Below are 46,641 nucleotides of genomic sequence, written 5' to 3'. Positions count from 1 at the left end.
CACTTCGCCCGGGCGCTCGGAGAAGCGGCGCGGAGGCCGTTCACCAGCTTCGCGCGGCGCGCGCTCCGGTCGGTCGCCGCGCGGCGCGCGCTCCTGCCAGGGGCGCTCGCCGCCACGGTCGCGCCCGGCGATCTCCTCGCGCGGACGCCGTGCCGGCCTCTCGCTGACGCTGCGCTCGACAGTCGCACGCTGCTCTCCGCGCTCCGAACGCGGCACGCGCTGCACCGGTCCCGGACGCTCCACGCGCGGCTTGCGGGCCGGAGCCTCCTCGCGTGCAGTCGCGCTGACGCGCTCGACCAGCACGCGCCGCCCCTTGGGATCGGCGATCGGCGTATCGCGCTTGCGCCGGACCTCGCCGGTGGCCTCGCGGGCCTGGCGTTCTTCCTTGGGATCGGCGCCGCGGCGCGGCGGAGCGCGCCGCTCGCGTTGCGGCTCGGCCTCGGCATCGCGCCAGACGGTGCGCTTCCACGGCTTTTCGCTGCGGTCGTCCTGCGAGGGCGTGCGCACGACATCGCCATCGCGGCCGAAGCGACCGGCTGAACTGCCTTCGCGCCGCCGTGGCCTGTCATCGCCCGCTGGCGCGCGCAGGCCTTGTTGGCGAAGAGCCGGCGCCGCCGGCATCTCGTCGCGGCGCGGCGATTCGAAATCGGTGCCGGCCTTGGCCATCAGCTCTTCGCCGAGCTGGTCGCGCAGCACGCGCGAACGGATCTCGTCGACCTCGCCCTCTTCCAGGTCGCCTAGCTGGAACGGCCCGAACGAGACCCGGATCAGCCGGTTCACCGCGAGCCCGAGATGCTCGAGCACCGTCTTGACCTCGCGGTTCTTGCCCTCGCGCAGGTCGACCGTCAGCCAGGTGTTCGAGCCCTGCTCGCGTTCGAAGCGGGCGATCACCGGGCCGTAGGCGACGCCCTCGATGGTGACGCCGTCGGAGAGCGTATCGAGCTTGTCCTGCGTGATGCTGCCGAAGGCGCGCACGCGGTAGCGCCGGAGCCAGCCGGTCTCCGGCAGCTCCAGCATCCGCGCCAGCCCGCCATCATTGGTCAGCAGCAGCAGGCCTTCGGTGTTGATGTCGAGCCGGCCGATCGAGAGCACGCGCGGCAGGTCCTCGGGCAGCGCCTCGAACACGGTCGAGCGGCCTTCGGGATCATGGTTGGTCGTCACCAGCCCGCGCGGCTTGTGATAGAGCCACATCCGCGTGCGCTCGCGCGCCGGCAAGGGCTCGCCATCGACCAGGATGATGTCATCAGGCCCGACATCGAGCGCCGGGCTCGCGATGACGCTGCCGTTCACGCTGACGCGGCCTTCCTCGATCATCGCCTCGCTGTCGCGGCGCGAGGCGACGCCGGCGCGCGCCATCACCTTGGCGATGCGCTCCGGCTCCCGCTCGGAGGGAAGCACCCTCGGGGCCGCCGCGACCTCGGCCTCGTCGCGGCGCGGGCGGCGAGGCCGATCCTCGCCGGTGCGCGGACCAGTCGGCCTGTCGAATTTCGGCCGCTCGAAGCGCTTGCCGCCATCGCGGTCGCCGAAGCTTTTGCCGCGGGGCGCGCCGCCCTCGCGGGGAGGCCGGCTGGAGCTGCGCTCGCCGTCGGGGCGAGCGCGGAACGGCCTCTCGCCGCCCTCACGCGGGGGCCGGCTCGAACTGCGTTCGCCCTCGGGGCGGGCACGGAACGGCCGCTCGCCACCCTCGCGGGGAGGGCGCGGTGCGCCATCACGCTGGCCGGCGGGCTTGTCGAAACGGCGGGCAGGGCGCTCGCCGCCCTCGGCTGAATCGCGACGCGGACGATCCTCGCCCGAACGGGACCGGAACGGCGCGCGCTCGCCCTCGGCCCTGGCGCGGAACGGCCGCTCGCCGCCTTCGCGCGGCGGGCGTGGCGCGCCATCGCGTGGCGGACGCGGTGCGCCGTCGCGCTGGCCTGCCGGCTTGTCGAAGCGGCGGGCGGGGCGCTCAGTCCCTTCTGCGGAGCTGCGGCGCGGACGATCATCCTCCGAACGGCCGCGGAATGGCTTGCGTTCGCCGCCAGCCGGACGGCCGCCGGCCGGGCCACGGCCCTTGCCGTCGCCGCCGCGGAAGCCGCCGCCCTTGCCGCCGGCGCCGCCGCCCTTGCGCGGACCACGGCTTTTCTGGTTGTTGTCGTCGCTCATCATCGCTCCTGCATAGCCGGCGCTTGTAGCAGAGCGGTTCCCACGTCGCGAGCGCCAAAGCAGAGGCGGCATGCCGCAATCCAAGCCCGATCGCGCCCCGGACGGAATGACGCGCGCGCTCGACGAGGCGCGGGAGGCAGCCGCGCGCGGCGAGGTGCCGGTCGGGGCGGTGGTGATGCGCGACGGCAAGGTGCTCGCCAGCGCCGGCAACCGCACGCTGGAGCTGAAGGATCCGACCGCCCATGCCGAGATGCTGGCGCTTCGCCTCGCCTGCGAGGAGATCGGCAGCGAGCGCCTGATCGGCTGCGATCTCTATGTCACGCTCGAACCCTGCCCCATGTGCGCGGCGGCGATCTCCTTTTCCCGCATCCGCCGGCTCTATTTCGGCGCCCCCGATCCCAAGGGCGGCGCGGTCGAGAACGGCGTCAGGCTCTATGCCAGCCCGACCTGCCACCACGCGCCGGAGGTCTATGGCGGCCTGGGCGAGAGCGAGGCGGCGGGGCTTTTGCGCCAATTCTTCCGCGAGCGGCGATAGGACTTGTGATTACGGATGTGCCGAGATCACGCTGCGTAAATTGCGACGATGCATGCGTAGTGGTTGAAGTATATGATGGATGATAGGCTAGTTTTAGAACTATATTTCCGATCCGAAAGGATGGCTTCGGTTTTCTATCGTATAGGGTCGACATGGCCTGCCATGTTTTCGCCTTCTGCGTCTCATAGATAGCCGATGAATTGCTCGGCCAGACCAAGGAATGGTGGCTTGAGCCTTCCATTCCTCCGATCTGGTTCAGGTTCATCATGCGTCAATTCGCGTTGGCTGCGCTCCTCGCAGTCTGCTGTCCCGCGTTCTCGTTCGCGAACGTCCCTCTCGAACAGGTCTCCTTCCAGCCGCAGGTGAGGGGTCCGGGCTGCCTCAAGCCCGAAGCCGTCGCGATGATCAGGGAACTCGTCGCCAAGATCGGCCCCATCCAGATCACCTCGACCTGTGGCGGCCGCCACGCCCGGCGCTCCCAGCATTATAGCGGCAACGCCGTCGATTTCCGGCCGATGGCCACCTCCGCCCGCAAGGCGGTCGCGGTCGCCAAGGCGCTCGAAAGCACGGGCGGCGTCGGCTCCTATCCCAACGGCGTCGTGCATGTCGATGTCGGCGACCGCGAGATCTCCTGGTTCGGGCATAAGCGGGCGCGGACCAGGCTGGCCTATGCCGGGCGCAGCCGTCGCTGACCAAGCACCGCGCTCACGCGACCGTCCGCGCCACCAGATAGCAGCCGAGCGCCAGCAACCCGGCGAAGAAGCACAGCTTGAAGGTCGCGGGTGAGATCCGGTTGCGGATCACCTGGCCGACGCCCATTCCGGCCAGCGCCGGGATCAGCGCCAGCAGCGAGTTCTGCGCCACGCCGAGGTCGAGCGCGCCCGCGCCGATCAGGCCAAAGGACAGCGCCAGCGTCGAGATGATGAAGGAGAGGCCGAGCGCCTGCACCAACTCGTCCTTGTCGAGCCCGAGCGCCTGCAGATAGGGCACGGCCGGCAGCACGAAGACGCCGGTCGCGGCCGTGGCGATGCCGGTGGTGATGCCGATGACCGGCCCGAGCCAGCGCTCGGCATTCGCAGGCACGCGCAGCTTCGCCGCCTTGAGGCCGACCGCCGCATAGAGCACCAGCGCGACGCCGAGCCAGAACGTGGCCGAGCCGCCCTTGGCCTGCTGCAGCAGGCCGGCGCCGGCCCAGGTGCCGATGCAGATGCCGGCGAGCAGCGGCCAGAGCCGGACGGCGATGGCGCGCAGGCCGGGCCCGGTCGCGATCTGCCAGCCATTGGTGACGAGGTTGGGCACGACCAGCAGCGCCGCCGCCTGCGCCGGCGCCATCACCACGCCGAGAATGCCGACCGCGATGGTCGGCAGGCCCAGCCCGATGACGCCCTTGACGAAGCCGGCGAGCAGGAAGGTGGCGGCGATGAAGAGGATGAGCGTCGTCTGGTCCATGGCCTGCCTCGTCGATTGCGTGCGCTGCTTGTGGCAATCCTGCCGCCCGCTGTCGCCAGGGGACGCTACGGTCCCGGCCGTAGCGTTGCCGCTTGCCCGCGCCGCCGGCTGCGCCATCATGCCGGCTAGATCGCCGAGCGTCCTTCCGGACGCAAAGTGGCGATCTAGGCTTTTATTATTGCATCGGATTTTTCCGAAAATCGGATTCCACTTTTCGGTCCAATGCTCTGGAACGGGAGACCGCGCCCATGACCAGCCCAGGCCCCTATCTCGCCGAGATCGCCCATCTGATGGGCGACCCTGCCCGCGCCAACATGCTGCACGCCCTGATGGACGGGCGGGCGCTGACGGCCAAGGAACTCGCCTATCTCGCCGGTGTCGCGCCGCAGACAGCGAGCGGCCATCTCGCCCGGCTGCTGCAGGGCGGGCTGCTCGCTGTCGCCGTGCAGGGCCGCCACCGCTATTATCGCCTCGCTGGTGCCGAGGTCGCGACTGCGCTCGAAGGGCTGATGGTGCTGGTCGGTTCGCAGCCGACGAGCCGCAAGCTGCCTTCGCGCGTCGGCGAGGAGCTGAGCCAGGCGCGGACCTGCTACGACCATTTCGCCGGCCGGCTCGGCATCGGCATCCACGATGCGCTGGTCGCGGGCGGCCATCTCAGCGTCGCCGATGGCGGCTACGGGCTGACGCGCCCGGGTGTCGAGGTCTTCATGGCGCTCGGCATCGATCCAGCGCAGGCCTCCTCGAAAAGCCGGCGCGCCGCCTTGCGACCCTGCCTCGACTGGAGCGAGCGCCGGCCGCATCTCGCTGGCAGCCTTGCGGCGGCCTTGGCCTGCCGCTGCTTCGAGGTGGGCTGGGTGCTGCGCAAGAAGGACAGCCGCGCCGTGACCCTGACCGATCAGGGCCGCGAGGCGCTGGAGAGCCGTCTGCCGGGCTTCCGCTGCGACGAGCCGGAACCCGCTACTCCCGCCGTTCGAGCGCCCGCGCCAAGCTTCGCTTGACCTCGTCCTTCACAGGCTCGGCGGCGGCGAGGATCGCCTTCGCCTTGAAGAAGTCGAGCCCGCCAAAACCCTCCGCCCCGGTGCGGATCAGGATGTCGGGTGGCTGGCGCTCGATCATGCGCTGGACCACCGAGCGCATCAGGATCTGCGAGCCGCCGACCATCGCCTCCAGCGGGCTCGGCACGCGGGTCTCACTCTCATTGGCCGGCGCGCTCGCATCCACGGCCATAACGATCCGGCCCGGTACTAGGAGCCGGTCATAGGGCAGGGGGTTGATCGCGCCGCCATCGATCAGCACCCGGCCCTCGACCGTCACCGGCCTGACGAGCCCGGGGATCGCCAGCGAGGCCGCGACGGCCGGCGTCAACGGGCCGCTCGATAGCCTGACCTCGCCATGCTGATGGTAGTCGGTCGCCACAGCCGTGAACGGGATCGCCAGCTCCTCGAAGCGATCAGGCACAGAATCGGGCCAGAACAGGTCGAGCAGGCGCTCGCCATCGATCAGGACGGGATTGCCGAGCCCGCGCACGAGATCGGCGAGCTTGCCGATGCGGGCATCGAGCAGCCTTGCGACGGCGCGGGGCCGATCGCGGAAGATCGCCTCGATATGCTCGCGCAATTCACGGCCGGAAAGGCCGGCGGCATAGGCCGCGCCGATGATCGCGCCGATCGAGCAGCCGGTGATCTGCGCCGGCCGGATGCCGAGCTCGTCGAGCGCCTCCAGCACCAGGATATGGCTGAGGCCGCGCGCGCCACCGGCGCCGAGCACGAGAGCGAGCTCCGGGCCGGAAGAGTGCATCGGGAGGTTGCCGGAAGCAGGCACGGCGCGGTGCGCCCCTCAGGCCGCCGCCCGCGTCAGGAAGGGCCTGAGCGCGGCGAGCGTCGCCTCCGGGTTCTCCTCGGCCAGGAAATGTCCGCTGGTGACGGAGTGTCCCTCGGCCTGCGGCGCAAAAGTCTCGCGCCAAACCTCAAGCGGACTCTCGCCCTTGGCCGGGATGCCGCCATCGCCCCAGAGCGCCAGCACCGGGCATAGGATCGTCTTGCCGGCGACGCGGTCGATCTCGTCATGGGTCAGGTCGGTCGTCGCCCCGGCGCGGTAATCCTCGCAGGCGGCGTGGATGCGCGCCGGGTCGCTGAAGGATTCCTCATAGGCCTTGAGCGCCAGCGGATGGAAGGCGTCGAGCTTCTTCGCCCGCGTCCAGCTCGCGATGGTATGGTCGAGCCAGCCGACCGGATCGGCCTTGACCAGGTTCTCCGGCACCGGCTCGGGTTGGGCCAGGAAGGTCCAGTGGTAGACCTGCATGGCGCGCGCCGCATTCATGCCCTCCCACATCGAGAGCGTCGGCACGATGTCGAGCAGGGCGAGCCGCTCGACGCGGCCGGGATGGTCGAGCGCCAGCCGATAGGCGACGCGGGCGCCGCGATCATGCCCGACCACCGCGAAGCGGGCATGGCCGAGCGCCTCCATCACCGCCACGACATCCTCACCCATGCCGCGCTTGGAATAGAGCGCCTTGCCGCCATCGCCATGCGGCGCGGAAGACCAGCCATAGCCGCGCAGGTCGAGGCAGACGACGCGATGCGTCTTGGCGAGTTCCGGCGCGATCCTGTGCCATTGCGCATGGGTCTGCGGAAAGCCGTGGATCAGCACCAGCGGCGGCCCCTCGCCACCGGAGCGGGCGAAGATCTTGCCGACGGGGCCATCGACCCAATGCGCCGTGAAGCCGGGGAAGAGGGAGTCGAGATTGCTCATGGCCCTGCCGCTCCTGCTGCGATCGCCGGCACGATATCAGTTTGGCTGAAATCGTCGCCCTTGAAGAGGAGAGGGGCGTTCAGGGACTTGGCGAGGGCGTAGGAGAAGCAATCGCCGAGGTTGAGCTTCGCGGGGTGGCGGCCCTTGCCGAAGCGGAGGAAGGCCTGAGCGGCAAGCAGGGCCTGATCCTGATCAAGCCCGATGGTCTTGATGCCGAGTTCGGCAAGCAACCCGAGATGCAGGTCGACCGGCGTATCCTGGTTTCGGTTAGTCGAGACCATGAAGCTCTCGACGAATGTAACCATCGAGCAGAAGTTGGAGCTGTTTTGGCTTAGAACCGCGATGAGATCGGCCTTTTCCGGTTCATTTCGAAGGATGGCGATGATCGCCGAGCTGTCGACGACAACCGGCGAGTCCTTCACGACGGCACGCCGTTCTCATCGTAGCCGATGATCTCGTCATCGGTCAGATGCTCGTTGATCCTCGGATAGGAATGGATTCTGGCCAAGATCTCCTCGACCTTCTCCATGTCGATCCGGCCCTTGGGCGGAGCCGGCAGCCGTGCCAGTCGCTCCTCGGCTGCGATCTTCACGGCATGCGTGATCGTCTCACCGGTCCGCGCGGCCAATTCACGAATAACCCGATCGGTGTCGGCATCCTTGATCAGCACCGTCACGATGGCCTCCAAGTGTATATATCCGAATAGATTGGATATATACACCTCACCTGCCGTCCTGTCAGCCTTGCTCCCGCTTCACCGCCTGCCAGCCGATGTCGCGGCGGCAAAAACCTTCCGGCCAGTCGATCCGGTCGACGCCCTCATAGGCCCGCTTCTGCGCCTCGCTGACGCTTTTGCCGAGGCCGACCACGTTCAGCACCCGGCCGCCGTTGGCGACGAGGTCGGCTGCGCCCTGCTTCGTGCCGGCATGGAAGACCAGCACGTCGTCCAGCGCCTCGGCCTTGTCGATCCCGCGGATCGTGCTGCCCTTCTCCGGCGTGCCGGGATAGCCCCGCGCCGCGAGCACCACAGTGAGCGCCGCCTCGTCCGACCAGCGCAGGTCGAAGGCGTCGAGCACGCCATCGCAGGCGGCGAGGAAGGCCGGCACGATGTCGCTCTTCAGCCGCGGCATCAGCACCTCGCATTCGGGATCGCCGAAGCGGACATTGTATTCGATCAGCTTTGGCCCCTCAGCCGTGATCATCAGCCCGGCATAGAGGATTCCCTGGAAGGGCATGCCACGTTTCGCCATCCCTGCCAGCGTCGGCGCGATAATTTCGGCCATGACGCGGTCTTCCAGAGCCTTGGTCATCACCGGGGCCGGCGAATAGGCGCCCATGCCGCCCGTGTTCGGACCGGTATCGCCATCGCCGACGCGCTTATGGTCCTGGGCCGAGGCCAGCGGCAGCGCGTGCTTGCCGTCGCAGAGCGCGAAGAAACTCGCCTCCTCGCCGATCATCCATTCCTCGATCACGATTTCCGCGCCGGCCGTGCCGAGCCCGCCCGAGAACATCATGTCGATGGCGTCGTTGGCCTCGTCGAGCGTCTCCGCCATCACGACGCCCTTGCCTGCGGCGAGCCCGTCGGCCTTGATCACGATCGGCGCGCCCTGGCTGGCAACATAGGCCTTGGCGGCGGCGGCATCGCTGAAGCGGCCGAAGCCCGCGGTCGGGATGTTGAATTCGGCGCAGAGCTCCTTGGTGAAGCCCTTCGAGCCTTCGAGCTGGGCGGCGGCCTTCGACGGGCCGAAGGTCTTGAAGCCGGCCGCAGTGAGATCGTCGGCGATACCCTCGACCAGCGGCCCTTCCGGGCCGACCACGACGAGGTCGATGCCCCGCAGCTTGCAGAATGAGATCATCGCCGCATGGTCGGCGATGTCGAGCACGACATTCTCGCCGCATTGCGCGGTGCCGGGATTGCCGGGCGCGATCCACAACTGGTCGCAGAGCGGCGAGCCCGATATCGCCCAGGCGAGCGCGTGCTCGCGTCCGCCCGAACCGATCAGAAGAATCTTCATCGCGCCGTCTCCGCTCCGCTCCGAGTCCGGCTGCCTAGTAGAGCCCTCATCCTGAGGAGCGAGCTTTAGCTCGCGTCTCGAAGGATGCTCCAGCGCGCTCTGGAGCATCCTTCGAGTCGCCGCTTCGCGGCTCCTCAGGATGAGGGCTCAAGGACTCACAGGCGCAATAGACTTAGCCGCGCGGCGGGGCAACGCTTCAGCTCTGCTGCTGTGGAGGGTAAGCTCACGCGATGGATATCGAATCGCCTGACGCCCAGCCCTCGAACGCCCCAGAATGGTCGGTCTCCGACCTCTCCGGCGCCCTCAAGCGTACGCTGGAGGACGCGTTCGGCTTCGTGCGCGTGCGCGGCGAGATCTCGGGCTATCGCGGCCCCGTCGCCTCCGGCCACGTCTATTTCTCGCTGAAGGACCAGAACGCCAAGATCGACGCGGTGATCTGGAAGGGCGTCTTCGGCCGGCTGAAGACCCGGCCGCAGGAGGGCCTGGAGGTCATCGCCACCGGCAAGATCACCACCTTCGCCGGCAAGTCGAGCTACCAGATCGTCATCGATTCGCTCGAGCCCGCCGGCGTCGGCGCGCTGATGGCGTTGCTCGACGAGCGGCGGAAGAAGCTCGCAGCCGAAGGCCTGTTCGACGAGGGCAGGAAGCAGCTCATCCCCTATCTGCCGCGCGTCATCGGCGTCATCACCTCGTCGACCGGGGCGGTCATCCGCGACATCCTGCACCGGCTCGAGGACCGCTTCCCGCGCCATGTCCTGGTCTGGCCGGTGCGCGTCCAGGGCGAGACCAGCGCGGCCGAGGTCGCCAACGCCATCGCCGGCTTCAACGCTTTGGCCGAAGGCGGGCGCATCCCGCGTCCCGACGTCATCATCGTCGCGCGTGGCGGCGGCTCGCTCGAAGACCTGATGAGCTTCAACGAGGAGGTCGTGGTGCGCGCTGCCGCCGCCTCGCTGATCCCGCTCGTCTCCGCCGTCGGCCACGAGACCGACGTCACCCTGATCGACCACGCCGCCGACCTGCGCGCGCCGACGCCGACGGGCGCGGCCGAGAAGGTCGTGCCGGTGCGGGCCGACCTGATGATGCAGGTGGCCGACCTGTCGCGCCGGCAGGGCGGTGCGATGCGCCGCCTCTCCGACCGCCGCCGCAGCGACCTGCGCGCGCTCGCCCGGGCCCTGCCGGGGCCGGAGGCGGTGCTCTCGGGGCCGCGCCAGCGGCTCGACCTCGCGGCGGCAAAGCTGGCGCCCGCCTTGCTGCGAAACGCGCGCGTGCACGAGCAGCAGCTTGCGGTCCTCACCCAAAAACTCAACCGGCACTCGCCCTCGGCCCGTCTTGCCGGCTATACGGCGCGCCTCGACGGGCTCTCAAACCGCCTGCGCGCCGGGCGCGACGCCCTGCTCAGGGCCGAGCGGCTGCGCCTGTCGCGCGCGAAGGAGCGCGTCGGCGATCTTTCGGAACGCGCGCTGCGCGCCTTTGCTCTGGGGGTGACCCGCCGCCGCGATCGTCTGAACGCATCCTGGACGCTCGCCCGCTCGCTCGGGCCGGAGGCGGTGCTGGCGCGCGGCTATGCGTTGGTGCGCGACGAGGCCGGGGCCCTGATCCGCAGCGCCGGGCAGGCGCTGCCGGGCGCGGGGCTCACGGTCAAGGTCAGCGACGGCGCCTTCGCTGTCACGGTCGCGGGGGGCTCCGAAACCGGGGGTCGTCCGGCGCTCGCGCGGCCAGCGCGTCGCGATGCGCGGCCAGCGGGGCAGGGCGACCTGTTCTGAAACTCGACTACCGCGTCTTGAGCAGGAAGCTCTTGACCCGCTGGATCGCGTCGTCGCGTGCGGCCGGGTTGGTCCCGACCATGACCTTGCCGGTTCCGCTCGCGGAATAGGCGATGTCGGTGCGCTCCTTCACGTCGAGGCGCGGATGGTCGAAATCATGCAGGGCGCCGGGATAGAGTACGAGTTCGACGCTCTCCCCGCGCAGGCGCGCCGAACGGGCCAGGAAGTCGCACGGGGCGGGCGGCGTCCAGTCGTCGGCATCGCCCATCAGGATCAGCACCGGCAGCCGGGCCCGAAAGCTGTCCGATTCCGATTGCGTCCGGCAGCCCGGATAGAAGGCGATGGCGCGCGTGAAATCGGGCAGCATGTCGGCCGGGCGCCGGTCGGTGCGGATCGCGGTCAGGATGGTCGAGCCGCCGCCCGACCAGCCGAGCAGCGAGACGGCATCCTTGCGCACGTCGGCGCGCATTTGCAGCCAGCGCTTGGCCGCCATCGCATCGGCGACGCGCTCGCGCCCGGCCCGCACCGTCAGTTCCTTGACGCCGCATTGCGAGCCGAGTTTGCGCGAGCCGTAGCTGTCCGGCATCAGGACGACATAGCCGGCCTCGGCCAGCCGCGCGCCCCAGTCGGAATGGCGCACCGACAACGTGCCGTTGTCGCGCCAGAGCCCGCCGCAGCCATGCAGCGCGACGATTGCCGGAAACGGTCCCGGCCCGGCCGGACGATAGAGCACGCCATCGAGCTGGCCCTCGTCGATCGGGATGCGCACGCGCTCGTAGCCGCCGGCCGAGGCGGCCGATGACAGGAGCAGCGCGAGGCTGGCAAAGGCCGCCAGGAGGCGAAGGAGACTGGACATCATTAGCAAGAACGCTATCACAGCAGGGACGACCCGGATAATCCCTTCCGCCAGAGCATGATGCCCAAAAGTGGGTACCGGTTTTCCGACACTATCACGCGCTGACGCTTGGTGAGAAACGGATTGATAAAAAGCACGAATAGCGGTCTTCTGTTGCCAGAATGAACATCAGCGAACGTCCGCCCCTGCCGGGTCCTGAAGCCGCCGTCGACTATGGCCATGGCGAGTTTCGCGTCGTGCGGCCCGGCGCCTTCGTCCGCTGCGCCGTCACCGGCGCGATGATCCGGCTCGAAGACCTGCGCTACTGGTCGGTGGAGTGGCAGGAGGCCTATGCCTCGCCCGAGGCCGTGCAGCTCAGGCTCCGCCGCGCCGGCCGCGCCTGAGCCCGGTTGATAATTCTACTGGCGTGGCCGCTTGACGTGGCCGTCTGCGCTTCCGGTGCTCACGTACAAGCGTACGCTCCGCTCCGGTTTTCGACGACCACGCCAATCGGCTCACGCCAGCGAATTCTCAAACGGCCTCAGAGCGGCCACGCCTAGCGCTATCGAGCAGGGCTGCGATCCGCTCCGGCGCCTCGAAATCAAGTGTAACAGGCACCACGATCAGCCGCCGCCGCTCGGCCGCCGGCCAGAGCGGCTCGAGCTTCACCATGTCCTTCTCGGTAGTGGCGACCAGGCAGTTGCGCTTGATCGCCTCGGCGAGGATTTCCGCGACATCGTCGGCCGCATAGGCATGGTGGTCGCCATAGGCGCGCTCGGCGGCGATCGTCGCGCCGGCCTCGCGCAAGGTGGCGGCGAATTTCTCCGGCCTGCCTATCCCCGATAGCGCCAGCACGGCCCGGCCCTTTAGCTGGGCAGCTATCGCGGCTGCGGGCTTCAGGCGCGCCAGCAGGACCGGCTTGCCGGCGGCCTGGGCCATCTTGGCGACGGCGTCGCCCGCTTCGCCCTTACCAATCACGATCACGGCGTCGGTCTGGCCGAGCTGGCCGTCGAGCGGCGCGCGCAGCGGCCCGGCCGGCAGGCAGAGCCCGTTTCCGATGCCGGCGGCGCCATCGACCACTGCGAGCCGGAGCCGCTTGGCGAGCGAGGGGTTCTGCAGGCCGTCATCCATGATGATCAGGCTGGCACCGAGTCCCTTGGCGAAGGCCGCGCCGGCCGGCCGATCGCGCGCGACGATCGTGCGCACGGTGGCCGCCATCAGCATGGCCTCGTCGCCGACGCCGGCGGCATCATGATGGCGCGGATCGACCTCGACCGGCCCGGCAAGCCGCCCGCCATAGCCGCGCATCAACACGAAGGGCGTCTCGCCGCGCGCCAGGGCGAGCCTGGCCAGCGCCATCGCCGTCGGCGTCTTGCCGGCCCCGCCGGCGATGAAGTTGCCGACGCAGATCACCGGGATGCCGGCGTCAGCGCCTTCGCCGCGCATCCGGCCGAGCGCAACGGCGCCGTAGAGCATCCCGAGTGGCTGAAGCAGCCGGGCGAGCAGGCTCGGGCGGCGCTGCCACCAGAAGCCGGGCGCGCGCATCAGCTTTCCGTCTCGCGCTGCTGGCCGAGCGCGACCCGCATCAGCAGCGGCTCGATCGCCTGCAAGGTGCGGTTCAGCGCGCCGCCGAGTTGGTGGGCGGTCTGCCCGGCCGAGCGCGCCGCCTGCCGGGCCGCGGCGGGGTCGCTGAGCCAGCGGTGCACTGCCTCCGCCAGCGCCTGCGCGTCCGGCACCTCGCGCGCACCGCCGCCCTTGTCGAAGGCGGCGAAGATCTCGGCGTTGTTATGGACGTAGGGCCCGTGCACCAGTGCGGAGCCGAGCTTGGCCGGCTCGATCGGGTTATGGCCGCCGATCATCGGCACCAGCGAGCCGCCGAGGAAGGCCACTTGCGACAGGCGGTAGAGCAGGCCGAGCTCGTTCATCGTATCGGCGATGTAGAACTCGACATCCCGCTCCGGCAGCGCGCCGGTGGCGCGGCGCGCGACGGTGACGCCGTTGGCCTGCGCCAGCTCCTCGATCTCGGCGCCGCGCTGCGGATGGCGCGGCGCGATGATGGTCAAGAGGTTCGGCAGATGCGGCTTGAGGCCGAGATGGGCGGAGAGCACCTGCTCCTCCTCGCCCGGATGCGTGCTGGCCGCGACCCAGATCGGCCGCCCCGTGGTCAGGCCATCGAGGATGGCGAGCATGTCGGCATCGGCCGGCGGGGCGGCGACGTCGAATTTCAGGTTGCCGGCGATGCTGACGCGCGGCGCGCCGAGCTGCGCCAGCCGCTCGCCATCGCCCTGCGACTGCGCCAGGCAGGATTCGAAGCTGGAGAGCAGGTAGCGCGAGGTCTTCGGCAGCTTGTACCAGCGCTTGAACGAGCGCTCCGACATGCGCGCATTGACCATGACCAGCGGGATCTCGCGCTTGCGCGCCTCGATCACGAGGTTGGGCCAGATCTCGGATTCGCAGATCAGCCCGAGCGCCGGCCGCCAATAGTCGAGGAAGCGGCGCATGTAGCGGGGCACGTCGAGCGGCAGGTATTGATGGATCACGCCGGCCGGCAGCCGCGCCGCCATCAGCTTGGCCGAGGTCACGGTGCCTGAGGTGACCAGAACCGCAAGTCCGCGCCGCTGCAGGCGCTCGATCAGCGGCAGCAGCGTCACGGTCTCGCCGACGCTGGCGCCGTGCAGCCAGACAAGCGTCTGCTCAGGCCGGATCACGCCGGGATAGCCGCGCCGCTCGGCGAGGCGCGTCGGGTCCTCCTTGCCGCGCCGCCGGCGCCAGACCAGCAGACCGGCCGCGGCCGGCTCCAGCAGCGCGCTGAGCACGCGGTAGCTCTGCAGGACGGGGCCCTTGCCGATCATGCGGCCGCATCCGCCTCTGCGGGCTTGGGCAGGTGCTGCTGCCTGAGCCCGGCCCCGGGATCGCGCCCGCCGACCAGCTCATAGGCGCGGGCATGGACCGCATCGAGCCCGGCTTCGAGCGCGAGCCTGGCGGCCTCGACGGTCGCCTCGTCGGCATCGCGCGCGACGAGGATGGGATCGCCGACCACGATCGCGCCGCGGCCGAAGGGCAGGCCGATCGAGGCGCGGTCCCAGGAGTTGAAGTCGATGCGCCGGCTGGTCACGACCGCGACCGGATGGATCGGCCGGCCGGAGGCGCGGGCGAGCTGGATGATGCCGACGCCGGCGATGCGGGCGCGCTTGGGGATGTCGGCGGTCAGCACCATCGTGTCGCCGGTGGCGAGCCGCTTCATCATGGCGAGGAAGGCGCTGGCGCCGCCCTTCTCCCTCACCTTCCGGCCGAGTGCGCCGGAGCCGCGGATCGCGCCGATGCCGAGCTCGCGCAGGGCCACCGCGTTGAAGCCGCCATCGCCGTGGCGCGAGACCAGCGAGCAGGCCGGCATCCAGTCCGGCCGTGAGAACGGGATCATGATGTGCTGGCCGTGCCACATCGCGATGATCAGCGGCAGCCCGGGGCGCACCCTGTCATAGATGTCGGCCGGCTCGACCACGATCCGGTTGGTGCGCTGCACGAAGCGGAGGTAGCCGGCCAGCAGGCGGCCGAGCGCTTCCTGCGCCACGCGCGTCTTGAGGATGGAAAAGCCCATGAACTCCTGTTCCGGACCGCTAGAACACAATGCCGAAAGATGGGACCCGGTTCGCGGATGGCATCATCTTCGGCGGCAATGTCTGCGGTTCAGGACTTGGCCGTCTCGGGGTCGAGCAGGCGGTGCAGATGCACGATGAAGTAGCGCGTCTGCGCCTGGTCGACGGTGGCCTGCGCCTTGGCCTTCCAGGCGGCATGGGCGCTGGCATAGTTCGGGAACACGCCGACCATGTCGAGCTTGGCGAGATCCTTGAAGGTGAGGCCGTCGAGCGAGCTCAGCTCGCCGCCGAAGACGAGGTGGAGAAGCTGTTTCTGTTCGGCGTCCATCGATCTCTCCAGAGAGGGCAGGTTGCTTCGGTGCAGATTGCTTGGGTGCAGGTTGCATGGGTGAAAGGGTACTGGGCGGCACCAGATAAGGCATTCGCGCGCGTGGCGCGAGTGCCGTTACGGCATTTTGAGTTGGCTGGCTCGCGCCATCCGCTCAGATGCGCTGCGGCTGGCTGTCGCGCATGTGCTGCAGGGCCGAGAGCAGCGGCGTGGAAAGCGCCGCGCCGCTGGCGACCAGCATGCCGTGGACCGGCGTCTCGCGATTATAGACCACGTCCTGGCCGTCCCCCGTGCTGAGCCGGCCCCCGGCCTCGTGCAGTATGAGGTCGGCTGCGGCGATGTCCCAGTCGCGCGCATCGGCCGAGACCAGCCCGGCGTCGATCGTGCCGTCGGCGATGCGGGTCAGCCGGAGCGCGAGCGAGGGAATCTTCTCGGCCTGCTCGAATGTTTCCAGCCGCGCCAGCGCGTCGAGCATCGGCTTTGGCCCGGCGATATGGGCGCCGCCGATCGTGCTGCGGGTCGTCGCCTTGATCTCCGCGCCGTTGAGCAGGGCGCCGCCGCCGCTCAGCGCCGTATAGGTCGCCGCGCACGCGGGCGCGTGGACGACGCCGGCGATCGGCCTGCCCTCGTCGAGCAGCGCGACGCACACAGCCCAGTCCGGCGAGCCCGACATGAAGGCGCGCGTGCCGTCGATCGGATCGACGACCCAGACGAAGCGGCGCGAGAGGCGCAGCGCATCGTCCACCGTCTCCTCCGAGAGCCAGGCGGCCTCGGGCAGCAGCACCGAGAGCCGGATGCGCAGGAAGGTGTCGACGCCGATATCGGCCTCGGTCACCGGCGAGCCGCCGGTCTTCGACCAGATCTTGGCTGCCGTCTTGGCGCCGGGACGGAACAGGGCGAGTGCCAGCTCGCCGGCCTCGATGCAGCTTTCGCGGATCGCAGGCAGCAGATCCGGGGCGATGGGCAGCGGTGGCGCGGTCATGATGCCTCCGTATCGAGCCGAACGATTATGGTTTCAAGGCGAAAAAGCGCCAATGCAGCGAAAGATTCCGTCAAGCATCATGCAGGAATGAGGCCATGAAGCCCCCTAAAAGCGCCGGAACACCTTCCTTTAACCGAAGCTCTTAAGCGCTCGGAGAGGCCTGAGACGCATCTTCACGTCAGCAAACACGAGAACCCCGGACCACACAGAGGGCTCCGTGCAGCAGGGACAAGAGAGGCGTAAACCGATGGCCAGCGTCACGCCGGCTGCCGGAGAGGGTGGCTTTTTGCCGCCGTTCTCCGGCTGCCCGACAGAACCGACCACCGCTCCCCGTAACCAGGCGCAGCCTGTGCAGTCCGAGCCCCCGCGCATCGAGCGCATCGGCTCGGTCCGCATCCTGCGCGGCAACCCGGGCTGGCGCGGCATCGCGCTGCGCCTCGCCGACCCGACGGGCGAGGGTGAGCGGTTCGAGCTGACGCTGAGCGCCGGAGACGGCCGCTCGGTCGCGATCGCCAGCGTCGATCAGGACGACGCCGTTGCGCTCTGGCGCGATTGCGGCCGCACCAGCGGCCTGCCGCTCCTGCTCGAGGCCGCCGACGGCACCGTCACGGAGCCCTATCCGCAGATCGGCCGGCTGGCGCTCGGCCCCATTCGAATCCGCCGGCGCTACGGCTTCCTGCGCGGGCGCCGTCCGCGCTTCCTGGCGCGGCGCAAGACCGGCCGCATCAGCGACCGGCCGATCATGGTCGGGGGTGAGCGCCTGACCGATCGCTAGAGCATCGGACCGAAAAGTGGAATCCGGTTTTCGGAAAGATCCGATGCAATAACAAAAGCCTAGATCGCCACTCTACGTCCGATAGGACGTACGGCGGTCTAGAGTATCTCAGCCCTCATCCTGAGGAGCCGCGCAGCGGCGTCTCGAAGGATGCTCCAGCGCGCTCTGGATCATCCTTCGAGACGCGATCTGCGATCGCTCCTCGGGATGAGGGCTGTGGCTTCTGATGGCCGTCAGAAAGCGGCGCGCACCAGCGCATCCAGCGCGAAGCCGGCTGCCAGCAGCAGGGCGGCCTTGTCGTTGGAGCGGAACAGCCGCAAGGCGAGTTGCGAGCTCGCGCCCTTGATCTGCGCGACTTGCCAGCCGAGATGGGTGGCGAAAGCCCCAAGCCCGATCCACGCCACGACTCCGCCCCCAGCGCTCCAGGTCGCGAGCCCGGCGAGCGTCACCGCGAGTGCGAAGCACAGCGCCACGGCCTCGCGCGTCCAGTCGCCGAAATAGCGCGCGCTCGACTTGATGCCGGCGACGACGTCGTCCTCGATGTCCTGCATCGCGTAGATCGTGTCGTAGCCGATCGTCCAGACGATCGCGGCCGCGTAGATCAGGTAGGCGGGCGCATCGAGCCGCCCGAAAGCCGCGCTCCAGCCGACCAGCCCGCCCCAGGAGAAGGCGAGCCCGAGCACGAATTGCGGCATGTTGGTGATGCGCTTCATGAACGGGTAGATCGCGACGATCGCCAGCGAGCCGATGCCGAGCAGCACCGTGAAGCGGTTGAACTGGAGCAGCACCAGCAGCCCTGCCAGCGAGAGCCCGACCATGAAGACGATGGCCGCCTTGGTGGTGACCTGGCCCGAGGGCAGGGGCCGCCCGCGCGTGCGCGCGACCTGGGCGTCGAGCTTGCGGTCGATGATGTCGTTGAAGGTCGAGCCCGCCGCGCGCATCACGATGGCGCCGATCAGGAAGAGCAGGCAGTGCCACGGATCGGGAAATGGCTTGCTGGCGGCGATGGCCGCGAGCCCCGCCGCCCACCAGCACGGCAGCAGCAGGAGCCACCAGCCGATCGGCCGTTCGATTCGCGCGAGCTTGAGATAGGGCCGCAGCGCGCGCGGGGCGCGGGTATCGACCCAATGGCCCTTCAGCGCATCCGGAAGCGGCGCATCGACCTGGTCCGGCGCTGAGGAGGCCATGGCGAGGTCAGAGCGCGCCCTGCGGCACCCGCATCGCGCCGCCGGTCACGGAATCGGAGCCGCCGAACGGATTGGAGCCCTGCTGCTGGCGCTGGGCCTGCTGCTGCGCCCGGCGGATCATCTCCGCCTGCTGCTTGACCGCGCCGCAGGCCTTGGCGCGAATGCCGTTGGCCTTTTCGTTGTCGACCTTCATGCCGTCGATGAAAGCAGCCGGAATCTGGCACCAGTCCTGGTTGGCGGTCGCGAACTTCAGCGCGGCGGCGCCATTGTTGACGAGGCGCCCGAGCGTGCCGCAAGCCGCCTGCGGCGTCAGCTTCTGCTTCGCCTTCTGGGAGGCGTTCAGGCTGGCGACGATGGATTGCCGCTCCTGCAGAAGCTTCTGGATCTGCTCGCAGCCCGAGGCTTGGGCATTGGCCGGGCTGGCGTCGAAGAACGCCGCCGCTGCCAGTCCGAGCGTCGCGATCATGCCAGTGGCCGCGTATCGCCGCATCTTGTCCTGCTCCCCTTCATCGCGTGGGCTCCGCTGCGCCCGCGTCTTCACATATCAGCACAGGCGCGGTCACGCCAAGCGCCCGGCGGCCATAGTCCAAGTCTTTGCCGTGGAACTGCGCCCGCTACGCCAAGAATGTGGCGACTTTTACGCCGAAGCCATGCCATTGCACAGTGATGTCAGCAAACCGGAACGGCCGGAAGACGCGGATAAGCTCATGCCAACGCCTGATCTGCCGAGATATCGGCTCCATCTCGATGCAGCCCTGATCCAGGACGTCGCTGTCCCGCTCGAACGCGAGCAGGCCAATTATCTGCTCAACGTGCTCAGGCTGAAGGATGGCGATGCCGTCCTGGTCTTCAATGGCCGCGACGGCGAATGGGTCGCGGCGCTCGTCCCCAGCGGCCGCAAGCAGGCGAGCCTGAAGCTGGTGCGGCTGGCCCGGGAGCAGACGCCGCGGCCCGACCTGCACTACCTGTTCGCGCCGCTGAAGCACGCCAGGCTCGACTACATGGCGCAGAAGGCGGTCGAGATGGGGGCCGGCGTGCTCCAGCCGGTCCTGACCCGCCACACCCAGGTCTCGCGGCTCAACCTCGACCGGCTCCAGGCCAATGCCGTCGAGGCGGCCGAGCAATGCGGCATCCTCTCCCTGCCGGAGATCAGGCCCGAGCTTTCGCTGGAGGTCGCGCTCTCGGCGCTGGAGCCGGAGCGGCTACTGGTCTTCTGCGACGAGGACATGGAGCAGAGCAGCCCCGTCGCCGCGCTTGCCGCGGCCAAGCCCGGCCCGCTCGCGCTGCTGATCGGCCCCGAGGGCGGCTTCGACGAGGCGGAGCGCAAGCGCGTGCTGGCCCGGCCGAACACGCTGCGCATCTCGCTCGGCCCGCGCATCCTGCGGGCGGACACGGCCGCCGTCGCGGCGCTGGCGCTGGTTCAGGCGACGCTGGGCGATTGGCCGCTGCCGAAAAGCTGAGCAGCAGCGGGAACGCGCTGCCCCGTGCCGCGTTGAGGCGCTGAGCAGGGGGACGCCACATACCCGACTTTCGGCTGGCCTGGCGCTGGCCGGCTCCCGTGCGTCTGCGCGCCTCCCCGGCACAGCCCGAATCGACCGCCTGTGAGGACGCCATGAGCCATGCCTGCCGCTTCGGCATCGAAGAAGAGTACTTCCTGTCCGACGCCGCGAGCCGCGGCAGCGTGCGCAAGGTCTCCCCGAAATTCATCGCGGCGGTCCAGGAGGCGTTTCCCGAGGAGGTCCAGCGCGAGATGCTGCAATCGCAGATCGAGGTCGCGACGCCGGTCTGCGAGACGATGGGGGAGGCGCGTCGCTCGCTCGCCGCGCTCCGCACCGGCCTCGCCAGCCTCGGCCTCGAGCACGGCATGCTGCTGCTCGCCTGCGGCACGCATCCGAGCGCCGTCTGGTCGCGCCAGCGCGCCACCGACATCGCCCGCTACGACCAGCTGATGCGCGACCTCCAGATGCTCGGCCGGCGCAACCAGCTCTGCGGCATGCACATCCATGTCGAGGTTCCCGACGAGGACGAGCGGATCCGCCTGATGGGCCGCATCATGCCCTATCTGCCGCTGATCCTGGCGCTTTCGACCTCATCGCCCTTCTGGCAGGGCCAGCGCACCGGCCTGATGGGGTACAGGCTTTCCGCCTATGCCGAGCTGCCCCGCACCGGCCTGCCGGAGCTGTTCGACAGCCCGGCCGGCTACCGCGCCTATGTCGAGACGCTGGTCAGCGCCGGCGCGATCAAGGACGCGAGCTATATCTGGTGGGCGGTGCGCCCCTCCGACAAGCACCCGACGCTGGAACTGCGCGTCGCCGACAGCTGCACGCGGCTCAGCGACACGCTCGCCATCGCGGCGCTCTATCGCTGCCTGGTGCACCATTTGCTGTGCAACCCGCACGTCAACGCCGAGCTCCCGGCGGCGGCGCGCGCCATTGCGTCCGAGAACATGTGGCGCGCTCAGCGCTATGGCATCCATGGCGGGCTGATCTCGCCCGAGAGCCGCAGCATGCGGACCGTTCCCGATCTGCTGGACGAGCTGATCGACCAGCTCTCCGGCGATGCCGCCACGCTCGGCTGCTCGGACGATCTCGCGGCGTGCCGCGAGATCGTCGCGATGGGCACCAGCGCCGACATGCAGCTCGGAGTGTTCGAGGAGGCGCGGGGGCGCGGCGGCCAGGCCGCGGGCCTTGCCGCGGTGGTCGACTGGCTGGCCACGGAAACCCGCGCCGACGGCGTCACCTGGTCGCGCGAGCGCGAGCCGCGCCTGCTTGGAGCGGCGTGACGCAGTGGCATGACTGCAAGCACGGCTTGCAGTCTTTCTCCGGCGCTCGTGCGTTTGTGCAAGTTCTACCCTTCTCGGAACGCGTAGCGGAGATCGTTGTCCTCCGCCGGGCGGTCGCCTATGAGTGGCGTTCCCGAGCCTGTCCCGGCCGCGCCATTCGGTGGCGGCGGGGAAACGGCTGCCCTATCGTTCTGCCGGAGCGCCTATGGCTCGTGACGTGTCCGATTCCACCCCGATCGCCTCCAAGGCCGAACTGATCGGCTGGATCGCTGAGGGCGAGAAGCCGCGCTCCGCCTTCCGTCTCGGCACCGAGCACGAGAAGTTCCCGTTCTACCTCAGCGACCGCGCCCCGGTGCCCTACGAGGGCAGGGCCGGCGCGGGTGGCATCCGCCATATCCTCGAAGGCATGCAGGCCAGGCTCGGCTGGGAGCCGATCATGGATGACGGCCACATCATCGGCCTCGGCGGCCCCGATGGCGGCGGCGCGATCTCGCTCGAACCCGGCGGGCAGTTCGAACTCTCCGGCGCCCCCGTCGAAAACCTGCACGAGACCGCGGCCGAACTTGGCCAGCACCTCGCCGACGTGAACGCAATCGCCGGGCAGCACGGCATCGGCTTCGTCTCGCTCGGCCATTCGCCGCTCTGGACGCGGGCGCAGACGCCCGTGATGCCGAAGGGCCGCTACAAGATCATGGCCAACTACATGCCGAAGGTCGGCACGCGCGGCCTCGACATGATGTTCCGCACCTGCACCGTGCAGGTGAACCTCGATTTCGGCAGCGAAGCCGACATGGTCAGGAAGCTCCGGGTCTCGCTCGCCCTGCAGCCGGTCGCGACCGCGCTCTTCGCCGCCTCGCCCTTCACCGAGGGCCAGCTCAACGGCTTCCAGTCGATGCGCTCGGAGATCTGGCGCGACACCGACAAGGCCCGCTCCGGCATGCTCGCCTTCGCCTTCGACGAGGGCATGTCCTACGAGGCCTATGCCGACTGGGCCCTTGACGTTCCCATGTATTTCGTCAAGCGCGGCCCGATCTATCACGACGTCGCCGGCGCCTCCTTCCGCGACCTGCTCGCCGGCAAGCTGAAGCAGCTGCCGGGCGAGGAGGCCACGATGTCGGACTGGGCCAACCACCTCTCGACCATGTTCCCCGAGGTCAGGCTCAAGCGCTTCCTCGAGATGCGCGGCGCCGATGCGGGGCCGGAGGGCATGCTCAACGCGCTGCCGGCCTTCTGGGTCGGGCTGCTCTATGACCAGACGGCGCTCGATGCCGCCTGGGACCTGGTCAAGGGCTGGAACGCCTCGGAGCGCCAGGGCCTGCGCGACTGCGTGCCGAAGCTCGGCCTGCAGGCCAGCATCGCCGGCCGGCCGCTGGCCGAGGTCGCGCGCGAGGTGCTGGCGCTGTCGCGGGCCGGGCTCGCCCGCCGGACCCGGCGCGATGCCGCCGGTCGCGACGAGACGCTCTATCTCGACCCCGTCATGGAGATCGCCGAGCGCGGCCAGCCGCTGGCGCTCGACCTCGCCGACCGCTTCCGGACGAACTGGAACGGCCGCATCGAGCCGGTCTTCACCGAGTTCGCGGTCTAAAACACACTGCGATCTGCCAATATTAAACGCCGTCATCCTGGACGAAGCGAAGCGGAGCTCCGGGATCTATCGTAGAGCGTCGGAGCCTTACGATGGATCCCGGAGCTGCGCCGCAAACGCGGCTTGTCCGGGATGACGCGGAGAGGTTTCGTATGGCCAGAGCGGGCTGAAGCCGCTGCAAATCCTCAACAACAGGAACTTGCAAAGCTTTTCTGCCGCCGCATTAACGGTTTGGCCGGATTCTTACGCTAGGTAAGGACGCATGACTCGGATCAGGGCCCTTATTCAGGATTTCGGTGCGAGCGAAAGCGGCGCGACCGCAGTCGAGTATGGCTTGATCGCAGGGGTCATCTCGTTTGCGGTCGTCGCGGCTTCGACTCAGATCGGGCAGAGCCTGGCCGGCTTCTTCACGACGCTGAGCACGGCGATCGCGCCCGCGTCGCCCTGATCCGCCTCACTCCGCCGCGGTCTTGAAGCTCGCCAGATTGTCCAGGCTCTGGATGATGTGCTCGGCGAGCGCGTTCGAGAGCACCGAGGGGTCGAAGCGCGTGCGCAGCAGGCCGATCTTGCAGGATGGCAGCGTCGCGTAGCCTTCCGCCGGGCCGAGGATGCGCATGCCCGGCCTCACAGCGCTTTCCGGCAGCACGGAGACCGCCAGCCCCGCGACCACGGCCGCACCGACCGCCGTCGAGTTCCAGCTCGCATAGAGCACGCGGAAGCGCCGGCCCTTCTTCTCCAGCGCCTCGACCGCGGCTTGGCGCCAGTTGCAGGTCGGCCGGCCCAGCGCCAGCGGCAGCGGGTCCTCCTCATGCACGCCATGACGTGCCGAGGTCACCCAGAGCAGCGGCTCGATGCGGATGATCTCGCCCTGGCCGCGGTTCTCGACATGGGTGATGATCGCAAGGTCGATATCGCCGGTGGCGATGCGCTCGGCCAGCATCGGCGTCGGCTCGCAGACCACCGTGACCTCCGCGCGCGGGTTCGAGTGCGAGAAGCGCGCCAGGATCTCGGGCAGGTAGCGGTCGGCATAGTCGTCGGGCACGCCGAGGCGGATGCGGCCCTTCAGGTCGGCATCGGTGAAGCTCGCGACGCATTCGAGGTTCAGCCTGACGATGCGCCTTGCGTAGTCGAGCAGGCGCTCGCCATCCTCGGTCAGCTTGGCGTGGCGCCCGTCGCGGCCGAAGAGGGGCCGTCCGACCCGCTCCTCCAGCCGCTTCATCTGCATCGACACCGCCGATTGCGTCTTGAAGACGATCTCCGCGGCGCGGGTGAAGGAGCCGGTATCGGCGATTGCGACGAAGGTCTTGAGCTGGTCGGCATCGAGCACATGCGCCATGGGACACCTCCGAATGGATCATCAATATCCGTGTTGTGAAGCATCATAAGCATTCGTTTGGCTGATGGCCAGCGCAAAGCTATGGTCAGGACAGTCGCCGGTTCGTGTCATTGGCGCGTTCCCGCCGGACCGGACGATAGCCCTTTCGCCACCAGACCCCTGAAGGAGGTCGTCATGCTGACTCTGACTTTCGCCCAGAAGCCGCTCTCGTTCGTTGCCATCGGCGCGACGCGTGTCGCCGCCCGTGGCTTCGTCGGCGTGAAAAACCTGACGCGTGCGATCATGCATCGCCGCGAGATCCTGCGCCTCGCCGAACTCGACGAGCGCGGCCTCAAGGATATCGGCCTCGTCCATTCCGACATCGCCGGCGCGCTCTCCACCTCCTGGCTCAACGACCCCTCCGCCATCCTGGCCGCGCGCTCCAGCGCCCAGAACGGCGCTGCCTCGGCCCGGCGAGAGGAAGGTCTTCGACAGGCTATGGTGAAGCGTTCCAGGCCGGTCGTGGCCGCCCGTGAGACAACGGTTGCGTGCAACGCCTGACCCCTTGGGGTTGCACGTTCCTCGCGGGCGGGAGCTTCGTGCTTCCGCCCGTTTTTCGTTTTGCGGCGGCACGGAGTGCCGAACCGAAGCAAGGCGGAAACCCTGCGTTTTGCTGCCGTAGCGAAGCCGGCGCAGGAAAAAGCGGCGATTGAGCGTGATATTTCCGATTTTCTTGGCTAACGCATGGTTATGCCGTAACTGAAAATTCAGCATTTCCGCAAATCCTGAGCACACTCGCGCTTCGCGCGATCCCTCGCCAGGACATATCGACATGCGGGTATCGCTGCGCTTTCAGGATCTGCGGCTCCGGACCAAGATCGCCATTCCGCTGATCGTCGTCGGCCTGATGGGCCTTGCCATGGCCGCCTATGCCGGGCGCGAGCATGCGCGCATCGAGAAGACCTATTCCGACCTGGTCTCGCAAAGCGCGATGGCGATCCTCGATTCCGGCAAGGCGACCCGCGCCATGGCCGATATCGTGCGCGACCTCTACAAGTCGATCGCCTATCCCGAATACATGAAGCAGAACGGCACGGCGATCGACGACGTGCGCAAGGCCTATGACCGCGCCCAGGGCCTGCTGGTCGAGGCCAAGATCAGCTTCCCGCAGCGCGCCGCCGAGTTCGACACGCTGGCGCGCGGGCTGACCGGCGTGAAGTCGCAGGTCGACGACATCCTGTCCCAGGCCGCCAAGGACGAGGACCTCGCCGCCCTCTCGATCATGTCCCAGCTCGACCGCTCCGTCGCCGATATCGTTACGACGGCGGTCAAGCTCAACGACGCGATCAAGGCCGATACGGAGGTGACCTCGCAGCAGCTCGATGCCGAGGCCTACCAGCTCAACATCGTCAGCCTGGCATTGTCCGGCTTCGCCGCCCTGTTCGGCTTTGCCGGCGCGCTGCTGCTGACGCGCGTCTCGATCACCCGGCCGCTCGAGGCGCTGCAGGCGCGGATGGGCGATCTCGCCTCGGGCGACTACGCCGTCGAGATCGCCGGGCAGGGCCGCAAGGACGAGATCGGCGCGATGGCGCGGGCCGTCCAGGTCTTCAAGGAGAATGGCCTCGCCGTGCGGCGCCTGGAGGCCGAGACCGCCGAAGGACGCGAGGCCTCCGAGGCGCAGCGCCATGCCATCGAGCGCGAGCGCGCCGCCGGCGCGCAGGAGCAGGAGCGGCTCGCCGCCGAGCAGGCCCATGTCATGGGGTTGCTGGCCGACGGGCTCGACCTGCTCTCCAGGGGCGACCTGACCTATCGCATCGACGAGGAGGTCGCAGCCGCCTATCAGAAGCTCTGCGACGACTTCAATGCGGCGGTGGTCCATCTCTCCGAGACGGTGACGACGATCCAGGCGACCTCGGTCGACGTCGCCAACGCCGCCCGCGAGATCACCATGGGCGCCGCCGACCTCTCGAAGCGCACCGAGGAGCAGGCCTCCTCGCTCGAGGAGAGCGCAGCTACGACCGAAGAACTCGCGGCGTCGGTGAAGGCCTCCGCCACCGCCTCCAAGCAGGCCGTCGCGCTGGCCGACGAGGCGATGGAGGTGGCGCAGAAGGGCGGCGCGATCGTCCACAACGCCGTCGAGGCGATGTCGCGGATCGAGACCGCCTCGCGCAAGATCTCCGACATCACCTCGGTGATCGACGAGATCGCCTTCCAGACCAACCTGCTGGCCCTCAACGCCGCCGTGGAAGCAGCCCGCGCCGGCGACGCCGGCAAGGGCTTCGCCGTTGTGGCCTCCGAGGTGCGCGCGCTGGCGCAGCGTTCGAGCGATGCCGCCAAGGACATCACCGCGCTGATCAGCGAATCCGGAGCGGAGGTCGCCCAGGGCGTCGGGCTCGTCCGTTCGGCCGGCGAGGCGCTCGGCAAGATCGTCGAGGCCTCGAAGAAGGTCTCGGCCACCGTCTCAGACATCTCCTCGGCCTCGGCCGAGCAGGCCAACGGCATCGACGAGATGAGCCAGACCGTCGCCCATATGGACGAGATGACCCAGCAGAACGCCGCCCTCTCCGAGGAGAGCGCGGCTTCGGCCAATGCCCTTGCCGATCAGATCGAGCGCCTCAACGAACTCGTGGCGAGCTTCCGCACCCGCGACGACGCCGCCGAACTGCGTCAGGTCGCGGCGACGATGGCCGAGACCGAATGGCAGGAGCGCCGCCGCGCCTGATCGGCGCCTGGAACAACCTCGCCGTCATCCCGGCCGGAGCGCAGCGTAGCGCCGGGATCCATCGTAAAACTCCGAGCCCTACGATGGATCCCGGAGCGGCGCGGCTTCGCCGCTTGTCCGGGATGACGCGGCGTTTTCTGCCGAACGAAACGGACCTTGACGTAGCTTCAGCGCTTCCCGCCGAGCATGGCGTCGAGGATCGATTTCAGCGCGTCCTGATGGCCGTCCTGCACCTGCCTGCCGTGCTCGAACATCTGGTTGAGCGCGTCGAGGCCGATCGAGCCGGGCGTGTTCGCGCCGGAGGAGGGGGGCGGAGCCGGAGCGTCGGTGTCGTCCTCCTGGGGCGCCGGCTGCGGAGCCCGGCTTTGCGGCCGGCCGCGCGGCGGCTCGTCCTCCTGGTCAGGCGCCGAGGCCTGCCCGCCCTGCGCGCCGCCGAACATGCCGCCGAGGATCTGCCCGAGCACGTCGCCCATCGGGTTGGCGCCTGCGCCCATGCCGCCCGGCATCTGGCCGCCGAACGGCCCGCCCTGCGGCTGCTGGCCACTGCCCTGCTGCTGGCCCGCACCGGCCGCCTGACCGCCGAACAGGCCGCCCAGGACCTGGCCGAGCATGTCGCCCATCGGATTGCCTGAGGGCTGCGCCTGCGGCTGCGGCGCAGGCTGCTGGCCCGGCATCTTGCCCTGCATCATCTCGGCGAACTGGCCGAGGATGCCGCCGAGCCCGCTATTGCCGGCCGATTTGAACAGGCCGCCCATCACCATCGCGGCGATGACGGGCAGCATCTGCTTGAGGATGGCCTGGCCGACGCCGCTGGTCGCGGCCGCCTGCGCCACCACGGCGTTGCTGACTTCCTTCGAGCCGAAGAGCTGGCTGAGGACGTTGTTGCCCATGGTCTGGGCATTGTCGGGAATGCCGTCGCCATCGGCGTCGTAGAGCTTGCCGAAGGGCGAGGCCGTCATCATCTGCGCGAGGTTGCCGAAGGCGTAGGGGTCCTGCGTCTGGCGCTGCAGCCCCATCGAGAAGGCCGGCAGCAGCGCGTCCATCGCGCTCTGGGTCTGCTGCTGGCTGAGCCCGTATTGCCGGGCCAGGTTCTGCATGGCCTGGCCGTTCTGGGCCGACTGCATCATCTCGAACAGGTTCATCATGGCGCGCCTCGATCCGGCTCTGTCTCATTGATTGAGCGCAGGTGTCGTCCTGCCGGCGGGACGATAGCAGGGCCGGCCGTCCAGGCAAGCTGACGCTCGGTTCGCGGCGGGCGCGTTGCGGAAGATCAGGCCGAGGCGGTGGAGGCCTGCGCCGGCGCCGGCTGCGCCGCGGCGCCGCGCTCCAGCCGGTTGATGCCGCGATAGGCCATGACCAGCGCGGCGATGCCGAACACGACGGCGTCGAGCGCCGCGCCGGCAAGCGCGCCCTTCGGCCCGGCATAATTGGCGCCCAGCCATGAGAGAGGCATCGTCCCGAGCGTGGCGCGGCCCCAGCTGAACACGGTCGAGAACACCGGCATGCCGAGATTGTTGAAGGCGGCGTTGGCGACGAAGAGCAGGCCGACGAAGAACCACATCGGCCCGGAGATCAGGCAGAAGAAGACCACGATCTCGGCGGTGAGCCCGGTCGCGCCGAACAGCGCGACGATCTGGCCGCTCAGCAGCACGAGGCCGAGCCAGGCGATGCCGACGCAGCCGATGACGAAGATCACGGAATCGCTCAGCGCCCGTCGCATCCGGTCGTACCGGCCCGCGCCCCAGTTCTGCCCGAGGATCGGCCCGACCGCGCCCGACAGCGCAAACAGCACGCCGAAGGCGACCGGGACGAGCCGGTCGGTGATTGCCATCGCGGCGATGGCGGCGTCGCCGAAGCGCGCCATCACGCTGGCGAAGACGGCGTTGGCGATCGGCGCCGAAAGGTTGGTCAGGATCGCCGGGCCGGCAATGGCCAGCATGAGCGGCGCATCACTGGTGATCGCGGCGCGCGTCGGCCTCGCGGCGATGCGATGGACCTTGATCGCGCCATGGAAGCCGATCGCGGCGAAGATCACGCGCGAAATCACCGTGGCCCAGGCGGCGCCATTGGGGCCGAGCCCGAGGCCGAAGATGAAGAGCGGATCGAGCGCCGCGGTCGCCAGCCCGCCGCCCAGCGTCACGAACATGGCACGCCGTGCGTCGCCGACGGCGCGCAGCGTGCCGGAGAAGCCCATGCCGATCGCCATCAGCACGTTGGAGGGCAGCACGATCCAGAGGAAGGATTGGGCGACGGCGTAGGATTCGCCGTGCGCGCCTAGGCGGGTGAGCAGCCAGGGCAAGCAGGGCAGCGCCAGCACCGAGAGCAGGAGCGCCACCAGCGCCATCAGCGTCATGGTTGAGCCCGCGATCCGCCTGGCGCCCTCGCGGTCGCCGGCGCCGAGCGCGCGCGAGGTCAGCGCCGCGACCGCGATCATCAGCCCGACATTGATCGAGACCATCAGGTAGAGGACGATGGTCGCATAGCCGACGCCGGCGGTCGCCTCGGGCCGGCCGAGCCAGGAGACGTAGAGCAGCGACAGCAGGTCGACGACGAAGATCGCCATCAGGCCGACGGAAGCCGTCGCGGTCATCACCGCGACATGGCGGAAGGTCGAGCCGGTGACGAAGACCGCCTGGCTCGGCCCGGGCGCGCCGCTCATCGCTCCGGCTCGCCGACGCCGCCGACCGCGACCTCGGCCCCGCCATCCTCGATGACCTCGCGCGTCTCCTGCGTCAGCGCCTTCGACTTCGCCTTGGGCTTGATCAGCGGCTCCGGCGTGACGCGCGGCACCTTGGTCAGGCTGGCGGCGAGGCCCTCGGTGAACTGGATCTCCATGCGCTGGGCGTCGCGGTCGCGGACATGGTCGATCACCAGGCTGGCCTCGTCATAGGTCAGGCCGAGCCCCTCCAGCGTCACGCGGCCGAAGCCGAGCGCCGATTCGAAGGTCTCGCGCATCTGGTAGTCGACATTGGCCTTCATCAGCTCGATGGCGTGGATGCGGTCATAGGCGCGCACATGCAGCCGCACGGTCGGGAACTCGGCCTTGACCATCTCGACGATGTGCAGGGCGTCTTCGCGCTTGTCGATGCAGACGCAGATGATCTTGGCCTTGTCGGCGCCGGCGGAGCGCAGCACGTCGAGCCGGGTGCCGTCGCCGTAATAGATCTTGAAGCCGAACTTGGCGGCCGAGCGGATGCGCTCGACATCGGAATCGATGATGGTGACATCGACATGCTGGAGCAGCAGCGCCTGCGTCACCACCTGGCCGAAGCGGCCGAAGCCGACGACGATCACGGTGCCGCCGGCGCCGTCGAAATCCTCGTCCATCGTCTCGGCCTGGGTCCGGCTGAGCAGCCAGATGTCGATCAGCTTGGCGACGATCGGGCCGATCAGCATGCTGATCGCCGCGAGCGCCGTCGCGATCGCGCCCTGCTGCGGGTTGAGCAGGCCGAGCGACAGGCCGAGCGGCAGCAGCACGAAGGCGAATTCGCCGGCCGGCGAGAGCAGGGCGCCGGCGCGGATCGCCTCGGTCGTGCTCGAGCAGGAGGCGCGCAGGATCGAAGCGGCCACCGCGATCTTGAACAGCACCAGCAGCGGCGCCGCCAGCGCCAGCAGCAGCGCGTTGTCCGCCACCAGCTTGAGGTCGAGCGACATGCCGACCGCCATGAAGAACAGGCCGAGCAGCACGCCGCGGAACGGCTCGATATCGGCCTCGAGCTCATGCCGGAAATGCGAATCGGCCAAGAGCACGCCGGCCAGGAAGGCGCCCATCGCCATGGACAACCCGACATGCTCCATCAGCAGTGCCGCGCCGAGCACGATCAGCAGGGCTGCCGCCGTCATCACCTCCTTCGCGCCGGCCTTGGCCAGGATGCGGAAGAACGGGTTCAGCACATAGCGGCCGGCGAGCACGATGATGGCGACGGCGAGCAGCGCGAAGCCGAGCCCGGCGAGAGCGCGCATCGAGCCGCCTGCCTCCGCCTCGGTCGTCGCCAGCAGCGGCAGCAGAGCCAGCGCGGGCGCGATCGAGATGTCCTGGAACAGCAGGATCGAGAATGTGCGCCGGCCATAGGTCTCGCCGCCGTCGCCGCGCTCCTCCAGCAATTGCAGCGCGATCGAGGTCGCCGACAGCGCCAGCGCCAGCCCGACCGCGACGGCGCCGCCGAGCGAGAGGCCGAACCACCACGCGACCGCGCCGATGACGCCGGCGCTCAACACCATCTGCGCCAGGCCTGCGCCAAGGATGTCCTTGCGCATCGAGTAGAGCCGCGCCGGCTGCAATTCGAGCCCGACCAGGAAGAGCAGCAGCACCACGCCGATCTCGGCCGTGCCGCGGATCGCGTCGGGGTCCTTGATCACCGCGAGCACCGAGGGGCCGATCACGATGCCGGCGGCGAGATAGCCCAGCACGGCCGACTGCCCGAGGCGCCGGAACACCGGCACAGCGATCACGGCGCCGGCGCAGAAGGTCAGGATCGCCGGCAGGTAGCTCGTGTGGGAAACATCGGCCATGAAGAACTCTGGTCAGGAGGGCGAGTGTGGAGCGGCGCCGGAGTCAAGAACCTGTTTGAACCCTCAGCCCTCATCCTGAGGAGCCGCAAAGCGGCGTCTCGAAGGATGTTCCAGTGCTCTCTGGAGCATCCTTCGAGACGCGGACTTCGTCCGCTCCTCAGGATGAGGGCTCAGGCTATCCCTGAAACAAACGCTCAACCGACAACCTACCCCATCTAAGGGCTGGCTGCCGATCCTGCGAGGTTTCCGGTGCAGATGAATCGCGCAGGCCATGCTTGCGCCACAGCGTCACCGCGCTTCCTTGACATCATCCGCATCTGACCGAAAGAAGACAGCGACCTTTTCCGGAGCCGCCAAGCGCGTGACCAAGCCGCCGCTCGACATCCTGCTATGCGCCCCGCGCGGCTTTTGCGCGGGCGTCGTGCGCGCCATCGACGCGGTCGAGAAGGCGCTGACGCTGCATGGCGCGCCGGTCTATGTCCGCCACGAGATCGTGCACAACAAATACGTGGTCGAATCCCTGAAGCGGAAGGGCGCCGTCTTCGTTGCCGAGCTTTCGGAGGTGCCGGACACCACCCGCCCGGTGATCTTCTCCGCCCATGGCGTGCCGAAATCGGTGCCGGCCGAAGCCGATCAGCGCGCGCTCTTCGCCATCGACGCGACCTGTCCGCTGGTCACCAAGGTCCATCGCGAGGCCGAGGTCCACCACAAGCGCGGCCGGCACATCCTGCTCGTCGGCCATGCCGGCCATCCCGAGGTGATCGGCACGATGGGGCAGTTGCCGCCGGGTGCGATCACGCTGATCGAGACGCTCGACGACGTTGCGACGCTGGTGCCGCCGGAAGGCGTGCCGCTCGCCTATGTCACGCAGACCACGCTCTCGGTCGACGACACCCGCGGCATCGTCGAGGCGCTGCAGGCGCGCTTCCCCGCCCTGATCGCCCCGCACAAGGAAGACATCTGCTACGCCACGACCAACCGCCAGGAGGCGGTGAAGCGCGTCGCGCCGCTGGTCGACGGGCTGCTCGTGGTCGGCTCGCCGAACTCCTCCAACTCGCAGCGCCTGCGCGAGGTCGCCGAGCGCGCCGGCTGCCCGCATGCGCGGCTCGTGCTGCGCACCGACGAGATCGACTGGTCGATCTTCAGCGACATCCGCCGCCTCGGCATCACCGCCGGCGCCAGCGCGCCCGAGGTCCTGGTCGAGGAGATCATCGACGCCTTCGCCGAGCGCTACGAGGTCCGCGTCGAGACGGTCTCGACGGCCGATGAGAGCGTGTTCTTCCCCCTGCCGCGCGAATTGCGCGACCAGCCAGCGCCGACCGCGGCCGAGTGAGCGAATTTGGCCGTCTATACTGAAGTCGCCGACGACGAGATGGCCGCCTTCGTGGCGCGCTACGGCATTGGCGAGTTGCTCGCCGCCAAGGGCATCGCCGAGGGCGTCGAGAACTCCAACTATCTGCTGCACACCAAGCAGGGCGTCTACATCCTCACCCTCTACGAGAAGCGGGTGAAGGCCGAGGACCTGCCCTTCTTCGTCGCGCTGATGCAGCATCTCGCCGATCGCGGACTGAACTGCCCAGTGCCGGTGCGAGACAGCCGCGGCGAGGCGCTGAGCCGGCTGGCGGGCCGCCCGGCGGCGATCGTGACTTTCCTCGACGGCCTCTCGGTCAAGCGCCCGAGCGCGGTGCATTGCGCCGAGGTTGGCCGCTCGCTGGCGCTGCTGCATCAGGCCGGCGAGGGCTTCGGCATGGAGCGCGTCAACGCGCTCTCGGTGCCGGGCTGGCGCCCCCTCGCCGAGCAGGCCGGGGCCGATGCCGACAAGGTCTCGCCGGGATTGGCGAAGCGCGTCATGGCCGAGATCGAGCGTCATGAGCGCTCCTGGCCGCAGGGCCTGCCGAGCGGCGTCATCCATGCCGACCTTTTCCCGAACAACGTCTTCTTCATCGGCGACAAGCTCTCGGGGCTGATCGACTTCTACTTCGCCTGCACCGACGCCTTCGCCTACGACCTCGCGATCTGCCTGAATTCCTGGTGCTTCGAAGCCGACGCCTCGTTCAACCTGACCAAGGGCCAGGCCATGCTGGCGGGCTATGAGAGCGTGCGCCCGCTGATCCAAGCCGAGGTCGAGGCCCTGCCGGCGCTCTGCCGCGGCTCTGCCCTGCGCTTCCTGCTGACGCGGCTGGTCGATTGGCTCAACGTGCCGCCGGGCGCGCTGGTCAAGCCGCATGACCCGCTCGAATACGACCGCAAGCTCGCCTTCCACCAGAGGGTGGGAGATGCGCGCGACTATGGGCTGAAACGATGACCGAGGCTGTCGAGATCTGGACGGACGGGGCCTGCTCGGGCAACCCCGGACCCGACGCGCTGGGGGCTTGCCCCGTTCGCGCAACCAAAAATCGCCGGGGCCTGCCATGAGCGAACCCGTCGAGATCTGGACGGACGGGGCCTGCTCGGGCAACCCCGGCCCCGGCGGCTGGGGCGCGATCCTGTCCTATATGGGCAAGGAGCGCGAGCTTTCGGGCGGCGAGGCGATGACTACCAATAACCGCATGGAGCTGATGGGAGCGATTGCCGCTCTGGAAACGCTGACCCGGCCCTGCACCGTCGCGCTCCACACCGACAGCCAGTACCTGCGCCAGGGCATCACCGCCTGGATCCATGGCTGGAAGAAGAACGGCTGGCGCACCGCCGACAAGAAGCCGGTCAAGAACGAAGAGCTCTGGAAGCGTCTCGACACTGCGCTGAAGCAGCACAAGATCGAGTGGAAATGGGTCAAGGGCCACGCCGGCGACGCGATGAACGAGCGCGCCGACGCGCTGGCGCGGGCGGGCATGGCGCCGTTCAAGCCGATGCGGTGATGGGCGCCTGCCCGAGCGGCGCAGTCATGCGTCGCGGCTAGAGCATCGGACCGAAAAGTGGATTCCGGTTTTCGGAAGAATCCGATGCGATAATAAGGTCTAGATCGGCACTTTGCGTCCAATAGGACGCACGGCGATCTAGAACCGCCCCAGGCACTGCCTCAGGGTCGTGAACTCCGCATCCGGGTCGGTGTCGCTGGGGAGTGCCAGGGCTTGCCCGGTGGACCATGCCGCCCGCACGTCGCGCGGGGTCATGCCGAATTCCTGCCGGAAGGCCCGGCTGAAGCTCGACGCATCCTGGAAGCATAGCGTTTCGGCGATGACCGTGATCGAGCGCCTGTTCAACGGGTCGGACAGCTCGGCATAGCTCTGGAGCAGGCGCCGACGCTGGATGAAACGCGCAACGCCGCCTTCATCGTGCAGCAGGCGGTAGAGCTGGGTCCTCGACATGCCCATCTCGCGGCACAGCGTCGCCGGGCCGAGCGACGGCTGGCGCAGGTGGCGTTCGATGACCTGCCGCGCCTTTTCGCGCCGGCTGAGGTCGATCAGGCTTGTGGCGTGGATGCTGTGATCGACCGTGGGGGCGATGCAGGCGAGTACCATCGAGCGCACCGCATTCGTCAGGCGCGGCAGGTCTGCCTGCGACAGCTCGGACGCATTGCGCTGCAGCAGGCCGATATAATCGCCGAGCAGCTTGCCGAGGGGCTTATCGAGGGCCTGGCCCTGCATCGCGTCCAGGACCGGCGCGAGATCGCCGAAGCTGTCGCGGGGAAGATAGAGCTGCAATCGCTCATCATGGGCTCTTTGGCTGACCATCTCGCGGCCGAGCGATACGACGAATGGAATCCGCGGCGGCACGTTGAGGGAGACGCCGCCGCCCAATCCGGTGGTCACGTGCTGGCCCAGGGTTATGACCCAGTGATCCACCGGGTTGCGGCGGACCAGCGCATTCGATCGCGAGGCGCGCAACGACGGCGCCTTGACGTGGCTGAGACCAAAGCCTCCGAACGTCCAGACCGTGCTCTCCGCCAGGAACCCCTTGTCGGGTTCGTGAGAGGCGACGTCGAACACGGTATCGAACCAGCTGCTCCAGGCTGCGAACTGGTCCCGCGGCGCAAGGTCATGGGTTGAGAAGCGAACCGGTATCATAGCGGAACCCGGAGCTGCGGAGCCCAGCGCACAGCGCGGCTCGCAACATCGTGGATGATGATCCGCCGTCGATATCAAGAAAATCCCGCTTGGGAAAGGCGGTCTGCTGCGAATTCTTTCGAATGGCTAGTTTTCTGGCATGCCTTTAGTTGGATCCAAATTGTAGTGGTTGTCATTGCAACTTGAGAGGGTGTTCGAAGACTGTCGTCAAAGTGCCGCAATGCGCACGGGCCTTCTTGGGTGGCATAATATGCCGGCTAAATGGAACGTTGCGAAAGAGCCGAGCCGGTTCACGCCGTGGGTTCTCGCGGCGAATGCTGTGACCATCATCGACGCGGGATGAGTTCTGCTGGGGGGCACTCGATGGCCTGCTCGCCGATCCTTACCGGTCGAGGGGCAGCCTGCCGCAGGTGATGCATTCTACGGTTACGCCGGCGGCAGCGCCTGCCGGTAGACGATGAAGCCCGACTCCGCCACCTTGTCGTAGAGCTCCCGCGCCTGTGCGTTCGTCTCCTGCGTGTGCCAGTAGACGCGGAAATAGCCCTTGTCCTCTGCCATCTGCCTGACGGCCTCGATCAGCTTGCGGCCGGCGCCGCCGCCGCGGATATCCGGCGAGACGAAGAGGTCCTGCAAATAGCAGATGTCCTTGGCGCTCCAGCAGGTGCGATGCGCGACCCAATGCACGAGGCCGACTGCCTTGCCGCCCTGCTCGGCGATGAAGCCGCCCATCGGCTCGGTGCCGCCGGTCAGGCGTGCGAAAGTGAGATCGTAGATCTCCTGCGGCAGGGTTGATTTGTAGAAGGTCAGGTAGCCCTGCCAGAGCGGCGCCCAGGCGGCACGGTCGCTCGCGACGAGCGGGCGGATGGTGATCTCGGACATGGCAGCCTCCCCAAAGCGCGGCGAAGCTAGCCCGCGCCGCGCCGGCTGTCTCATGACAAGGCGATATCGGATCGATCAGGAAAGCTGAGTTGGCGCACCGGTGAGGGAGCAGGGATGCTCCGCTCGCGACCCTCGGCTGACATTCGCGAACATCCGCGTCGATGCCGGCTAGATCATCAGGCCCTCCAGCAATTCCTCCGATGGCTCGGTGAGAAGGCCATCAGCCTTCAACATGACGAAACCGTGCAACTGGGCCCAGATTGCATTGGCGGCGGCACGGGCGCGCCTCGGAGAAGTATCCGAAACGCGGTCGAGAAGCGGTCGAAAGCTCGCCAACGCCGCCTTCAAAAGCTCGCTTTCCTTAGGGGCGCCGGCGACCAGGCCGGAGGCGAACATCAAGCGATAGAGCTGTACGTTCTCTTCGCCGAAGCAGAGATAGGCGGCGCATATCCGCTTGACGGCTCCGGCTTCGGGACCAGCCGCTGCCGCGGCCAGCAGCGCTTCCGTAAACGCCTCGAATTCATGCGTGGCCACTCCGGCCAGAAGCTCGTCGCGGTCGGCGAAGTGTCGATATGGCGCCGATTGCGCCACACCGGCCCGGCGCGCGAGCGAAGCTAGCGAGAGGCTCTGGGCGCCGTTGGCGGAGATCTCGTTCCGCGCCGCCTCCAGCAGCGTGCGGCGCAGATCCCCATGATGATACGCATCGCGCTTGTCGGGGTTTTCGGTCGTCGGCTTCCTCATGTGATAGGCAATAACATTTTTCTTGACTCCCGGTCAATTGGGCGTATGTGATAGATCATCACATCGACGGTGATGATGATGACTTCGAGCGATCAGCGGCTCCGAGAGCGCGGCTTCCTCGAAGGCTGACACCCCATGACTCCAACAAAGAGGAATTCTCACATGACCGACCATTCGAACCATGAGGACGCGGTTCTCCGCCGCTCGGTTCACCAGGGCGCCAGCGCTGCGGCACTTGTCGGCGCCTTCGGCATCCCTGCGCCGGCAAACGCGCAGCCGGTATCGTCGGAATCCGGGTCGCTGGGTTCACGTCTTCAGGGCGTGCAGCACTTCGGTCTCACGGTGCAGAACATGGACCGAGCCCATGCCTTCTACACGGAAGTGCTTGGCGGCACCGAGGTGCTGCGCGACGGCGACTTCTACGGCGAGCGCATTCACAACACGCTGCTGACGGATCAGGAGATCGAGGCCCGCACGCGCCGCGTCAATCCCCGCGCGATGGGTGTTCCGGACCTTCGGAGCGGCGCGCAGCGCCTGGACGTGCGCTTCATCCAGTTCGACAATGTCGTGATCGAGCTTCTGCAGTACCGTGACGCCAGCGAGCCGGCGGGGAGCGGTGCCGCGTTCGCCGAGCCGCTCGATCATATGAGCCCGGCCTTCCCGCGCATGATGCACATCTGCTTCCATCTCCGCGACGATGTCGATTTTAACCGATTCATCGCCGATCTCGAAGCTGAGGCCGCGCGGCGCGGCATGGCGCAGGTCAAGGCGAACCGGGTGATCACCGTCACCAACGAGCCGGAACGCCTCGCCGCGCCGATCGAGGCCAACAGCAACGGAATCACCGAAGGCCAGTCGAACGGATGGCGGCTGATCTACTGCAAAGGCCCCGAGGGCGAGCAGCTCGAATTCGTTCAGGCGCTCGGGCCGGTCAAGCAGCTTTTCGACCGCGCGCGCCAGGCCCGTCAAAAGATCTGAAAAGGCGAGGAACTTGGAATGACCAACTCATCGACAAAATACGGCGCCGCAATTGCAATCTCGGCGATGGCTATCGCCGCGCCCGCACTTGTCGGGCGTGCGGAACAGGGGGGCGCTGCGACCCAGGCAGCGGTTCGCTACGGCGAAATTCCGGCCGGCGCCTATGCGGTCGTCGCCGAGGTTCGCGCAAAGCCTGGCATGGAAGAAAAACTGCGCGAGGCAACGCTCCCGCTCGTGGCGCAGGTTCGAAACGAGCCGCGCAATCTCGTCTACTTCCTTCACGAGGACCGCGCCGCGCCTGGCCATTTCATCTTCTATGAAATCTTCGCCAGCGAGGCGGATTTCAAAGCGCACAACGCGACGCCGCACGTACAAGCTTGGTTCGCACGCCTGCCCGAACTCGCAGAAGGTGGCGTGGCGGTCACGCATATGCAGTTGCGGGGCAACACCCCGTAACCCAGCGCGAAGCCGCCGCCGCATATACGAACTGTTCCCGATCGGCTCTGATCGAGAGCCATGGCAGCCAAATGGTCGACGTCGGTAGAGGGCAGATTCCCCCCGATGCGGACATTGGCCGCAGTTCGATAGCTTCAGGCTACCGCCCCAATGGAAAAGCCCGCGCGGCTCGTGGCCGCGCGGGCTTCAAAACTCTGGTCTAAAAAACTCAGAGCTGCTTCAGCAGTGCCTCAGCGCCCGAGACGTCGGCCTTGCCCGGAGCGTCCTCGACGTTCAGGGCGGCGACCCTGCCATCCTCGACGATCATCGAATAGCGCTGCGAGCGTGTGCCGAGGCCGAAGCCCGAGCCGTCGAGCGAGAGGCCGATCTCCTTGGCGAAATCGGCGTTGCCGTCGGAGAGGAACTCGATCACGCCGGCGCCGCCGGTCGCCTTCGACCAGGCGTCCATGACGAAGACGTCGTTGACGCCGGTGACCATGATGGCGTCGACGCCCTTGCCCTTGATCTCGGCCGCGTTGTTCAGATAGCCGGGCAGGTGGTTCTTGTGGCAGGTCGGCGTGAAGGCGCCGGGAACGGCGAAGAGCACGACCTTCTTGCCCGCGAACAGGTCCTCGGTCGTCTTCGCCGCGGGGCCGTCGGGCGTCATCACCCGGAAGGTCGCGTGCGGAAGCTTGTCACCCACCTTGATCGTCATGGCCTGTTCTCCGTGGAGTCCGTGAGTCCAGGCATGATGTCGTCCGGAAGCCGGTAGCCAGCTTTCGGCATCATGCCCTTGCGGCTTCAAGCCGCCCGCTCTCCGATTACGGCTTGGCGACGGGGATGTCGAGTTCAAGCCGCGTCTCGATCGCCGCAGGCTTGCCGCGCACGGTCACGATGAAGGGAATCGGGCCAGACGCGCCCTTCGGCCGGTCGTTGATCTTGACGAAGGCGGAGAGCGTGCCGTCCGGCTGCGGGATGATGGCCGGCTTGCCGAAGGACCACATGCCGGGACCCTCGACGAAGATATCGTCGACTATGCCTTCGGGCGGCACCTGCAGCGTGACGCGGACGCCCGCATCCAGCCCCTGCTCCTCCGGCTTCACGTCGAGGATGGAGAGCTTCTCCTTGCGCGGGCCGAGCTTGACCTGCGCCGGCACCCGCGCCTCGAAACTTTCCAGCAGCGGCGAGGTCACGGAGGTGACGCCGGGCTCGAGCCAGAGCCTGGCCTCGCCCTTGGCCGGGATGCAGATCTTCTCGCAGACGGCGTAGTCGAGCTTGAGCACCAGCGTCACCGGCTTCTGCGGATCGACCGGCTGCACCGAGACCGGCACGACGACTTCGCCGACATAGCCGACCGAGTAGCCGTTGCCGTCCTCGAAGCGCTCGGGCGTCGGCCAGCGCACGTCGAGCCCGCCGACATTCTCCGAGCCGCTCCAGTCGAAGACCGGCGGCACGCCGGCATCGCCGGGGCTGCGCCAATAGGTCTTGTAGCCCGGCGCCATCGCGATCTCGATGCCGACGCGCTGCTTGCCGGAGGGCGCGGTCGCGCCCGCGATCAGCCGCAGCGAGGAATGCGTGCTCTTCGACCATGGCGAAACCGCCGCATCCTGCGCCAGGGCAGGTGCGCTCAGCGCCAGCAAGGCGAGGGCGGGCAGAAGCAGGAATGGTTTCACGGGGCGATTCTACGCAATCGGAGTTCCAAGAGCGAAGCACACTCTCACAAATCGGCGAACGATTATGTGAAACGGGACGGCGATAGCGGATATGGCGCATGATTGGGGCGCAATCGCGATCTCTCGCATTACGACGTTTTCCCCGGTTCCCAGCCGGGGCGATTCTGAACTAGCATGGCCGGATGAGGATCGGTTCGACCCAACGCGTCAGCGGCCGCAGCTATCTCGACGGGCAATGCCTGATCGCGATGCCGGGGATGGCCGATACGCGCTTCAACCGCAGCGTCGTCTATGTCTGCGCCCATTCCGAGGATGGCGCGATGGGCATCATCGTCAACAAGCCGGCGCCGGACACGAAATTCCCCGATCTCTTGGTCCAGCTCGACGTAATCCCCTCGGACGGGCTGATTCGACTGCCGAGCCAGGCTGAGAAGATGCAGGTGCTGCGCGGCGGGCCGGTCGAGACCAAGCGCGGCTTCGTGCTGCACTCGGCCGATTTCTTCCTGGAATCGGCGACCTTGCCGATCGATAACGGCATCTGCCTGACCGCGACGCTCGACATCCTGCGCGCCATCGCGATCGGCTCCGGGCCGGAGAATGCGGTCCTGGCGCTGGGCTATGCCGGCTGGGCGGCGGGCCAGCTCGAATCAGAGATCCAGTCGAATGGCTGGCTGCATTGCGCCGCCGATCACGACCTGCTCTTCGACGCCGGCATCGACACGAAATACAACCGCGCCCTGCACAAGATCGGCATCGATCCGGCATTTCTGTCGAGCGAGGCAGGGCACGCCTGAACCCTTCTCCCCTCGGGGGAGAAGGTGTCGCCAAAGGCGACGGATGAGGGAAGGGGCGCGCCAGTGGCCCTTTTTCTTGTTTAGGCTTTGACTTCCCTCATCCGTCAGCGCTTCGCGCTGCCACCTTCTCCCCCGAGGGGAGAAGGGAAAAACGGGGGAGAGGGTTTACGCCGCTTCCGACGACGAGCTGCTCGCGCCCACCAGCCGTCTCGCCTCCGCCGCCGTCATCGGCTGGCCGAAGATGTAGCCCTGCGCGTATTGGCAGCCGAGCTGGTAGAGCTCGATCGCGTCCGACTCGGTCTCGGCGCCCTCGGCCACGACGTCCATGCGCAGGTCGGCCGCGAGCTGGACGATCGAGCGCAGGATCACCGGCGGCTTGCCGTTGCCCATCTGTCTGACGAAGCTCTGGTCGACCTTGATCGTGTCGAAGGGGAAGCGCTGGAGGTAGGACAGCGAGGAGTAGCCGGTGCCGAAATCGTCGAGCGACAGGCCGGCGCCGAGCTCGCGGATGCGGCTCAGCATCTGCGCGGCATATTCCGGGTTCTCCATCACCAGGCTTTCGGTGATCTCGAGCTTGAGCGTGCCCGGCAGCACGCGCCGGCGCGCCAGCACGGTTTTCACATCGTGCAGCAGGTCGTGGCGCAGCAACTGGCGGCTGGAGACGTTGACGCTGGCGAAGATCGGCGGGTCGACTTCGAGCGCCGCTTGCCAGGCCGCAAGCTCGCGCGCCGTGCGGTCCATCACGTAGACGCCGAGATCGACGATCAGCCCGGTCTCCTCGGCGATGGCGAGGAAGTCCTGCGGCAGGAGACGCCCCTCGCGCGGATGGTCCCAGCGCACCAGCGCCTCGAAGCCGGCGATGGTGCGGTCCTCCAGCCGGACGATCGGCTGGTACATCACCTGGATCTCACCGCGCTCGATGGCGCGACGCAGATCGCTTTCGAGCGCCAGGCGGTCGTTGCGGTCGGTCCGCATCGCCGGCACGAAGACCTCGATCTTGTTGCCGCCCTGGCGCTTGGCATGGGCCATGGCGAGCTCGGCATTCTTCAGCGCGTCGTCCTTGCGCGCCGCGGGCGCGGCGTCGAACAGGGCGAGGCCGATCGAGGGCGTCAGGAAGATCTCGCGCTCGGCGAAGGTCACCGGCGTCGAGACGGCGCGGCGCACCAGCTCGGCCAGGGCGAGGATGCGCTCGGGATCGCGCTCGGAAACGAGGATCATCGCGAAGGTGTCGCCGCCGATGCGGGCGAGCGTGTCCTGCGCGCGCAGCAGCCGGCCGAGCCGCCGCGCCAGCGTCAGCAGGATCGAGTCGCCGGCGGAGAAGCCGACCGATTCGTTGACCTGCTTGAAGCGGTCGATGTCGATCACGATCACGGTCGGGCGGATGCCGTCATCGGCGCGCACGAAGCCGAAGACTGCGCCGAGACGGTCCTGGAACAGCTTGCGGTTGGGCAGGCCGGTCAGGTTGTCGTGCACGGCGTCGTGCAGCAGCCGCTCTTGCGCGGTGCGCTGCTCGGTGACGTCCGAGAGCGTGCCGATGACGCGGATGACCTCGCCGTTGGAGCCGATCACCGGCCGGGCCTTGAGGTTGAACCAGTGATAGGCGCCGCTCGAGGCGCGCAACCGGAAATCGAGCTGGAGCTTGCCGCGGCGCTGCTCCAGCACGGCGTCGAGCGTCACCCTGTAGCGATCCCGGTCGGCGACGTGCATGTATTCGAGCCAGCGCGAGGCGGAGCCTTCGAGCGCTCCGCGCGGCAGGCCGAGCAGGGTCTCGGTCTGCGGCGAGACGAAGATCTTGTCGGCCGAGACGTCCCAGTCGAAGACGAGGTCGCCGGAGCCGGACAGCGCCAGCGCCCGCCGCTCGGTGTCGGAGACCAGACCCTGCGCCAGCGCGCCGCCGGCAAAGGCGTGCTGGATCACGGTGAAGCCGATCAGCAGCACGATCAGCACGAGCCCGCCGACCAGTGCCGGTGCCACGAGGTCGCGCGAGAACTGGCCGGTGACGGTGAAGCCGGCCGCTGTCACCCAGATCGCCAGCAGGAACCAGGTCGGGATCAGCATCACCGCGCGCTCGTAGCCATGCGTCGCCAGATGCAGGATCAGCACGAAGCCGACGGCCGCGACGGCCGCGATCGAGATGCGCGCGATGCCTGACGCCATCGGCGCATCGAAGACCGCGAGCCCGACGAGGCCGATCAGCCCGAGGATCCACACGATGGTGACGTGGCTGTAGCGCACATGCCAGCGCGACAGGTTGAGATAGGCGAAGAGGAAGACGAGCAGCGTCGCCGCCAGCACCACCTCGGCGCCGGCGCGGTAGATGCGCTCGATCGCCGGCGTCAGCGGGAAGATGCGCTGGAAGAAGCCGAAATCGAGCCCGGCATAGGCGAGCACGGCCCAGGCCAGCGCGGCGGCGGCCGGGAAGATCACCGCGCCCTTGACCACGAAGATGATGGTCAGGAACAGCGCCAGCAGGCCGGCAATGCCGATGATGATGCCCTTGTAGAGCGTCAGCCCGTTGGTCTTCTGGCGATAGGCCTCCTGCTCGAACAAATACAGCTGCGGCAGGTTGGGCGATTTCAGCTCGGCCACGAAGGTCACGGTCGTGCCGGGGTCGAGCGTGATCATGAACACGTCGGCGTCGGGCGATTCCTCGCGCTCGGGCCGGAGGCCCTGGCTGGCGGTGATCGCCTCGATGCGGGTGTCGCCGAGGTCGGGCCAGATCACGCCCGAGCCGATCAGCCGGTGGAACGGCGCGACCAGCAGCCGGTCGATCTGCTCGTCGGAATCATTGGTCAGCGCGAAGACGATCCAGTCCGGCCGCGCACCTGATTCGCGCGCCCTGACCGCGATGCGCCTGACGATGCCGTCCGGCCCCGGCGCGGTCGAAATCTGGATGACGTCGCCATCGGATTTGTTGCGCTCGACCACATGGGTCAAGTCGATGACCGGCGCATCGACGGGCACGCGCACGGCCTCCACCGCATTCGCCGGGGCGGCGAATGTCAGCGGGAGCAGGAGAGCGAGGCAAATGACGGCGAGGCCAGCCCGGAGGAGACGGTCGAAGAGGGACAAGCGCGGCTCGGAGATAGGATGGAACGCTATAATACAGCTATGAACCATCAGTCGTATCGACCGCTCATGGCGAGGGCAAGGCAGGAGCGGGCCGCTATGGATCATCGTGCGCCGGCATCGCTGCCGCCGGAGATCCTGTCGGTCGAAAGGATGCCGTAGAGCAGATGGTCGGCCCATTGGCCGTTGATGCGCAGATAGGCCCGCGCCTCGCCCTCGCGCCGGAAGCCGACGCGCTCCAGCAGGCGCCGCGACGGCTCGTTATTCGGCAGGCAGGCGGCCTCGACCCGGTGCAGCGCGAGGTCGGAGAAGGCGAAGCGCAGCGCGCCGCGCACGGCTTCGGTCATATGGCCCTTGCCGGCATGGCGCTGGCCCATCCAGTAGCCGAGCGTGCAGGCCTGCGCGACGCCGCGCCGCACCAAGCCGAGCGTCAGCCCGCCGAGCAGGGCGTCTGATTGCCCATCGACGATGAACAGCGAGTAGGCCTCGTCGGTGGCGATCTCGCGGGCGGCGCGCTTGACCCTGAGCCGGAACGAGGTGCGGGTCAGGTCGTCCTCGTTCCAGACCGGCTCCCACGGCGTCAGGAAGTCGCGGCTCTCCATGCGCAGCACGGCCCAGGCGGCATAGTCGGTCGCCTGCGGCGCGCGCAGCACCAGGTTGGGCGTGCGGACCAGCGGTCGCGTCGGCGGATCGGTCGAAAAGCGGAACAGCGCCATGCCGGTCAGGCCTCCAGCCGCACCGTTTGCCGCAGCCATTCGGCCGGCGGCAGGCCGCCAAGCGGCCCGACTGCGGCGATGGTCGGTTCCTGGCCGAGCAGCGAGCGCCCGGCGGCGCGGACATCATCGAGCGTCACGGCATCGAGCCTCTGCGCCAGCTCCTCGCGCGGGATGGCGCGGCCGAAGACAAGCACCTGGCGTGCCATCTGCTCCAGCTTGCCGCCCGGGCTTTCGAGCGAGGCGAGAAGGCCGACCTTCATCTGGGCGCGGGCGCGCGCCACCTCGGCCTCGGTGACGTCCTCCGCCGCCTGGCGCAGGCAGGCGAGCGCGACCTCGACCAACTCGCCGACATCCTCCGGCGCGGTGCCGGCGCTGATGCCGAAGACGCCGCAATCGGAGAAGGGCCAGTGGAATGCGTCGATCGAATAGGCCAGGCCGCGCTGCTCGCGCACCTCCTGGAACAACCGCGACGACAGCCCGCCGCCGAGCACAGAGGAGAATATCTGCAGCGGGTAATGCGCGCCGTCGCGGAAGGGCAGGCCGGGGAAGCCGAGCACGAGGTGGACCTGCTCCTCGTCGCCCTCGATCCGCGCCTCGCCGCCGCGATAATGCCCGCCCTCGCGGTCGGGCGGAGCCTTCGGGCCGGCCGGAAGCGCGGCCAGCCGCTCCGTCGCCAGCGCGACGAGCTCGTCGTGATCGACGGCGCCGGAGGCAGCCAGCACCATGTTGCCGGCATGGTAGTTGCGCGCCAGATAGGCCTGGATCGCGGCCGGCGTGAAGCTCTTCACCGTCTTGGCCGTGCCCAGGATCGGCCGGCCGAGCGGCTGGTCGGGGAAGGCTGCCTGCAGGAAGCGGTCATAGACCAGGTCGTCCGGCGTATCCTGCACCGCGCCGATCTCCTGCAGGATCACGCCCTTCTCCCGGGCGAGCTCCTCTTCGGTGAGCGCCGGCGCAGTGAGGATGTCGGAGAGGATGTCGACCGCCAGCGGCAGGTCCTGGCCGAGCACGCGGGCGGTGTAGCAGGTGTATTCGACTGATGTCGCGGCGTTGAGGTCGCCGCCGACGCTCTCGATCTCCTCGGCGATCTCGCGGGCGCTGCGCCGCGCCGTGCCCTTGAACGCCATGTGTTCGAGCAGATGCGCCAGGCCGTGCTCGTGGGGAAGCTCGTCGCGGGCGCCGGCGCCGATCCAGATGCCGAGCGAGACGGTCACCGCATGGTCCATGCGCTGCGAGACGATGCGCAGGCCCGATGGCAACGTGGTCAGGCCGACATCGGGATCATGTTCGCCGACGGGCCGCGAGGCCTGGGCGGCCACTTCCGCTGCCTCGGCGGGGCCCTTGGCGATCATGCCGCGGCCCCCCGGACAGTGCGGGCATTCTGGCGAATGAAGCTCTCGATCTGGCTCTGGTCGTTCGGCAGCAAGGTGACGCGCTCCTCACGCTCCATCAGGTCGGCGAGATGGGCGGGCAGGGTCGGCACGACGCCGCTCGCCGCCTCGACCGCCACCGGGAACTTGGCCGGATGCGCCGTGCCGAGCACGACCACCGGCGTCGCCGGGTCGAGCTTCAGCCCGCGCCGGGCGGCCGCGACGCCGATCGCGCTATGGGGATCGAGCAGGTAGCCGGCCTCGCGCCAGGTCTGGCCGATCTCGGCCGCGGTCTCGGCCTCGGAGACGGCGGTGGCGTCGAACTCGGCGCGGATGCGCGCCAGCGGCTCGGGCGCGATCTCGAAGCGGCCGGATTGCTGCAGCGACTGCATCAGCCGGCGCACGGTGGCGCCGTCGCGGCCATGCACCTCGAACAGCAGCCGCTCGAAATTCGAGGAGATCTGGATGTCCATCGAGGGCGAGGTCGTGGCGGAGACGCCGCGCATCTCGTAGGCGCCGCTTTGCAGCGTACGGGTCAGGATGTCGTTGCTGTTGGTGCCGATCATCAGCCGCTCGATCGGCAGCCCCATGCGCTTGGCCACCCAGCCGGCGAGCACGTCGCCGAAATTGCCTGTCGGCACCGCGAAGGAGACCTTCCGGGCGGGCGCGCCGAGCGAGACCGCCGCGGTGAAGTAATAGACCACCTGG

At 68.3% G+C, this 46,641-nt stretch carries 46 protein-coding genes (1 of these 46 cut by a window edge); 18 read left to right on the top strand and 28 right to left on the bottom strand.

Annotated features, from left to right (window positions below):
* The coding region (locus DWF00_RS19570; protein WP_114853063.1) for a pseudouridine synthase at positions 1-2,142 on the bottom strand (2,142 nt) is incomplete at its 3' end.
* 70 nt (positions 2,143-2,212) lie between these two features.
* Between DWF00_RS19570 and DWF00_RS19565 the strand changes: the two genes are divergently transcribed.
* Together DWF00_RS19565 and DWF00_RS19560 are read left to right on the top strand one after the other, a co-directional pair.
* Positions 2,213-2,677, top strand: a complete 465-nt coding sequence (locus tag DWF00_RS19565) for a nucleoside deaminase (RefSeq protein WP_114830302.1) — start codon at positions 2,213-2,215, stop codon at positions 2,675-2,677.
* Between the two features lie 401 nt (positions 2,678-3,078).
* Positions 3,079-3,369 (top strand): peptidoglycan L,D-endopeptidase MepK, encoded by a 291-nt coding sequence (locus tag DWF00_RS19560; protein ID WP_181832729.1) that lies wholly within the window; start codon positions 3,079-3,081, stop codon positions 3,367-3,369.
* 13 nt (positions 3,370-3,382) lie between these two features.
* Here the strand turns inward: DWF00_RS19560 and DWF00_RS19555 are convergent, their stop codons facing one another.
* On the bottom strand, positions 3,383-4,126 hold the full coding sequence (locus DWF00_RS19555; RefSeq protein ID WP_114830300.1) for a sulfite exporter TauE/SafE family protein: 744 nt from the start codon (positions 4,124-4,126) through the stop codon (positions 3,383-3,385).
* Between the two features lie 248 nt (positions 4,127-4,374).
* Between DWF00_RS19555 and DWF00_RS19550 the strand changes: the two genes are divergently transcribed.
* Positions 4,375-5,124 carry an ArsR/SmtB family transcription factor gene (locus DWF00_RS19550; protein ID WP_114830299.1) on the top strand — a complete coding sequence of 250 codons (750 nt, stop codon included), beginning with the start codon at positions 4,375-4,377 and terminating at the stop codon, positions 5,122-5,124.
* On the opposite strand, the gene DWF00_RS19545 is transcribed toward DWF00_RS19550, so the two are convergent.
* From DWF00_RS19545 to purD, 5 genes are all read right to left on the bottom strand, one after another.
* Positions 5,084-5,923 carry a patatin-like phospholipase family protein gene (locus DWF00_RS19545; RefSeq protein WP_114830298.1) on the bottom strand — a complete coding sequence of 280 codons (840 nt, stop codon included), beginning with the start codon at positions 5,921-5,923 and terminating at the stop codon, positions 5,084-5,086. The genes DWF00_RS19550 and DWF00_RS19545 overlap by 41 nt on opposite strands.
* Before the next feature lie 39 nt (positions 5,924-5,962).
* Entirely contained in the window at positions 5,963-6,877 is a 915-nt protein-coding gene (locus DWF00_RS19540; protein WP_114830297.1) for an alpha/beta fold hydrolase, read from the bottom strand.
* The gene (locus DWF00_RS19535; RefSeq protein WP_114830296.1) at positions 6,874-7,299 is read right to left on the bottom strand and encodes a type II toxin-antitoxin system VapC family toxin; all 426 of its coding nucleotides are present in this window, start codon (positions 7,297-7,299) and stop codon (positions 6,874-6,876) included. Before DWF00_RS19535 ends, DWF00_RS19540 begins: the two co-directional genes overlap by 4 nt.
* Positions 7,296-7,553: a type II toxin-antitoxin system VapB family antitoxin gene (locus tag DWF00_RS19530; RefSeq protein ID WP_181832728.1), complete on the bottom strand. Its 258-nt coding sequence runs from the start codon at positions 7,551-7,553 to the stop codon at positions 7,296-7,298. Before DWF00_RS19530 ends, DWF00_RS19535 begins: the two co-directional genes overlap by 4 nt.
* A 61-nt stretch (positions 7,554-7,614) precedes the next feature.
* A complete protein-coding gene (gene purD, locus DWF00_RS19525; protein WP_114830294.1) occupies positions 7,615-8,892 on the bottom strand; it encodes a phosphoribosylamine--glycine ligase in 1,278 nt (425 codons plus the stop codon).
* Between the two features lie 230 nt (positions 8,893-9,122).
* Here purD and xseA point away from each other — a divergent pair, with 230 nt between their 5' ends.
* A complete protein-coding gene (gene xseA / locus DWF00_RS19520; RefSeq protein ID WP_114830293.1) occupies positions 9,123-10,655 on the top strand; it encodes an exodeoxyribonuclease VII large subunit in 1,533 nt (510 codons plus the stop codon).
* 7 nt (positions 10,656-10,662) lie between these two features.
* Here the strand turns inward: xseA and DWF00_RS19515 are convergent, their stop codons facing one another.
* Entirely contained in the window at positions 10,663-11,514 is an 852-nt protein-coding gene (locus DWF00_RS19515; protein ID WP_114830292.1) for a dienelactone hydrolase family protein, read from the bottom strand.
* A 158-nt stretch (positions 11,515-11,672) separates the two neighbouring features.
* Between DWF00_RS19515 and DWF00_RS19510 the strand changes: the two genes are divergently transcribed.
* Complete coding sequence (locus DWF00_RS19510; protein ID WP_114830291.1) at positions 11,673-11,894, top strand: DUF2093 domain-containing protein; 222 nt, start codon at positions 11,673-11,675, stop codon at positions 11,892-11,894.
* A 127-nt stretch (positions 11,895-12,021) separates the two neighbouring features.
* On the opposite strand, the gene lpxK is transcribed toward DWF00_RS19510, so the two are convergent.
* From lpxK to DWF00_RS19485, 5 genes are all read right to left on the bottom strand, one after another.
* Entirely contained in the window at positions 12,022-13,035 is a 1,014-nt protein-coding gene (lpxK, locus tag DWF00_RS19505; protein ID WP_114830290.1) for a tetraacyldisaccharide 4'-kinase, read from the bottom strand.
* Positions 13,035-14,342 carry a 3-deoxy-D-manno-octulosonic acid transferase gene (locus DWF00_RS19500; RefSeq protein WP_114830289.1) on the bottom strand — a complete coding sequence of 436 codons (1,308 nt, stop codon included), beginning with the start codon at positions 14,340-14,342 and terminating at the stop codon, positions 13,035-13,037. The genes lpxK and DWF00_RS19500 overlap by 1 nt, the downstream gene beginning before the upstream one ends.
* Complete coding sequence (locus DWF00_RS19495) at positions 14,339-15,088, bottom strand: lysophospholipid acyltransferase family protein (protein ID WP_114830288.1); 750 nt, start codon at positions 15,086-15,088, stop codon at positions 14,339-14,341. The genes DWF00_RS19500 and DWF00_RS19495 overlap by 4 nt, the downstream gene beginning before the upstream one ends.
* A gap of 89 nt (positions 15,089-15,177) precedes the next feature.
* A complete protein-coding gene (locus tag DWF00_RS19490; protein WP_114830287.1) occupies positions 15,178-15,414 on the bottom strand; it encodes a DUF4170 domain-containing protein in 237 nt (78 codons plus the stop codon).
* A 154-nt stretch (positions 15,415-15,568) separates the two neighbouring features.
* On the bottom strand, positions 15,569-16,396 hold the full coding sequence (locus DWF00_RS19485; protein WP_114830286.1) for a 3'(2'),5'-bisphosphate nucleotidase CysQ: 828 nt from the start codon (positions 16,394-16,396) through the stop codon (positions 15,569-15,571).
* 349 nt (positions 16,397-16,745) lie between these two features.
* On the opposite strand from DWF00_RS19485, the gene DWF00_RS19480 reads away from it, so the two are divergent.
* Entirely contained in the window at positions 16,746-17,171 is a 426-nt protein-coding gene (locus DWF00_RS19480) for a DUF6101 family protein (RefSeq protein WP_114830285.1), read from the top strand.
* A 233-nt stretch (positions 17,172-17,404) separates the two neighbouring features.
* Here the strand turns inward: DWF00_RS19480 and ubiA are convergent, their stop codons facing one another.
* Positions 17,405-18,358 carry a 4-hydroxybenzoate octaprenyltransferase gene (ubiA, locus tag DWF00_RS19475; RefSeq protein ID WP_114830284.1) on the bottom strand — a complete coding sequence of 318 codons (954 nt, stop codon included), beginning with the start codon at positions 18,356-18,358 and terminating at the stop codon, positions 17,405-17,407.
* Positions 18,359-18,365: 7 nt separating this feature from the next.
* On the bottom strand, positions 18,366-18,848 hold the full coding sequence (locus DWF00_RS19470) for a hypothetical protein (protein WP_147283728.1): 483 nt from the start codon (positions 18,846-18,848) through the stop codon (positions 18,366-18,368).
* Positions 18,849-19,065: 217 nt separating this feature from the next.
* Between DWF00_RS19470 and DWF00_RS19465 the strand changes: the two genes are divergently transcribed.
* The 4 genes from DWF00_RS19465 (at position 19,066) to DWF00_RS19450 (ending at position 23,173) form a co-directional block, all read left to right on the top strand.
* Entirely contained in the window at positions 19,066-19,818 is a 753-nt protein-coding gene (locus tag DWF00_RS19465) for a 16S rRNA (uracil(1498)-N(3))-methyltransferase (protein ID WP_114830282.1), read from the top strand.
* Between the two features lie 152 nt (positions 19,819-19,970).
* Positions 19,971-21,140 carry a carboxylate-amine ligase gene (locus tag DWF00_RS19460; protein WP_114830281.1) on the top strand — a complete coding sequence of 390 codons (1,170 nt, stop codon included), beginning with the start codon at positions 19,971-19,973 and terminating at the stop codon, positions 21,138-21,140.
* 205 nt (positions 21,141-21,345) lie between these two features.
* Positions 21,346-22,725 (top strand): glutamate--cysteine ligase, encoded by a 1,380-nt coding sequence (locus DWF00_RS19455; protein WP_114830280.1) that lies wholly within the window; start codon positions 21,346-21,348, stop codon positions 22,723-22,725.
* Positions 22,726-22,987: 262 nt separating this feature from the next.
* Positions 22,988-23,173 carry a Flp family type IVb pilin gene (locus DWF00_RS19450; protein ID WP_114830279.1) on the top strand — a complete coding sequence of 62 codons (186 nt, stop codon included), beginning with the start codon at positions 22,988-22,990 and terminating at the stop codon, positions 23,171-23,173.
* A gap of 6 nt (positions 23,174-23,179) precedes the next feature.
* Here the strand turns inward: DWF00_RS19450 and DWF00_RS19445 are convergent, their stop codons facing one another.
* Complete coding sequence (locus DWF00_RS19445; protein ID WP_114830278.1) at positions 23,180-24,061, bottom strand: LysR substrate-binding domain-containing protein; 882 nt, start codon at positions 24,059-24,061, stop codon at positions 23,180-23,182.
* Positions 24,062-24,235: 174 nt separating this feature from the next.
* On the opposite strand from DWF00_RS19445, the gene DWF00_RS19440 reads away from it, so the two are divergent.
* Complete coding sequence (locus DWF00_RS19440; RefSeq protein ID WP_114830277.1) at positions 24,236-24,601, top strand: DUF1127 domain-containing protein; 366 nt, start codon at positions 24,236-24,238, stop codon at positions 24,599-24,601.
* A 271-nt stretch (positions 24,602-24,872) separates the two neighbouring features.
* A complete protein-coding gene (locus DWF00_RS19435; RefSeq protein ID WP_114830276.1) occupies positions 24,873-26,762 on the top strand; it encodes a methyl-accepting chemotaxis protein in 1,890 nt (629 codons plus the stop codon).
* Between the two features lie 167 nt (positions 26,763-26,929).
* Here the strand turns inward: DWF00_RS19435 and DWF00_RS19430 are convergent, their stop codons facing one another.
* The 3 genes from DWF00_RS19430 to DWF00_RS19420 form a co-directional block, all read right to left on the bottom strand.
* Positions 26,930-27,907, bottom strand: a complete 978-nt coding sequence (locus DWF00_RS19430) for a DUF937 domain-containing protein (RefSeq protein ID WP_114830275.1) — start codon at positions 27,905-27,907, stop codon at positions 26,930-26,932.
* A 125-nt stretch (positions 27,908-28,032) separates the two neighbouring features.
* Positions 28,033-29,421 carry an MATE family efflux transporter gene (locus DWF00_RS19425; protein WP_114830274.1) on the bottom strand — a complete coding sequence of 463 codons (1,389 nt, stop codon included), beginning with the start codon at positions 29,419-29,421 and terminating at the stop codon, positions 28,033-28,035.
* Positions 29,418-31,274, bottom strand: coding sequence for a monovalent cation:proton antiporter-2 (CPA2) family protein (locus DWF00_RS19420; RefSeq protein WP_114830273.1), 1,857 nt, complete (start codon positions 31,272-31,274; stop codon positions 29,418-29,420). The genes DWF00_RS19425 and DWF00_RS19420 overlap by 4 nt, the downstream gene beginning before the upstream one ends.
* Before the next feature lie 361 nt (positions 31,275-31,635).
* On the opposite strand from DWF00_RS19420, the gene ispH reads away from it, so the two are divergent.
* The 3 genes from ispH to rnhA all read left to right on the top strand — a co-directional run bounded on the left by ispH (position 31,636) and on the right by rnhA (position 34,132).
* Complete coding sequence (gene ispH / locus DWF00_RS19415) at positions 31,636-32,607, top strand: 4-hydroxy-3-methylbut-2-enyl diphosphate reductase (RefSeq protein WP_245974094.1); 972 nt, start codon at positions 31,636-31,638, stop codon at positions 32,605-32,607.
* A 6-nt stretch (positions 32,608-32,613) separates the two neighbouring features.
* The gene (locus DWF00_RS19410) at positions 32,614-33,579 is read left to right on the top strand and encodes a homoserine kinase (RefSeq protein ID WP_114830271.1); all 966 of its coding nucleotides are present in this window, start codon (positions 32,614-32,616) and stop codon (positions 33,577-33,579) included.
* A 106-nt stretch (positions 33,580-33,685) separates the two neighbouring features.
* Positions 33,686-34,132, top strand: coding sequence for a ribonuclease HI (gene rnhA / locus DWF00_RS19405; protein ID WP_114830270.1), 447 nt, complete (start codon positions 33,686-33,688; stop codon positions 34,130-34,132).
* Positions 34,133-34,270: 138 nt separating this feature from the next.
* On the opposite strand, the gene DWF00_RS19400 is transcribed toward rnhA, so the two are convergent.
* From DWF00_RS19400 to DWF00_RS19390, 3 genes are all read right to left on the bottom strand, one after another.
* Positions 34,271-35,203, bottom strand: coding sequence for a helix-turn-helix domain-containing protein (locus DWF00_RS19400; protein WP_181832727.1), 933 nt, complete (start codon positions 35,201-35,203; stop codon positions 34,271-34,273).
* Positions 35,204-35,707: 504 nt separating this feature from the next.
* Positions 35,708-36,160 carry a GNAT family N-acetyltransferase gene (locus tag DWF00_RS19395; RefSeq protein ID WP_114830268.1) on the bottom strand — a complete coding sequence of 151 codons (453 nt, stop codon included), beginning with the start codon at positions 36,158-36,160 and terminating at the stop codon, positions 35,708-35,710.
* 168 nt (positions 36,161-36,328) lie between these two features.
* A complete protein-coding gene (locus DWF00_RS19390; RefSeq protein ID WP_114830267.1) occupies positions 36,329-36,901 on the bottom strand; it encodes a TetR/AcrR family transcriptional regulator in 573 nt (190 codons plus the stop codon).
* Positions 36,902-37,063: 162 nt separating this feature from the next.
* Between DWF00_RS19390 and DWF00_RS19385 the strand changes: the two genes are divergently transcribed.
* Entirely contained in the window at positions 37,064-37,879 is an 816-nt protein-coding gene (locus DWF00_RS19385; protein WP_114830266.1) for a VOC family protein, read from the top strand.
* Between the two features lie 18 nt (positions 37,880-37,897).
* Complete coding sequence (locus DWF00_RS19380) at positions 37,898-38,335, top strand: putative quinol monooxygenase (protein WP_245974092.1); 438 nt, start codon at positions 37,898-37,900, stop codon at positions 38,333-38,335.
* A 208-nt stretch (positions 38,336-38,543) separates the two neighbouring features.
* Here DWF00_RS19380 and DWF00_RS19375 read toward each other — a convergent pair whose 3' ends face one another.
* Complete coding sequence (locus DWF00_RS19375; RefSeq protein ID WP_114830265.1) at positions 38,544-39,029, bottom strand: peroxiredoxin; 486 nt, start codon at positions 39,027-39,029, stop codon at positions 38,544-38,546.
* Between the two features lie 106 nt (positions 39,030-39,135).
* The gene (locus tag DWF00_RS19370) at positions 39,136-39,987 is read right to left on the bottom strand and encodes a protein-disulfide reductase DsbD domain-containing protein (RefSeq protein ID WP_114830264.1); all 852 of its coding nucleotides are present in this window, start codon (positions 39,985-39,987) and stop codon (positions 39,136-39,138) included.
* Between the two features lie 182 nt (positions 39,988-40,169).
* Here DWF00_RS19370 and DWF00_RS19365 point away from each other — a divergent pair, with 182 nt between their 5' ends.
* Positions 40,170-40,781, top strand: coding sequence for a YqgE/AlgH family protein (locus DWF00_RS19365; RefSeq protein WP_114830263.1), 612 nt, complete (start codon positions 40,170-40,172; stop codon positions 40,779-40,781).
* Positions 40,782-40,946: 165 nt separating this feature from the next.
* Here the strand turns inward: DWF00_RS19365 and DWF00_RS19360 are convergent, their stop codons facing one another.
* The 4 genes in view from DWF00_RS19360 to thrC are tightly spaced (at most 53 nt apart) and all read right to left on the bottom strand, a layout consistent with a single transcriptional unit that may run on beyond the window.
* Entirely contained in the window at positions 40,947-43,901 is a 2,955-nt protein-coding gene (locus DWF00_RS19360) for an EAL domain-containing protein (RefSeq protein WP_114830262.1), read from the bottom strand.
* A 53-nt stretch (positions 43,902-43,954) separates the two neighbouring features.
* Complete coding sequence (locus DWF00_RS19355) at positions 43,955-44,566, bottom strand: GNAT family N-acetyltransferase (RefSeq protein WP_114830261.1); 612 nt, start codon at positions 44,564-44,566, stop codon at positions 43,955-43,957.
* A gap of 5 nt (positions 44,567-44,571) precedes the next feature.
* Positions 44,572-45,915: a M16 family metallopeptidase gene (locus tag DWF00_RS19350; protein ID WP_114830260.1), complete on the bottom strand. Its 1,344-nt coding sequence runs from the start codon at positions 45,913-45,915 to the stop codon at positions 44,572-44,574.
* Positions 45,912-46,641 carry the 3' portion of a threonine synthase gene (gene thrC, locus DWF00_RS19345; protein ID WP_114830259.1) on the bottom strand. Its footprint extends 686 nt past the window's final position, so 730 of the gene's 1,416 nt are visible here — the last part of the coding sequence; the start codon falls outside the window, past its right edge; its stop codon occupies positions 45,912-45,914. Before thrC ends, DWF00_RS19350 begins: the two co-directional genes overlap by 4 nt.

Origin of the sequence: Allobosea caraganae, from assembly GCF_003351345.1 — a bacterium.
Taxonomy (GTDB): domain Bacteria; phylum Pseudomonadota; class Alphaproteobacteria; order Rhizobiales; family Beijerinckiaceae; genus Allobosea; species Allobosea caraganae.
This window is presented reverse-complemented; position numbering and strand designations above follow the sequence as displayed.

What these genes read in the sequence shown, in the direction of transcription:
- DWF00_RS19380 (WP_245974092.1), top strand. Translation starts at nt 37,898, where the DNA reads ATGACCAACTCATCGACAAAATACGGCGCCGCAATTGCAATCTCGGCG.
- DWF00_RS19455 (WP_114830280.1), top strand. Translation starts at nt 21,346, where the DNA reads ATGGCTCGTGACGTGTCCGATTCCACCCCGATCGCCTCCAAGGCCGAA.
- DWF00_RS19510 (WP_114830291.1), top strand. Translation starts at nt 11,673, where the DNA reads ATGAACATCAGCGAACGTCCGCCCCTGCCGGGTCCTGAAGCCGCCGTC.
- DWF00_RS19355 (WP_114830261.1), bottom strand. Translation starts at nt 44,566, where the DNA reads ATGGCGCTGTTCCGCTTTTCGACCGATCCGCCGACGCGACCGCTGGTC.
- DWF00_RS19500 (WP_114830289.1), bottom strand. Translation starts at nt 14,342, where the DNA reads ATGATCGGCAAGGGCCCCGTCCTGCAGAGCTACCGCGTGCTCAGCGCG.
- DWF00_RS19540 (WP_114830297.1), bottom strand. Translation starts at nt 6,877, where the DNA reads ATGAGCAATCTCGACTCCCTCTTCCCCGGCTTCACGGCGCATTGGGTC.
- DWF00_RS19485 (WP_114830286.1), bottom strand. Translation starts at nt 16,396, where the DNA reads ATGACCGCGCCACCGCTGCCCATCGCCCCGGATCTGCTGCCTGCGATC.
- ubiA (WP_114830284.1), bottom strand. Translation starts at nt 18,358, where the DNA reads ATGGCCTCCTCAGCGCCGGACCAGGTCGATGCGCCGCTTCCGGATGCG.
- DWF00_RS19365 (WP_114830263.1), top strand. Translation starts at nt 40,170, where the DNA reads ATGAGGATCGGTTCGACCCAACGCGTCAGCGGCCGCAGCTATCTCGAC.
- DWF00_RS19550 (WP_114830299.1), top strand. Translation starts at nt 4,375, where the DNA reads ATGACCAGCCCAGGCCCCTATCTCGCCGAGATCGCCCATCTGATGGGC.
- xseA (WP_114830293.1), top strand. Translation starts at nt 9,123, where the DNA reads ATGGATATCGAATCGCCTGACGCCCAGCCCTCGAACGCCCCAGAATGG.
- purD (WP_114830294.1), bottom strand. Translation starts at nt 8,892, where the DNA reads ATGAAGATTCTTCTGATCGGTTCGGGCGGACGCGAGCACGCGCTCGCC.
- DWF00_RS19555 (WP_114830300.1), bottom strand. Translation starts at nt 4,126, where the DNA reads ATGGACCAGACGACGCTCATCCTCTTCATCGCCGCCACCTTCCTGCTC.
- DWF00_RS19395 (WP_114830268.1), bottom strand. Translation starts at nt 36,160, where the DNA reads ATGTCCGAGATCACCATCCGCCCGCTCGTCGCGAGCGACCGTGCCGCC.
- DWF00_RS19420 (WP_114830273.1), bottom strand. Translation starts at nt 31,274, where the DNA reads ATGGCCGATGTTTCCCACACGAGCTACCTGCCGGCGATCCTGACCTTC.
- DWF00_RS19350 (WP_114830260.1), bottom strand. Translation starts at nt 45,915, where the DNA reads ATGATCGCCAAGGGCCCCGCCGAGGCAGCGGAAGTGGCCGCCCAGGCC.
- DWF00_RS19565 (WP_114830302.1), top strand. Translation starts at nt 2,213, where the DNA reads ATGCCGCAATCCAAGCCCGATCGCGCCCCGGACGGAATGACGCGCGCG.
- DWF00_RS19360 (WP_114830262.1), bottom strand. Translation starts at nt 43,901, where the DNA reads ATGGTTCATAGCTGTATTATAGCGTTCCATCCTATCTCCGAGCCGCGC.
- DWF00_RS19515 (WP_114830292.1), bottom strand. Translation starts at nt 11,514, where the DNA reads ATGATGTCCAGTCTCCTTCGCCTCCTGGCGGCCTTTGCCAGCCTCGCG.
- rnhA (WP_114830270.1), top strand. Translation starts at nt 33,686, where the DNA reads ATGAGCGAACCCGTCGAGATCTGGACGGACGGGGCCTGCTCGGGCAAC.
- DWF00_RS19450 (WP_114830279.1), top strand. Translation starts at nt 22,988, where the DNA reads ATGACTCGGATCAGGGCCCTTATTCAGGATTTCGGTGCGAGCGAAAGC.
- DWF00_RS19490 (WP_114830287.1), bottom strand. Translation starts at nt 15,414, where the DNA reads ATGGACGCCGAACAGAAACAGCTTCTCCACCTCGTCTTCGGCGGCGAG.
- DWF00_RS19435 (WP_114830276.1), top strand. Translation starts at nt 24,873, where the DNA reads ATGCGGGTATCGCTGCGCTTTCAGGATCTGCGGCTCCGGACCAAGATC.
- lpxK (WP_114830290.1), bottom strand. Translation starts at nt 13,035, where the DNA reads ATGCGCGCGCCCGGCTTCTGGTGGCAGCGCCGCCCGAGCCTGCTCGCC.
- DWF00_RS19425 (WP_114830274.1), bottom strand. Translation starts at nt 29,421, where the DNA reads ATGAGCGGCGCGCCCGGGCCGAGCCAGGCGGTCTTCGTCACCGGCTCG.
- DWF00_RS19440 (WP_114830277.1), top strand. Translation starts at nt 24,236, where the DNA reads ATGCTGACTCTGACTTTCGCCCAGAAGCCGCTCTCGTTCGTTGCCATC.
- DWF00_RS19375 (WP_114830265.1), bottom strand. Translation starts at nt 39,029, where the DNA reads ATGACGATCAAGGTGGGTGACAAGCTTCCGCACGCGACCTTCCGGGTG.
- DWF00_RS19430 (WP_114830275.1), bottom strand. Translation starts at nt 27,907, where the DNA reads ATGATGAACCTGTTCGAGATGATGCAGTCGGCCCAGAACGGCCAGGCC.
- DWF00_RS19560 (WP_181832729.1), top strand. Translation starts at nt 3,079, where the DNA reads ATGATCAGGGAACTCGTCGCCAAGATCGGCCCCATCCAGATCACCTCG.
- DWF00_RS19385 (WP_114830266.1), top strand. Translation starts at nt 37,064, where the DNA reads ATGACCGACCATTCGAACCATGAGGACGCGGTTCTCCGCCGCTCGGTT.
- DWF00_RS19465 (WP_114830282.1), top strand. Translation starts at nt 19,066, where the DNA reads ATGCCAACGCCTGATCTGCCGAGATATCGGCTCCATCTCGATGCAGCC.
- DWF00_RS19390 (WP_114830267.1), bottom strand. Translation starts at nt 36,901, where the DNA reads ATGAGGAAGCCGACGACCGAAAACCCCGACAAGCGCGATGCGTATCAT.
- DWF00_RS19470 (WP_147283728.1), bottom strand. Translation starts at nt 18,848, where the DNA reads ATGCGGCGATACGCGGCCACTGGCATGATCGCGACGCTCGGACTGGCA.
- DWF00_RS19460 (WP_114830281.1), top strand. Translation starts at nt 19,971, where the DNA reads ATGAGCCATGCCTGCCGCTTCGGCATCGAAGAAGAGTACTTCCTGTCC.
- DWF00_RS19445 (WP_114830278.1), bottom strand. Translation starts at nt 24,061, where the DNA reads ATGGCGCATGTGCTCGATGCCGACCAGCTCAAGACCTTCGTCGCAATC.
- DWF00_RS19545 (WP_114830298.1), bottom strand. Translation starts at nt 5,923, where the DNA reads ATGCACTCTTCCGGCCCGGAGCTCGCTCTCGTGCTCGGCGCCGGTGGC.
- DWF00_RS19495 (WP_114830288.1), bottom strand. Translation starts at nt 15,088, where the DNA reads ATGGGCTTTTCCATCCTCAAGACGCGCGTGGCGCAGGAAGCGCTCGGC.